47 protein-coding genes (1 of these 47 running past the window's edge) are annotated in these 57,671 nt (G+C 36.3%); 20 read left to right on the forward strand and 27 right to left on the reverse strand.

The window, feature by feature from the left end:
- Window positions 1-213: 213 nt before the first annotated feature.
- Together VJJ26_00545 and pth are read left to right on the forward strand one after the other, a co-directional pair.
- Window positions 214-885 (forward strand): GNAT family N-acetyltransferase, encoded by a 672-nt coding sequence (locus tag VJJ26_00545; GenBank protein ID HLC06649.1) that lies wholly within the window; start codon window positions 214-216, stop codon window positions 883-885.
- 11 nt (window positions 886-896) lie between these two features.
- Window positions 897-1,409 carry an aminoacyl-tRNA hydrolase gene (gene pth / locus VJJ26_00550; GenBank protein HLC06650.1) on the forward strand — a complete coding sequence of 171 codons (513 nt, stop codon included), beginning with the start codon at window positions 897-899 and terminating at the stop codon, window positions 1,407-1,409.
- Window positions 1,410-1,465: 56 nt separating this feature from the next.
- Here pth and VJJ26_00555 read toward each other — a convergent pair whose 3' ends face one another.
- From VJJ26_00555 to VJJ26_00565, 3 genes are all read right to left on the reverse strand, one after another.
- Window positions 1,466-1,699, reverse strand: coding sequence for a hypothetical protein (locus tag VJJ26_00555; GenBank protein HLC06651.1), 234 nt, complete (start codon window positions 1,697-1,699; stop codon window positions 1,466-1,468).
- Window positions 1,700-1,739: 40 nt separating this feature from the next.
- A complete protein-coding gene (alaS, locus tag VJJ26_00560; protein HLC06652.1) occupies window positions 1,740-4,331 on the reverse strand; it encodes an alanine--tRNA ligase in 2,592 nt (863 codons plus the stop codon).
- A gap of 202 nt (window positions 4,332-4,533) precedes the next feature.
- A complete protein-coding gene (locus VJJ26_00565; GenBank protein HLC06653.1) occupies window positions 4,534-5,247 on the reverse strand; it encodes a hypothetical protein in 714 nt (237 codons plus the stop codon).
- 122 nt (window positions 5,248-5,369) lie between these two features.
- Here VJJ26_00565 and VJJ26_00570 point away from each other — a divergent pair, with 122 nt between their 5' ends.
- Window positions 5,370-6,281, forward strand: a complete 912-nt coding sequence (locus VJJ26_00570) for a glycosyltransferase (GenBank protein HLC06654.1) — start codon at window positions 5,370-5,372, stop codon at window positions 6,279-6,281.
- A 267-nt stretch (window positions 6,282-6,548) separates the two neighbouring features.
- On the opposite strand, the gene VJJ26_00575 is transcribed toward VJJ26_00570, so the two are convergent.
- Entirely contained in the window at window positions 6,549-8,048 is a 1,500-nt protein-coding gene (locus VJJ26_00575; protein ID HLC06655.1) for a UDP-glucose/GDP-mannose dehydrogenase family protein, read from the reverse strand.
- A 200-nt stretch (window positions 8,049-8,248) separates the two neighbouring features.
- Between VJJ26_00575 and VJJ26_00580 the strand changes: the two genes are divergently transcribed.
- Window positions 8,249-9,766, forward strand: coding sequence for a glycosyltransferase family 2 protein (locus VJJ26_00580; protein HLC06656.1), 1,518 nt, complete (start codon window positions 8,249-8,251; stop codon window positions 9,764-9,766).
- On the opposite strand, the gene VJJ26_00585 is transcribed toward VJJ26_00580, so the two are convergent.
- Complete coding sequence (locus VJJ26_00585) at window positions 9,750-10,505, reverse strand: putative nucleotide-diphospho-sugar transferase (protein ID HLC06657.1); 756 nt, start codon at window positions 10,503-10,505, stop codon at window positions 9,750-9,752. The two genes, VJJ26_00580 and VJJ26_00585, sit on opposite strands and share 17 nt — an antisense overlap.
- A gap of 94 nt (window positions 10,506-10,599) precedes the next feature.
- On the opposite strand from VJJ26_00585, the gene VJJ26_00590 reads away from it, so the two are divergent.
- Window positions 10,600-11,709: a hypothetical protein gene (locus VJJ26_00590; protein HLC06658.1), complete on the forward strand. Its 1,110-nt coding sequence runs from the start codon at window positions 10,600-10,602 to the stop codon at window positions 11,707-11,709.
- Window positions 11,710-11,711: 2 nt separating this feature from the next.
- Here VJJ26_00590 and VJJ26_00595 read toward each other — a convergent pair whose 3' ends face one another.
- On the reverse strand, window positions 11,712-12,371 hold the full coding sequence (locus tag VJJ26_00595; protein HLC06659.1) for an FkbM family methyltransferase: 660 nt from the start codon (window positions 12,369-12,371) through the stop codon (window positions 11,712-11,714).
- 202 nt (window positions 12,372-12,573) lie between these two features.
- Between VJJ26_00595 and VJJ26_00600 the strand changes: the two genes are divergently transcribed.
- Window positions 12,574-13,302 carry a glycosyltransferase gene (locus tag VJJ26_00600; protein HLC06660.1) on the forward strand — a complete coding sequence of 243 codons (729 nt, stop codon included), beginning with the start codon at window positions 12,574-12,576 and terminating at the stop codon, window positions 13,300-13,302.
- A 41-nt stretch (window positions 13,303-13,343) separates the two neighbouring features.
- On the opposite strand, the gene glyA is transcribed toward VJJ26_00600, so the two are convergent.
- Entirely contained in the window at window positions 13,344-14,576 is a 1,233-nt protein-coding gene (gene glyA, locus VJJ26_00605; GenBank protein ID HLC06661.1) for a serine hydroxymethyltransferase, read from the reverse strand.
- 318 nt (window positions 14,577-14,894) lie between these two features.
- On the opposite strand from glyA, the gene efp reads away from it, so the two are divergent.
- Both efp and nusB read left to right on the forward strand, forming a co-directional pair.
- The gene (gene efp, locus VJJ26_00610) at window positions 14,895-15,461 is read left to right on the forward strand and encodes an elongation factor P (protein HLC06662.1); all 567 of its coding nucleotides are present in this window, start codon (window positions 14,895-14,897) and stop codon (window positions 15,459-15,461) included.
- Between the two features lie 86 nt (window positions 15,462-15,547).
- A complete protein-coding gene (nusB, locus tag VJJ26_00615) occupies window positions 15,548-16,057 on the forward strand; it encodes a transcription antitermination factor NusB (GenBank protein HLC06663.1) in 510 nt (169 codons plus the stop codon).
- On the opposite strand, the gene VJJ26_00620 is transcribed toward nusB, so the two are convergent.
- From VJJ26_00620 to VJJ26_00635, 4 genes are all read right to left on the reverse strand, one after another.
- Window positions 15,979-16,809 carry an alpha/beta hydrolase gene (locus tag VJJ26_00620; protein ID HLC06664.1) on the reverse strand — a complete coding sequence of 277 codons (831 nt, stop codon included), beginning with the start codon at window positions 16,807-16,809 and terminating at the stop codon, window positions 15,979-15,981. The genes nusB and VJJ26_00620 overlap by 79 nt on opposite strands.
- 73 nt (window positions 16,810-16,882) lie before the next feature.
- A complete protein-coding gene (locus VJJ26_00625) occupies window positions 16,883-17,434 on the reverse strand; it encodes a hypothetical protein (protein HLC06665.1) in 552 nt (183 codons plus the stop codon).
- A gap of 108 nt (window positions 17,435-17,542) precedes the next feature.
- Entirely contained in the window at window positions 17,543-17,683 is a 141-nt protein-coding gene (locus VJJ26_00630; GenBank protein HLC06666.1) for a hypothetical protein, read from the reverse strand.
- Between the two features lie 135 nt (window positions 17,684-17,818).
- A complete protein-coding gene (locus VJJ26_00635; protein HLC06667.1) occupies window positions 17,819-18,283 on the reverse strand; it encodes a hypothetical protein in 465 nt (154 codons plus the stop codon).
- A 206-nt stretch (window positions 18,284-18,489) separates the two neighbouring features.
- Here VJJ26_00635 and VJJ26_00640 point away from each other — a divergent pair, with 206 nt between their 5' ends.
- The gene (locus tag VJJ26_00640) at window positions 18,490-19,671 is read left to right on the forward strand and encodes an ATP-binding protein (protein HLC06668.1); all 1,182 of its coding nucleotides are present in this window, start codon (window positions 18,490-18,492) and stop codon (window positions 19,669-19,671) included.
- Between the two features lie 60 nt (window positions 19,672-19,731).
- Here VJJ26_00640 and ndk read toward each other — a convergent pair whose 3' ends face one another.
- Window positions 19,732-20,223, reverse strand: coding sequence for a nucleoside-diphosphate kinase (gene ndk / locus VJJ26_00645; protein HLC06669.1), 492 nt, complete (start codon window positions 20,221-20,223; stop codon window positions 19,732-19,734).
- A gap of 14 nt (window positions 20,224-20,237) precedes the next feature.
- Window positions 20,238-22,148 (reverse strand): 30S ribosomal protein S1, encoded by a 1,911-nt coding sequence (locus VJJ26_00650; protein ID HLC06670.1) that lies wholly within the window; start codon window positions 22,146-22,148, stop codon window positions 20,238-20,240.
- A gap of 266 nt (window positions 22,149-22,414) precedes the next feature.
- Between VJJ26_00650 and VJJ26_00655 the strand changes: the two genes are divergently transcribed.
- Window positions 22,415-23,314: an L-lactate dehydrogenase gene (locus tag VJJ26_00655; protein HLC06671.1), complete on the forward strand. Its 900-nt coding sequence runs from the start codon at window positions 22,415-22,417 to the stop codon at window positions 23,312-23,314.
- On the opposite strand, the gene VJJ26_00660 is transcribed toward VJJ26_00655, so the two are convergent.
- Window positions 23,315-26,005, reverse strand: coding sequence for a pitrilysin family protein (locus tag VJJ26_00660; GenBank protein ID HLC06672.1), 2,691 nt, complete (start codon window positions 26,003-26,005; stop codon window positions 23,315-23,317).
- 98 nt (window positions 26,006-26,103) lie between these two features.
- Window positions 26,104-28,887: a pitrilysin family protein gene (locus VJJ26_00665; GenBank protein HLC06673.1), complete on the reverse strand. Its 2,784-nt coding sequence runs from the start codon at window positions 28,885-28,887 to the stop codon at window positions 26,104-26,106.
- A gap of 202 nt (window positions 28,888-29,089) precedes the next feature.
- On the opposite strand from VJJ26_00665, the gene VJJ26_00670 reads away from it, so the two are divergent.
- The 6 genes from VJJ26_00670 (at window position 29,090) to VJJ26_00695 (ending at window position 38,028) form a co-directional block, all read left to right on the forward strand.
- The gene (locus VJJ26_00670; protein HLC06674.1) at window positions 29,090-30,223 is read left to right on the forward strand and encodes a ComEC/Rec2 family competence protein; all 1,134 of its coding nucleotides are present in this window, start codon (window positions 29,090-29,092) and stop codon (window positions 30,221-30,223) included.
- Between the two features lie 69 nt (window positions 30,224-30,292).
- Entirely contained in the window at window positions 30,293-31,798 is a 1,506-nt protein-coding gene (locus tag VJJ26_00675; protein ID HLC06675.1) for a clostripain-related cysteine peptidase, read from the forward strand.
- Between the two features lie 78 nt (window positions 31,799-31,876).
- The gene (locus tag VJJ26_00680) at window positions 31,877-32,455 is read left to right on the forward strand and encodes a uracil-DNA glycosylase (protein ID HLC06676.1); all 579 of its coding nucleotides are present in this window, start codon (window positions 31,877-31,879) and stop codon (window positions 32,453-32,455) included.
- Window positions 32,456-33,062: 607 nt separating this feature from the next.
- Complete coding sequence (gene nusA, locus VJJ26_00685) at window positions 33,063-34,136, forward strand: transcription termination factor NusA (protein ID HLC06677.1); 1,074 nt, start codon at window positions 33,063-33,065, stop codon at window positions 34,134-34,136.
- 24 nt (window positions 34,137-34,160) lie between these two features.
- Entirely contained in the window at window positions 34,161-36,182 is a 2,022-nt protein-coding gene (infB, locus tag VJJ26_00690; protein HLC06678.1) for a translation initiation factor IF-2, read from the forward strand.
- 103 nt (window positions 36,183-36,285) lie between these two features.
- Window positions 36,286-38,028 (forward strand): CTP synthase, encoded by a 1,743-nt coding sequence (locus tag VJJ26_00695; protein ID HLC06679.1) that lies wholly within the window; start codon window positions 36,286-36,288, stop codon window positions 38,026-38,028.
- A gap of 505 nt (window positions 38,029-38,533) precedes the next feature.
- Here the strand turns inward: VJJ26_00695 and VJJ26_00700 are convergent.
- Window positions 38,534-39,421, reverse strand: a complete 888-nt coding sequence (locus VJJ26_00700) for a deoxyribonuclease IV (GenBank protein HLC06680.1) — start codon at window positions 39,419-39,421, stop codon at window positions 38,534-38,536.
- A gap of 162 nt (window positions 39,422-39,583) precedes the next feature.
- Between VJJ26_00700 and VJJ26_00705 the strand changes: the two genes are divergently transcribed.
- From VJJ26_00705 to eno, 3 genes are all read left to right on the forward strand, one after another.
- Entirely contained in the window at window positions 39,584-41,524 is a 1,941-nt protein-coding gene (locus VJJ26_00705; protein ID HLC06681.1) for a hypothetical protein, read from the forward strand.
- Window positions 41,525-41,665: 141 nt separating this feature from the next.
- Entirely contained in the window at window positions 41,666-43,435 is a 1,770-nt protein-coding gene (gene aspS / locus VJJ26_00710) for an aspartate--tRNA ligase (GenBank protein HLC06682.1), read from the forward strand.
- Window positions 43,436-43,499: 64 nt separating this feature from the next.
- Window positions 43,500-44,741, forward strand: coding sequence for a phosphopyruvate hydratase (gene eno, locus VJJ26_00715; protein HLC06683.1), 1,242 nt, complete (start codon window positions 43,500-43,502; stop codon window positions 44,739-44,741).
- Between the two features lie 51 nt (window positions 44,742-44,792).
- On the opposite strand, the gene VJJ26_00720 is transcribed toward eno, so the two are convergent.
- The 8 genes from VJJ26_00720 to VJJ26_00755 all read right to left on the reverse strand — a co-directional run bounded on the left by VJJ26_00720 (window position 44,793) and on the right by VJJ26_00755 (window position 55,305).
- Complete coding sequence (locus tag VJJ26_00720; protein HLC06684.1) at window positions 44,793-45,239, reverse strand: hypothetical protein; 447 nt, start codon at window positions 45,237-45,239, stop codon at window positions 44,793-44,795.
- A gap of 35 nt (window positions 45,240-45,274) precedes the next feature.
- Window positions 45,275-45,685, reverse strand: a complete 411-nt coding sequence (locus VJJ26_00725) for a hypothetical protein (protein ID HLC06685.1) — start codon at window positions 45,683-45,685, stop codon at window positions 45,275-45,277.
- 176 nt (window positions 45,686-45,861) lie between these two features.
- The gene (locus VJJ26_00730) at window positions 45,862-48,294 is read right to left on the reverse strand and encodes a secretin N-terminal domain-containing protein (protein ID HLC06686.1); all 2,433 of its coding nucleotides are present in this window, start codon (window positions 48,292-48,294) and stop codon (window positions 45,862-45,864) included.
- A gap of 13 nt (window positions 48,295-48,307) precedes the next feature.
- On the reverse strand, window positions 48,308-48,871 hold the full coding sequence (locus tag VJJ26_00735) for a hypothetical protein (GenBank protein HLC06687.1): 564 nt from the start codon (window positions 48,869-48,871) through the stop codon (window positions 48,308-48,310).
- Complete coding sequence (gene pilM / locus VJJ26_00740) at window positions 48,868-50,496, reverse strand: pilus assembly protein PilM (protein ID HLC06688.1); 1,629 nt, start codon at window positions 50,494-50,496, stop codon at window positions 48,868-48,870. Before pilM ends, VJJ26_00735 begins: the two co-directional genes overlap by 4 nt.
- Window positions 50,493-53,072 carry a secretin N-terminal domain-containing protein gene (locus tag VJJ26_00745; GenBank protein ID HLC06689.1) on the reverse strand — a complete coding sequence of 860 codons (2,580 nt, stop codon included), beginning with the start codon at window positions 53,070-53,072 and terminating at the stop codon, window positions 50,493-50,495. The genes pilM and VJJ26_00745 overlap by 4 nt, the downstream gene beginning before the upstream one ends.
- Window positions 53,073-53,087: 15 nt before the next feature.
- A complete protein-coding gene (locus VJJ26_00750) occupies window positions 53,088-54,188 on the reverse strand; it encodes a hypothetical protein (GenBank protein ID HLC06690.1) in 1,101 nt (366 codons plus the stop codon).
- A gap of 124 nt (window positions 54,189-54,312) precedes the next feature.
- Window positions 54,313-55,305 (reverse strand): MoxR family ATPase, encoded by a 993-nt coding sequence (locus VJJ26_00755; GenBank protein HLC06691.1) that lies wholly within the window; start codon window positions 55,303-55,305, stop codon window positions 54,313-54,315.
- Window positions 55,306-55,389: 84 nt separating this feature from the next.
- Between VJJ26_00755 and dcd the strand changes: the two genes are divergently transcribed.
- Window positions 55,390-55,914 carry a dCTP deaminase gene (gene dcd / locus VJJ26_00760; protein ID HLC06692.1) on the forward strand — a complete coding sequence of 175 codons (525 nt, stop codon included), beginning with the start codon at window positions 55,390-55,392 and terminating at the stop codon, window positions 55,912-55,914.
- Window positions 55,915-55,991: 77 nt separating this feature from the next.
- Here the strand turns inward: dcd and VJJ26_00765 are convergent, their stop codons facing one another.
- The 3 genes in view from VJJ26_00765 to secG are tightly spaced (at most 26 nt apart) and all read right to left on the reverse strand, a layout consistent with a single transcriptional unit that may run on beyond the window.
- Window positions 55,992-56,786 carry an ATP-binding cassette domain-containing protein gene (locus tag VJJ26_00765; protein ID HLC06693.1) on the reverse strand — a complete coding sequence of 265 codons (795 nt, stop codon included), beginning with the start codon at window positions 56,784-56,786 and terminating at the stop codon, window positions 55,992-55,994.
- 11 nt (window positions 56,787-56,797) lie between these two features.
- On the reverse strand, window positions 56,798-57,577 hold the full coding sequence (locus VJJ26_00770) for an ABC transporter permease (GenBank protein HLC06694.1): 780 nt from the start codon (window positions 57,575-57,577) through the stop codon (window positions 56,798-56,800).
- A gap of 26 nt (window positions 57,578-57,603) precedes the next feature.
- On the reverse strand, window positions 57,604-57,671 hold the 3' end of the coding sequence (secG, locus tag VJJ26_00775; protein HLC06695.1) for a preprotein translocase subunit SecG. Its footprint extends 262 nt past the window's final position; only the last 68 of its 330 coding nucleotides appear in the window; its start codon lies off the right edge, out of view; the stop codon is at window positions 57,604-57,606.

Below are 57,671 nucleotides of genomic sequence, written 5' to 3' on the forward strand. Positions count from 1 at the left end.
ATCATTTTTAACCCAATCTTCACTTCCTTTCAATTGGGTACCCATTGGAAGGAACTGGAAATGGGTTAAGCTGACGAACGCAGGGATAAAATTAAAAATTTTAGATAATTTTGAATTTTCGGATAAGCTCTTATGGCACAATTGTTCCCATCCGCTCGCCCTGAGTACCCCTAAGGGGTGTATCGAAGGGTTAAAGAAAAAAAAGGAATCTCGATGAAAAAATTTCTCTTAACCATTACACTGCTCACCATCACAAACATAATTCCATGCGAAAATCCTAATCCCTATAGTATTAAAGTTCTGACACAAGATGAACTCAAAACACTTCTTCCATTCGTTGCACAATTACGCGTAAACATCTTTCGTAATTATCCCTATCTTTATGATGGAAACATAGCAGAAGAAATGGATAATCTAGAAAAATATGCGCAACACAATAATAGCGCTCTTGCCATTGCCTATTACAATGAAAATCCTGTTGGTTTTCTTTGTGGTTCAGATCTCATTCACTACAGCGTACACTTTGAAAACTCTGTCGCTGATCTTTTTAAAGGCGTAGATTTGAATATAGAAAACTATTATTATTGTGCCGATATCATTATTTTACCAGAACATCGCGGCAAATATTTAGCTCCACAACTTTTTGATGCAATCGAAAACTATGCTCAACAAAAAGGATATACCGCATGCTGTTTTATTACTGAACATCATGAGAATCACCCACTTAAACCTCGTGATCATAAATCTCTTGTGCCTTTATGGAATAGCCTCAATTATAAAAAGTCAGCATTAATAACGTATGCCAGTTGGCAGACACATCAAGTAGATGGTACAATAAAATTAGAACAGCATCCGTTGATTTTTTGGCTAAAAAACCTTAAATAATAAAAACATTCATGAATATAAAAGTAATCATAGGCCTGGGAAATCCAGGCACAAAATATCACAACAACAGACATAATATTGGCTTTCTAGTTCTTGACGCGTTAGCAGATAAATACAACGCATCCTGGCAAACAAAAGCCGACAAAGAAATAGCTGATGTAGAAATTAATGGTCATAAAATTACGCTCATCAAACCACAAACATTTATGAACAGTTCTGGTAAAATAATTCCTTCTTTATCAAAACAAGGAATTAAAGCAGAAAACATTCTTGTTGTACACGATGAGCTTGAAAAACCATTTGGTAAAGTAGAAACAAGAACTGGCGGTAGTCACCGTGGACATAATGGATTACGTTCAATTATGGAGGCGTGTGGTGCTGATTTTCATCGTTTGCGAGTTGGAATTGGTCGTCCAGAAAACAAAGAAGATGTGCCAAATTATGTGCTGAGTAATTTCTCTAAAACTGAAGTCGTTGAACCAATTATTGACACAGCAGTGGATATGATTGAAGCCCTGTTATAAATTATTAAAATACAAGACAACAAAAAAAGGTAGATTAAATCTACCTTTTTTTGTTGTTAACGATACTTGGTCTTGTGGAATTTTTCCTGACCTGGTTGAAAACGCTTTTGATTCTTTTGTTTTGGTTGTTTACGCGGCTTCGAACTTAATTTTGGTTTTTTTTGCTTATGAGCAAGTACAGGATTATTTCCCACATTTGCAACCATTGCAAGTAAAACTGGCATTTGCGGAACTATCTCTGCAGCACAACATGAACCCGCCCACATCACAAACAACATTATTCTCTTCATCAATATCCTTCCTATCATCCTTTTTTTTAGATTGATGTTTTTATTTTCCTTGCATCCATTGCTTAATTGCAACACCAAGTTGTGGATTATATTTTTCACCACCGCCTTGAATGCTGTTCTTTGATCCACCACCACGCAGTCCCTGTGTTTGTAGCCATGAACCAAATTGTTTCATATCAACTGCATGAGCAAATGATTGCGATACCGCAGCATAGAATGTTGTTTGATGATCAGCAGAACTGCTAATAAAATAAAATCCTGGTTTTTTTTGATCAAGTGTTGTTGCAATCATACGCATATCTTCTACCGATGCGCCAGGAATATTAACACATAAAAACGGTACATTTTTTACCATTTCAACGGATTCTAGCCACACAGGAATTTGTGAAGAAACAAGCTGTTGCCGTAGTTGTTTAATTTCGTTCTGTGCTAATCTCAGTTGTTCTTTTTGTTTGCTCACTACATCAAGTACTTCTTCGCGTTTGACTTTATAATCTTGACTCAATGTTTTTATTGCATTGAATGTTTCTTGGAATAAATCAATTGCTCCAGGACCAGTGACTGCAAAAATGCGACGATGACCTGCAGAAAGAGCCGTACTTTCAGTAATTTTGAATGTTCCAATATCGCCCGTTGCATGCACGTGTGTTCCACCACACAGTTCAACAGAAAAATCAGAAACTTGCACCATACGCACACTTTCTGGTTTATATTTTTCACCAAAAAATGCCAATGCACCCTTCTTCTGCGCATCTTTTAAACTGCAATATTCAATATTGACAGCAATGTTTTCACGAATTTTTTCATTAATCAAATCTTCAACACGTTTGATATCATCAGCAGAAAGTTGCTGATGGTATGTAAAATCAAAACGTAAATAATCAGGATGAACTAACGATCCTGACTGTTGAATTTGTTTACCAAAAATTTCAATCAACGCTGCTTGCAACAAATGAGTAGCTGTATGATTTTTCATTGCGTTTGTACGCCATGTTTTATCCACATGCGATGTTACTTCATCGCCGATAGTAATAAGAGTTGGAGCTACTATGTGTGCAGCAATAGCGTTGCCAATAAAGCGTACTTCTGTAATTGGTATCTCTATGCCATTAATGGTAAGCCACCCTTGATCTGGAACCTGTCCGCCACCGACAATAAAGAATGGTGATTGTTTTGTAATCACATAAGCAGTCTGCCCTACAGAAACACTCGTGACCAGTTGTGCATCAACAACAAGAGCTGCAACTTCAGATTGTGTTTCTAGCTCTTTGTATCCAGTAAATTCTGTTGCTACGTCTACTTCAAGCTGGGAAAGTTCATCAATAACTTTTTTTCCTGATTGATTTTGTTGCTTTTCCATTTCAGCATCAAAGCCACTCATATCAACTGAGTAGCCTTTTTCACGCACTGCAGCACCAATTAATTCAATCGGAAAGCCGTACGTATCATACAACTTAAATGCTTGTTGCCCTGTGATAATTTTGGTGTCTTTTGATTCTGTAAAATAACTATCTAAAATAATTTTGCCACGCACAAGATTGACAGAGAATTTGTCTATTTCACTTTTTAAAATAGTATAAATAAGCTCTTTATTGGTCAGAACTTCAGGATAAATATCACCAAAGTCTTGCACAACAACACGCGAAAGTTCAGGGAAAATATTTTTATCAGTTAATTTTTGTACAAACAAAGCCGCACGACGAATAATTTTACGTAAAACATATCCACGACCATCATTTGTTGGTGCGCAACCATCAGCAATAATCATTGTTGAAGAACGAATATGATCAGCAATCACATGGAAAGCTGCCTTATTTTCGGCATTTTGCTTATTATAGATAACGCCTGTAAGTTCTTCTATTTTTGCTAAAATCGGTGCAAAAAGATCAGTATTGTACACAGATTCTTTATCTTGTACCACACTGCATATTCTTTCAAGACCCATCCCAGTATCCACGCCAGTTTGTTTGAGAGGTTTAAATGAACCATCTTGCTGACGATCAAACTGCATAAATACAAGATTCCATACTTCCAAAAATCGATCACAATCACAGCCTGGCCCACAATCAGCCACATTGGCATGCCCATACTGAGGCCCACGATCAACATAGATTTCAGTACATGGTCCACACGGACCCACATCACCCATTTGCCAGAAGTTGTCTTTTGCTCCCAAGCGATAAATGCGTTCAGCGGGAACATTAATATTGGAATTCCAAATTACATACGCTTCATCGTCAGTTTCAAAGATAGAAACATACAGGGTTTCGGGGGCAAGCTTAACTTCTTTTGTTAAAAAGTCCCATGCATAGGCAATAGCATCTTTTTTAAAATAATCACCAAAAGAAAAGTTACCCATCATTTCAAAAAAAGTAAGGTGACGCTTGGTAAAACCAACATTATCTAAATCATTATGTTTACCACCGGCGCGAACACACTTTTGAATGCTCACAGCGCGATTATAGCTACGCTTTTCAAGACCAAGGAATAAATCTTTAAATTGGTTCATTCCTGCATTAGCAAAAAGAAGCGTTGGATCCTGAGCTGGAATTAATGACGAGCTAGCAACTGGTTCATGCCCATTTTTAGCAAAAAACTGTATAAACTTATTTCGAATTTCGCGTGAATTCATCTTTTTATCCCTTTATGTCACATAGCCCCATGCTCTATTTCACTTCCTACTTCGCATAAAGCTACAAAGAACGCACCGCATGGGAAACCCAACAAAGAAATATCTATGATTGTGTGGGTAAACTTTATGACGTATGTCATACCTCTTAATATACAGTATTGCAATATTTTGAGATAAGTTCAAAGGGAGATAAACCAATACTTTACTTGTTTTCCTCACAAGCGCACAAAAGCTCTACTATTTCTTTAGAAGCCCCTTTTCCAATAGCATCAGCATCATTATTGAACACGCTTCTCATCATTCTTTTTATTTGTGTAGCTCTTACACCTTTTGGACTTTTGCACAACATTTTAACAATTGGATGTTTATCAGAATCGACCAAAGACTTGACTCCCTGGTCTTCAAAGAATTTATCTATCATCAAAGCAGTCCGTAGTTCTTTTGCCTCTGCATTAAAAAATTCAGCATCTTCCGGTGTAATCGCTTCATCTCTGTGCAATGCGTTATGTGTTTCTATTAGCAGCATATAGTCGACAGCATACGTAATAAGAGAACCGATTTTTTGTTCATCGTAAATAATATTGAAATCTCGTGTAGGTTTATTCTGACGATCACACAAAGCAACATTTGCATTTCTATCCAAAAGTAGCTTCATAAGATCTGTATCATTGTGAGATACAGCCAACATCAATGGAGTTTTTTGAGTTTTTGAAAACTTAAAGTTCGGGTCAACTCCTTTATCCAATAAAGAAGCAATCGTTTTCAAAGCAGAATCATCACGGTAGGGCCTGGTCAAGAGAATCAAAATTTCGTTCCTAAACTTACCAGTTTCCATAGCAATAGGAACTTCATCCATGCCATACAAAAAATTATTGCAAAATAGGCAGACAATAGTCAATAATGTTTTTCTTCTCATATTTTTCTTCCCCATTTTTTAAATTATTTTTAATGTATCAACCTAGTATAAAAAAATGATAGACTTTTTTGTTTTTTTGCTATGCTGTAATGCAATTATTTTATCACTATAAAGGAGCTGTAATGATCGCATTAGTATTTTTATTTGTAATGTCTTTTTCATGCAATATAAACGCAGAATGGCCATATATGCCATTCGATGATGCTATGAAAAAAAATAACTTTCCTAATGTTTATGACGTAACAACACATATTGTTGGTATACCTGGAAACACCTTGTATGAATTTTTTGAAGATCTGTATGAACAATATGCACATCTTACAGCAGAAGCTGATCTTAGAATTCCTAAAATTATTCACCAAATCTGGCTAGGAAGCCCGTTACCAGAAGAATTTAGAGCGCTACAACAATCGTGGGTAGAATACCATACAAATCGCGGCTGGATGTATAAACTATGGACAGACGAAGATGTTGCACAACTCCAACTATACAATCAGCAATTTTATGATGCAACGGATAATTATGGCGTAAAATCTGATATTTTACGCTGGGAGCTGCTGTATAATTATGGCGGTGTCTACATTGATACGGATTATGAATGTTTACGCTCACTAGATGAATTGCACTACACGTACGATTTTTACACGGCACTGCAACCGCTTGACACATTATTCGTACAACTTGGCGCTGCACTTGTTGGTTCGCGACCAGGACACCCTATCTTGCAACATTGCATCGAAACAATTAAGTATGATTGGCACCACAAAGGCGCACCAAAGAAAACAGGCCCTGTACATTTTACTAAATCGTTTTATGCAGTAGCTGGAAAAAATGGAAGCAAAGATATAGCGTTTCCTGCATTTTATTTTTACCCACTTGGTTGCTCCGAAACAATAGACAATAGAGTTACGTGGGTACATCGAGGAGCTTTTGCAGTACACTGGTGGGCAAAAAGCTGGATGCCAAAACAGTATCGCCCTGCTTTATCTAGAAATATAGATAACAAATTTTCAGCGAACAGTTGGAATGATTAAAATAACCCCATGTTTTAACCCATTTTCAATTCTTTCCAATGGGTACCCAATACGGAACGAAGTGAGGATCGGGTCAAGAGACTCCGTTATAGAATCTTCTGCCCTTCCCCCGCTCGACCTGAGTGTTTTTGTCCTCAAAAATGTGCGGAAAGGGGTAGTTCAATGTTGGATTAAGGCACCTTTATTTGTTAGAGATAGACTCTAAACAATAAAATAAAAGAAGGCTCTCTGGAAAACCAGAGAGCCTTCTTTTATTTTAATACTATCTTAATGATCCCTTTTGCCCGGAAACCTACTTGATGGTACACGTTTACGAAGATGTATTGGAACAAGTTTACGAAGATATTCATTGCGTTTTTTACACAAATATGACTGTCCAATTGCATCACATGCATAGCCAAGTTGTTTGAGTGTTTCCGGGTTAACAATATTACGTGCATCCACAATGATAGCATTGCGCATTACTTTTTTGAGCCGCACAAAATCAATTTGTTTAATCTCATCCCAATCGGTCATAATAACAACAGCATCAGCAGTTGTTGCCGCTTCATATGGCGATGTACAGTACATTAATCCTGGAAAAATTTTACTCATATTGTTCATTGCAATTGGATCATACGCTCTGACAATTGCTCCCTGTTCTAGCAACAATTCAATTGTTTTAATTGAAGGAGAATAACGAACATCATCAGTATTTGCTTTAAAAGCAAGACCCAACACAGCAATTGTTTTTCCTGCAAGATCTTCATGTAATTCTCTTTGTACAAGTGCTTGCAATTTTTCAACCGGCTTGCCCTGCTGCACCACATTTGCATCTAATGCTGCTTGAACAGTATGAAACGGCAAGTTATGTTCACGAGCAATATACACTATAGCTTGCGAATCTTTTGGAAAACATGATCCGCCAAAACCAGGGCCCGGATTAAGAAATGCAGGACTAATACGATGATCTAGCCCCATTGCATATGCAACTGTTTTTACATCGGCATCGGTTGCATCGCAAAGATTAGCAACTTCATTTATATAACTTATTTTTACTGATAAAAATGCATTTGAGGCATATTTAATCATTTCCGCAGTTTGCACATCAGTCAAGACGTAAGGAGTCCCACCAGTAATTAATGTCTCGTATATTTCACACAATGCAATAAGTGCACTGTCCGAATCAGTTCCAATAATTAGACGATCTGGGTAGAGAAAATCATTAACAGCAAGACCCTCACGCAAAAATTCAGGATTTGAAACAATGCTAAACAAACTTGGATCTATGCCATAATTTTCTTCCAATTGTGCTCGTATTTTTTTTCCTGTTCCTACTGGTACCGTACTTTTAGTGACAATAATTTTGTATGAATTAAGACTATCAGCAATTGTTTTAATAACTGCATTAATGTAAGAAAGATCGGCATTTCCATCTTCTCCCATAGGTGTTCCAACCGCAATAAATATAATATCTCCCATTTCAATTGCCTGGGAAACATCATCAGTGAACATTAATCTTCCTGCCTCAACATTTCGTTCTACAAGGTCTTCAAGTCCCAGTTCATAAATTGGCATAATATAGTCGCGTAATAATTCTATTTTTTTTGTATCAACATCCGTACAAATTACTGAATTACCAATTTCAGCAAGGCAAGCACCTGAAACAAGGCCCACATATCCTGTACCAACTATAGTTATCACCTTGTCGCTTTGTGCAGAAAGAAATAATGGCGGTAACAATAATAATCCAAGAAAAAAATTCCTACGAATAATTGATGAAAACATGAAAGACTCCTTTTTTACAAATCCTCATTACAACACCAGTGCATCTTCATTATTGTATTGTATAAGTTGTTTTATAATATCAGCAACCATTTATCTATATATTGCTACTATTGGACTGCAATTAATAAATTTTTTTGTAGAATTTGTTGCTGTTTTTTTGTAATTTATCAACAATATCGTTATAAAAAAAGGAAAACGTAATGAACTTAAGAGTAATAGCTGCATTTTTTTTATGCATTGGACAATTGATCAGTGGAGCTCCTTTAAAAGAAAACTCCATCGAACGACCAATTGTAGTTGTTGTTTGCTCATATAACAATGACAAATGGTCCGAAAACACTCTTAATTCAATTTTTTCTCAGGAATATAACAACTTTAGAGTTATTATAGTTGATGACTGTTCAACAGATAACAATGCTGAAGTGATTCAAAAGTATATAGATGACCACAATCTTACCAACCGCATTACCTTTATTAAAAACGAAGTACGTCATCGTAAATTATTTAATCTGTATCGAACACTTTATGATTGCAACGATGATGAGATCGTCTTTATGGTTGATGGAGATGATTCAATAGCTCATTCAGAAGTTCTTGCATATATCAACAGTGTCTATGAAGATGAGAATGTATGGTTTACCTATGGTCAATATCGCAACGTTCCTGCTTCTCAAGCAATTCAATGGGGACACAAAGAAATGGGCTATTGTCGCGCTATCCCCAAACACATTCAACGAAAACAAGCATATCGTTACTACAGTTTTGTTTATATGCATCCACGATCATTTAAGGCATGGCTCTTTAAACTTGTCAAGTTGGAAGATTTAATAGCAGATACCATAGACGGCTTTGAAGGAGATTTTTATCCTGCAAGCAATGATGTTGCTATGTATTTTCCCATGGTTGAAATGGCGCACACTCATATCAAATTTATTCCTGAAGTTTTGTACATAAGAAATTTATATTCAGAAATTGTTGGTTTTAAGGTTGATCGACGTATCCAGACAGCTTCAGCACGAGAAATTAGAAAAAAAAATTGTTATTCTGTCTTATTTCAACCAAAAAAAAATAGATTCGCCAACTTAGAAAACGCAGCTGCTGATGTATTTCTTTTGTGTCGATCCAATCTCACTGAAATAGAAACCATTTTAAAAGAAATTCAAAGCAAAGCTACCGGAATAGGTACTGTATATGTCTTCTTTAATGGTACAACAGAAAACAAAAAAATCTGCCGCTTTATAAAAAAACAATTTCTTAATGTTACCTTTGTTCCTTACGAACCTAACGGCAGTAAGAGTCTAAAAAATCGTCTTCTGGATTATTTAAGCGTTGCTAAAAATGATCATATTTTTGTAACAACGGATGCTTGTTCCATAGTAGAAAATATAACATTTTCTGATTACATATTCTGGCTTGAAAAAACATATGCCTATCGATTTTATCTCAACAGACATGCATCACATCAAGGGACACCAAGATTTATCCCTCTTACCGACACAATATGTGCGTGGAAAATTTCTCAGGGTTTAGACAGGTGGAGAGGAATATCAATTGGAGAAGACTCCTTCATCTGCCGTAAAGCAACTCTCTACCAAGAGGCTAAAAGGTTAGATTTTAACAACATTTATACCTTTTTAAAAGCAATTCACCTCATCCCAACACTGCCAGCACGTGTAGGATTGTTTCCAAAAGATGAAATCGTTAAGGCTGTCTTTTAGATAGCCCTTTTGTTGTGCGCACTGTTCTCGCAACATATTTAAGTTGTTTTATTTTGTTGCTGATTCCAGGAGTCCAATTAGCGTGATGCATCTTAATATCCTCTGGTATTGGTAGGTACATTCCAGGACGCCATTCATAACCAGTGAGCGTTCCTCCCCCAAAAAAACTATCTGGTAAATAGTCCCACACTAATCCATAAGGATTTCTTTTGCTCTTTTTTTTGATGCATTGGTTAAATGAATTTTGATCACTGTTAGATGATTTTTTTTGCATTGTTTTTTTGACATCTTTCCACAATCGTAACGTTTTTTCATTACCACGACATGCAAAAAAACCGGTACATAAAACGCCACTCGGATTATTCCTTTGCATGATAATATCCTTGCCTTCCATCAATGCAAGAATAGTGTCTTGAATAGGCGCAAAAAATTGAATATCAACATCTGAAAAAATAAAAATTTTACCCCAATTTTCTTCGATTGCACGAATAATAAGGTCAACCTTACGCATTGTTGTTTTTGTCCACCCTTCATTCATAAATTTTGCTGTAGCACATGTTTGCTCACAAAACTCAAGAACAATGTCAAAGTCATCTTGTATAGACGGTAAAAAATATTCATCTTTCAGTACTTCATGCGACGGTGTGTATAAGGCATATAACTTTATTTTTTCATGAGAAAAAGATTCCGTTATGTAACAAAGTAAAGCAATACAAGAAAAAACATATAATTTTTTCACCATAACTCCTTTTTTTGTGATTGCGTTTTTTTATCTTGATTACTACTTTAACACTAAGAAGACAAAAAAATAGTTCCCAAAAAAAAGGACGTTTATGAAAAATATTTTTTTATTGTGCATGGCAACAACAATCATCCAGATAACTCTATTACTGCCTACGTTTTCTGCTTCAGCTTCTTCCGATGGGCACCCACTACAGAATGAAGTGAGTATTGGGTTAGAAGAATCAGAGCACTCTCAATCGGACTTCGCTGAAACTTCATTGGATGCAATTCCCAGCTTTAGCGACGACGAACAAGTTCAGAATGATCGCCAAGAGCAGTCTATTAAAAATAAACCCTGCGCCATCACATGGCAACCAAACGGTGGACGGTTTGGTGACGATTTAGCATCTTATTGCAGAACAAAATGGCTCTCACGCGAGCTTGATATTCCACTCCTTTGCTTGCCATTTCCTTATTCTGACCAGTTGATGTTGCATGAAAATGAAGAATTGTGCACAGCAGAATGTCGACAACAATTTTCCAAAATTGTACAACTCATAAAAAAACCTCCGTACGTATTATCAAAAAATAACAACACTCTCTACATTTGCCGCTGGAAAACTGAAGTTACGATTGATTGGTTTGATCAAAGCTTTTTAATAGAGCTGAAAAAAAACATTACTCCTCGCTATGAAATACAAAAAATTGAAATTCCTGCTGAAGTCGTATCAATTGCGGCACACGTGCGAAATGGTGGAACTTTTGCCGCTGATACTCCCGAAGAAAAAGAACGTTGTCCATTACGGTTTGTTCCCGAAGAATTTTTTATTGATCAAATAGAACGCCTTGCTGCAATGTTTCCTGCAGACAACCTGTATGTATATATATTTACAGATCATCCAGAACCAGCGAAATTAGCAAAAAAATTCACACGAGCACTCAACGACCCTCGCATTACGTTCGATTATAGAAAAGAAGACAACAGTCACAAGGCAAATGTTCTGGAAGATTTTTTTTCTATGATGGATTTTGATTGTCTTATTCGTCCGGGATCAAATTTTACGCGTTTTGTTCAACGACTCGGTAATAATAAAGTTGTTATTTACCCAGAAAGCGTCAAAGAAATTGCTCCAGGAAAAAAAGTTATTGATACCATAAAAGTTAAAACACGAACCGATAGTGATGAAAGATGGAAAACACAAAATATAACAATTGCTTAAATTTATTTTCTCACAAACAACGCATTACCAAAAAATGATGTGTTTGTATCTTCAAAATCACGCCCAATATGATCAAACCCATGATTGGTCATCCATGCAACAATATCCTCATACAGTGGTTGACCTTCATAACTTTCAATAAATGATACCTCTGCTAAAATAATAGTAATGTTTTTGATCATTATTGGTGCAGCTTGAAGTATCGCAAGCTCATGACCTTGTGTATCAAGCCACATAAGATCAATTGTTTGTATTGCATTCTCGTTCGCCCATGTATCCAGGGTAACGGTTTGCACCATTGTTGTTCGAGGAAATATTAGTGGGGATTTTGACAATCGTTGTTTTGGTTTACGTAGCGATCCAGCTTGTGATGCAACTCCCGGACGAGTAGAGCGTTCTGAAACATAAAAAAGTTCAGTTCCATTGTTACTGCTCAATGCCAACCGATAATAATGAACATTATTTAATTCGGTTGTATTTGTAACTAATCGATCATAAATTTCTGGCAATGGTTCAAATGCATGAATTGTCGCGTTTGGCCATTGTTTTGCCATTTTTTTAGTATCATTACCATCAAATGCACCAGCTTCAACAATAACCGGATTATCAGGCAAAAATTGCTTTACTATGTCTATGGTTTTATGCGAATTAAATATAATCATCTATTGCTAACTTCGTTTTGATGGTACAATGAATTTCATAAATAGTTCGTTTCCTTCGACAGGCTCAGGACGAACGGAGATAAAACTAAACTCCATCAAAACAACTCGGTACTTCTTTATATTAATAAAATTCAAGTCCCGTTCGTCCTGAGCCTGTCGAAGGAAACGAACTTAAAATTATTTATATTATAAGTAGTATACCATGAAAATAAGTATTATTATTCCCGCATATAACGAAGAAGAGCGCATTGAAAGAACAATGCGCGCATACCATCACTTTTTTACAGAAAAACAACAACAAATCAATCTGTTTTTTGAGCTTGTCATCGTACTCAATGGTTGCAAAGATAACACCATCGGCGTTGTACAAGCAGTACGCAATGATCTGCCAGAAAACACCATTGTTATCATCAATATGCAACAAGCCGGAAAAGGTTTAGCTATCAAAGCAGGCTTTGTCGACACTTTAATCAGAGACAATGATTTAATCGGATTTGTTGATGCAGATATGGCAACTGCTCCGCAAGCATTTTACGACCTTGTAGCAAACATTGCAGATGTTGACGGTGTCATTGCAAGTCGCTATATGCCTGGTGCACACATAACTCCAGAACGCCCCGCATACAAACGCTGGGGCAGTCGTATTATTTATGAACCATACGTATGGTTACTGTTTGGATTAACATATTATGATCTGCAATGTGGTGCAAAATTATTCAAAAGGGCGGTTATAGAACGCATAACGCCACAACTGACCGTTACGCAATGGGCATTTGATGCAGAACTGCTTTATTTATGCAAAAAAGCTGGCTTTACCATTAAAGAAATACCAACCGTGTGGCACGATCAAGCTGATAGTAAATTAACACTACGAGGTGGAATGCGCATGTTCAGTGCACTATTTAAAGTGTGGCGTCAACATCGTTTTTAGACGTAAGGCCTTTAAAGATGGCTGCCTCTGAACTAAATTCATTACAAATTTATCGGAAACTGCGCACATAAGTTTCGTGCTTTAACTTTTATCGCACTCAAAACTACATCGTTATCATGATGCTTAATTACATCGTCAATCAAATGTACTATTTCTTTCATCTGTTGTTCTTGCATACCACGTGTTGTTACAGCAGGGCTACCAACACGAATACCACTTGTTTCCCATGGTTTTCTTGTATCAAACGGAATACAGCTACGCGTTATATTTATTCCTGCTTTTTCAAGCGCGTTATCAGCTTTTAATCCACTGATATTTTTTGCAGTTAAATCAACAATAAATAAATGATTATCTGTACCACCTGCAACAATACGATATCCGAGCGAAATAAATTCATTCGCTATTGCGCGAGCATTGTTAATAATTTGTTGCTGATACTCCACAAACGATGGTTGGAGCGCTTCGTGGAACGCAACTGCTTTTGCTGCAATAGTATTCATTAATGGGCCACCTTGCATACCCGGCATAATTGCACGATCAATTTTCAACGCATGTTCAGCAGAACTCATAATCAATCCACCGCGTGGACCACGCAATGTTTTGTGCGTTGTACTTGTTACAAAATCGGCACAATCAATAGGACTTGGATGTAATCCTGTTGCCACCAGACCGGCAATATGCGCAATGTCTGCAAGCAGCAGGGCGTTAACACTTTTTGCAATCTGCGACAGTTTTTCAAAATCTATGATGCGCGAATACGCTGATGCACCACAAATAATTAATTTTGGTTTGTGTTGCTGCGCCAATCGTTCAATTTCATCATAATCAAGACATTCAGTTTCGCGGTTTACTGTGTATTGTACACTGTTGAATAATGTACCAGAAAAGTTTACTCCATGCCCATGCGTCAAATGGCCACCAGAACTTAAACTCATACCCAAAATGGTATCACCTGGCTGCAACAATGAAAAATAAACCGCCATATTTGCTTGTGAACCAGAATGTGGTTGCACATTGGCATGCTGCGCATTAAAAAGTTTTTTACAACGCTCTATTGCCAAAACTTCCGCCTCATCAACCTGCACACAACCAGGATAGTACCGTTTGCCAGGATAACCTTCAGCATATTTATTGGTCAGTACTGACCCTGTCGCAGCCATCACTGCCGATGAAACATAATTTTCTGAAGCAATAAGATTAATTGTCTCTTCTTGACGCTGTTTTTCCCGTTCAATAATGTTAAAAATTTCTCGATCAGGACTATTTACATTCATAGCATATCCCATAGGTCTAGTACGTGAATTGATAGTAGGCACATCCATGTTATATTCCAAGCATAAAAGGGTTAGGCTTTTAGACTACCACCGAGCCGATATTGCATCAAATAGTTTATTTTTAACCTATTATAGCCCTACAGCGGTGCCATTTGCCTTTTTTACAGCCTTTTTTTATACTGATAGATAGGACCTCTTATATGGGGTCCTTATAGCCCATATTCCGATTCTCTCCATACGGGCACCCAATTGGAATGAAGTGAAGATTGGGTTAAAAACATGGAATTAAACTAATCCGTCAACCATGAAGGAAATGCTGTGATTGCTACGACAGATTTTAAAAAAGGCATGAAAATTCTTTATAACAACGCCCCATACATGATTTTGGACTATCACCATGTAAAACCAGGAAAAGGCGGCGCTTTTGTTAAAACAAAAATGAGAAATATGATAACCGGGCTTATCTGGGAAGATACCTTCCGTTCCGGTGAAAAATTCGATCAACCAGACCTTGAATACAACGATATGCAGTTTCTTTATGCTGATGGTGGCCTCTATCACTTTATGGATCAAAAAACCTTTGATCAAGTTTCATTCAATAAAGAACAAATTGAAGAAGTGCTCGATTTTCTTAAAGAACAAGAAGTATATACCGTGCTTAATTTTGAAGGCAAACCAATAACGGTGACTGCTCCTATGTTCATGGAAATAGCAGTTAAAGAAACAATGCCAGGAGTCAGAGGCGATACCGCTCAAGGTGGCGCAACAAAACCGGCAACTTTAGAATCTGGCCTTGTGATTCAGGTTCCTTTGTTTGTGAATGAAGGCGATATGATCAAAATAGATACACGCGATAAATCGTATATGGAACGAGTTAAAAAATAATTATAACTATCCTGTTTTTCTCCATTACTCTTGCGCGGTGTCCCCGTGTGAAATGAAATGGAGTATGGGGTCAAGGGACTTTGATTATGTGCTCACTCTTTTCATCTTCAGAAGAAATTACTAAACAAGACAGCGAACAACAAGCTCCCAAATCATACGATGATTTGTCACGGCGTGATGTTCGTTCTCTTGTTTTCCATTTTTTATATGCAGCAGAAGCTTTTAATTATGAAGAATCTGTAGAATCTATCATAGACAGCTTTAATCGTGGATTTGATCTCAATATTCCCTTAGATGGAGAACTCGCTAACATTGTGAATGCAATTGTTACTGCACGCGATGAGCTTGAAAAAACCTACGAACCGTATTTAGCAAACTGGCGTTCTGAACGAGTAAGTGTTTGCACCAAACTTATTTTATTGTTCGCAATTTGGGAACTTAAAAATACCGAAACTGATGCTCGCATTATTATTAATGAAGCGATTGAACTCGCAAAATGCTTCGCCGAGGAAGACGCTTACAGATTTGTTAACGGGATATTGGATCCAGTTTCTAAAGAATTCCGTAAAGAATCAAGTATCAGTACTGAAAGTTGACGATCTCTTTCCAATAATGCAGTTCTATTGACATCAAAAACATATTCTGGAGCCTTGTCGCTAGCAAAATATACTATGCTTGGCTCCGATATATATCCTACAATACCCTGATCTTGTAAATGCTGTTTAAAGTGCTGATGCAGATAAGGCAGCCATTTGCCAATAAGCGTATGATGCAACCCGGCATGATCAGGCTCTTTTCCATTAATATAAACTCGTAAATTTGCTATGCGTTTGTGCTCAGGATATTCACGCAACGATACACCAAAAACAGTTTGTATAATATCTTCAAATGAAAACAAATTATACAAATAATGTATAGTGTTCATGTTCGGAAAATAGTTGCTCATAATTGGAGTTCCCAGAGTGAATAATGCACGAATATGATGCTTGTTGTCTTCTTCTTGCGTCAACATATGAGACGCGAGCGTTGCAACATTACCACCATGGCTATGCGCTACTAAATAAATGGCAACAGAAGGGTGATACGTTCTAATAAGTTTTACAAGGCTCTGCGCTGCTTTTACGCGCGCATCATGGCCAGCTCCACCACTCCAGCGGAACGAAACAACCGCACTATTTTTTTTGCAAACGGTTTCTTCAAGCGCATCAAAAAAATCGCCTTTGGGCACATACCAACTACAATCTGCTCCCCATGTTCCATGGATAAGGATAAAAACTGATTGCGCTTGAGCTACAAAAACTGTTGATATAATACAAAAAATACTGATGATTTTCTTGATAGTACGCATATACCAATTCTTTATTAAAAACCTATTCTTCTTAATATAAATTATGACTATTTCTAGTCAACTTATTATAAAGTTAAGACTTTTTTTGAAGGTTCTTACACACACCTTTTTCTAGAAAATATTTTTGCAATGGTGTTTGTGAAACAACCTCGCTCTGTCTAACTGTACTGTTTTTTTCCACTTTGGGTTTAAGAGCATAAATCCAATATGGTTTAAGATTCGTATTTTCTTGTTTTTTTAGCATGCCATGCACAATAATATGCGTTCCTTGTTTGTTAAAATCAGCCGCAAGAACCGTATCAATATGACCAGGAACATGATCTATTTTTTGTAATTGGCTGCCAATCTTATTTATTTTTAAAGTATGTATAATTTTATTTTTCTTATGTTTACCGAGTGTATCTTTAATGGGTCTTGTTTCAACAGTTGCAAACATTTTTGCAACTCGAGAAACTGCTACCGCACTATAACTAGCTGACTCAAGTTCAACCTCATACAATATTTTACGTTCATCTTTATCTGTTGTTAAATCAAAAAGAGTAAGCTTTGCTCTTGGTTCTTTGTAAAATTTTCGTATTAAGACAAACTTGCTATAGTCACAACAAAAGGCAGGATTATAGTGCATAACACCAATCAATACTGAAACATTATTGACCAAAAATGCATTAAACGGATCCCCTATATTTTTTTCTGGCGTAGTTCGCGTAATAAATTGTTTTTCTGTTTCATCTTGTCAATCACATGTCAAAAAATATGTTATCAAATTGTGTATATCGAGCGGCATTTGAGCCAAATAACAAACGTCAGGTTGATCCATAGCATGTACTTGCAATGTTCCAATGATACTGAGAAGCATACATATTTTTTTTAACATACAAAGACTCCTGTTGTAGAAAACAAAACTTCTATTGGAGTATAATCTTTTTTAAAAATATATATGCAATAAAAAAAGATCCCCGGAATTACCCAAGGATCTTTTTTTGTCATGATATTTTTCAAATATTTTGCTTTACTCTAATTTGGATAGCGCATCTTCTATAGGCTGAGAAAAATCTTTTTTATATCCAAAATCTTCATGTTCCATGATGCCGCTTATAAGCACTATCGGAAGAATAACGGAAGAAACTGCTCTAACAGGCCAGCTTAATCTTGATCCGGTTGCAAGACAGCGATATGCAATATGAGATAATTGTTTTTGTTTTGCTGTTGCTTTAGTGAATGATGATTCGTGAAATGATCTTGGATAATTGTCATGTCCACCATCATACAATGCAGTCCAAGGATTCTGGTTAACAACATAAGCAGGAGCACCCGATTTGAGATAACAATATTTACCAAAACCATACAGCCCAGTAGATACCGGAGTTAGCAAAGCTGAACCCCCTACCATTACGACACCAGCGAGATCCATTGCATTCACAGTACCCATCGAAACAACCATCATAATAACTGATAAAAATAATGACCTTTTCATAATTGCCTCCCGTAAACAATACACTATTCTAACCTACTTTTAACATAACAAAACTATTCATATTGTCAATATTTGCACTAAAAACATACAATCGACCAACTCAGGAGCTGTTTTAATAAAAATATTGATCTAATCATCGTTTTTAATGTACAATATTTGTATAATTATTAATTCAATTACTAATCATACAAAATTTAGGGGTTAAAATGCATATAAAACGTATATTGACCGGTCAGGTTATTGAAGCTGCTTCTGAATTTCCTGTTGTTGCAATTGTTGGCCCTCGCCAATCTGGCAAAACAACCCTTGTCCAAACTGTATTTTCTGAACATAAATACATATCGCTAGAAGATTTCGATATTCGGGCACTCGCCAAAACTGATCCTCGCGCTTTTTTAACTAACTACCCAACCGCAAATGGCATAATTTTAGATGAAATACAACATGCTCCAGAATTGCTATCGTACATGCAAACTATAGTTGATCGCGAAAAAAAGAACGGTTTTTTTATTGTCACAGGTTCACAAAATTTTTTGGTTGACGAAGCAATAACACAAACTCTCGCAGGAAGAATGGCTGTGTTAACACTTTTACCATTATCACTCAGTGAACTTGAAGCAGCTGCCCTATTACCTGAAAAAGCGGAAACTCTTATATACAAAGGCTTCTACCCCAAAGCTCATGCCGAAAATATTTCTGTTGAACGTTTATATAGCAACTATCTTCGCTTGTACGTGGAACGTGATGTCCGACAAATTACCAATGTTTCTGATTTAAATACCTTCCAGAAATTTATGCGATTATGCGCAGGACGCACTGGTCAGATTTTAAACTTAACCTCTTTAGGCAATGACTGTGGAGTAAATTACAATACTGCAAAAGCATGGATTTCATTGCTAGAAGCAAGCTATGTTCTTTTCTTATTACACCCTTACTATAAAAACTTTGGAAAACGACTCATCAAAGCGCCAAAGCTCTATTTTATTGATACGGGCATTGCATGTTCACTATTAAAAATACGCTCTGTTCAAGAATTATCTGACCACTATTTACGTGGCAGCCTTGTTGAATCAATGATTATTGCGGACCTATTAAAACAACAATACAATCTCGAACAACAGCCGAGTTTATATTTTTGGCGAGATGTTAGTGGTCACGAACTCGATTGCATTATTGATGAATCGCAACATCCAATCCCAGTGGAAATTAAAGCAGGACAAACTATTGCAACTGATTTTTTTAAGGAGTTAAACTTCTGGAATAAAACAACAAATACTCCACATGCACCACAATATCTTATTTATGGCGGCAATGAGGATCAAAAATGGCCTGCAGCTCAAGTATTAAGTTGGAAGCATGCTGGCACATTAATTAAAAAAATACGCTAAGTAAAAAAAAATCCCCGGAATATCCGAGGATCTTTTTTTTAATAACTATATTACAATAATTTATTCATCATTCATGCAACAGTCATCATCATCTGAACATCTGTCTTTTGAACAATTTTCTTCTGCAGATTCATAACCAAATAAATCAGGGAAGAATAGTTCAAGTTCTTTTGTTGCAGAAGCAGAATCTGCTGATCCGTGAACTGCATTTTTCCCAATATCTGTTCCATATAATTTGCGAACAGTACCAGCATCAGCCTTAAGAGGATCTGTTGCGCCAATCAAATCGCGCCATGATGCAATAGCATTATCTTTGTGCAATGCCATAATAATCACTGGTGCTGATATAACAAACTCAACTAATTCACCAAAGAAAGGTCTTTCTCTGTGTTCACCATAAAATTCTTCTGCTAATTCTTTAGCAATAATAACTTTTTGCAAACGAACAATTTCAAAACCGTTATGTTCAATCATATCAATAATTTTACCAGTATTTTTAGCTGCAACAGCATCTGGTTTAATCATCGCATAAGTTAATTTAGTTAATTCCACAGTAGCTGCCTCTATTATTGATCTTCGTCTTTGTTGTTTTTATCAGACTTTTGCATTGCAGATTCAAGAGCAATTTGTAAAGATCCACGTACTTTTTGTTGCTGTGGTTCTTCTCTTTTCTCTTTTTTCGCTACAACTTTAGGCTGCTGTTTAGACTGAACTTGTTGTTTACCTTCAGACGCGTCCGCCGAAGCTTTAGCGAAGGAGGATTCTTTTTTAGGTTGTTGTTCAGTTTTTTTAGGCTCAACTTTTTTCGGCTCTTGTTTCTTTTCTTCAAGAAGCGTACTTAAAGCAAGCTTGCGTTCTTCTTTATTGATATTAACAATACGGAATTGCGCTTTTTGACCTACTGTGAAGAATTCTTCAGCTTTTTTACTTTGTTCCTGAGAAAGAACAGTATTATGCATAAGTCCTTCAATATTGTTTGGCAGTCTTACAAAAGCACCAAAGTTGGTTATTTTGCTAATTTCACCTTCAACAACAGAACCTACTGGATATTGTTCTGCAACTTTTTCCCATGGATCAATGCTTAATTGCTTAATACCAAGAGATATTTTCTTGCTATCTTTATCAATGCCCAAAATAACCGCTTCAACTTCTTGACCTAATTTGTAACGATCAGACGGATGTTCAATATGTTCTGTCCATGAAAGATCAGAAATATGAACTAAACCATCAATACCTGGCAACAATTGAACAAAAATACCAAAGTCAGTAATATTGCTAATTTTACCTTTAAGTGTTTGTCCTGGTTTAAACTGTTCGTTTACCGTTTCCCAAGGATTTTTACCAAGTTGCTTAACACTCAATGACATACGACGATTTTCTTTATCCAATGAAACAACAAGCACTTCAATCGCATCGCCAACTTTATACAGACGATTAAGGTCAGTAATACGATCAGTCCATGAAATTTCAGAAATATGGACAAGCCCTTCAACTTCTGGAGCAACCTCTATGAATAGACCATAATCGGTAATACTAGAAATTTTACCTTTAGTTTTGTTGCCAACCGCGATATCAGGACTAATTTGATCCCAAGGATTTGTTTGCAGTTGCTTAAGACCAAGCGATATTTTTTCGTTGTTCTTATCAAAGCTCAATACTTTCACTGCTATACTATCGCCAATGCGTACCATTTCGCTTGGATGAGCAACACGACCCCATGTCATATCGGTGATATGCAGAAGCCCGTCAACACCACCTATGTCTATAAACACACCATAGTTAGTGATATTTTTAACGATACCCTGAATAACTTGACCTTCGCTCAATGTTTCTAAGATCTTCTTGCGATCTTCTGAGCGTTGATCATGGAGATATTTACGACGTGAAATAATTACATTTCCACGTTTTTTGTTCAATTTAAGGATACATGCTTTGATTGTTTGACCAACATATTGATCAAAATCAGTAACACGTTGTAGATCAATTTGAGATCCTGGTAGAAACGCAGGAATACCGATATCAACGTTCAAGCCACCTTTAACTTTATGCGTAACCACACCTTCAGCTGGTGCACCATCTTCGAAAAGCTTAGTGACAGCATCCCATGCGCGCATTTCTTTAGCTTTTTCGTATGATAATACGATTCTGCCATCAGTATCTTCAAGTTGATCAAGAATGACTTCAATCTCATCGCCTGCATGTAACTTTTTAAGTTCATGTTCGCCAAATTCATAGCGAGGAACAAGGCCACGAGATTTATATTTGATATCAACAAGAACACCGTTGTCTTCTATTGCTACAACAGTACCCTTGATTAATTTGCCCAATTGGAATGTTTCAACAGCACCTTTATAAAGCGCATCAAGCTCCCTTTGGAGCTCATCGTTAAGTTGTAGTGCTATCGAATCTAAACCAGCTTTCATTTTAACCGTACAGAATTGTTCCGGTCTTACGAGTTCTTTTGCCATTCGGCTCATCCTAAGGTCTTTTCCCATGAAGCATGGAAAAAAGGTAAAAAGGTTAAAAATATATAATAAAAACTATCTTGCTCCTATAATACCACGATAATTACTTGTTGACAATCAGACCTACCAAAATAGAAATCAGAAAATGATTACGTAAAATTTCCTTGCTATATACTTCACTTCGCGCTCATCCTGAACTTGTTGAAGGATTAAGCGCGCTCTGATCCTTCAACAAGTTCAGGATGAGCGCGGAAGATCTTATCAAGATGGATAAAAACATGAAACACTCAAAAATAGCTGTAATTGGTGCTGGCACCGTTGGATCAACAACCGCATATGCCTTACTACTCAAGAACATAGTTGCCGAGATTATTTTAGTAGATATTGATGAAGCACGTTGCCATGGTGAAATTCTTGATCTTTCTGATGCCCTTGCATTTGATGGAGCTTCAAAAATACGATCAGGCAGCTCTAAAGATGCCTCAGAAGCTGATATTATCGTCATAGCAGCAGGAAGAGCGCAAAAGCCAGGGGAAACACGCGCAGAGCTACTGACAACAAATAAAACAATCATTACCGATATTTTCACCGCTATTAAACCAATCAACCCGCAAGCCATTGTTATTATGGTGACCAATCCTCTTGATGCACTCACTGCTCTTGCACAATCTCTATCTGGACTCCCGCGCAATCAAGTATTTGGTACGGGAACATTCTTGGATACTTTGCGCTTGCGTGGTATTATTGCCGAAAAAACGAATGTCGCTAAAAGTTCTGTACATGCGTATGTCATTGGTGAACATGGCGATTCACAATGTGTTGCATGGTCATCAGCAGAAATTGCCGGTATTTCGATTGCACAATTTGCTGGAATAGAAAAAAAAGATTTTGAGAGTATCGCACAACAAGCAAAAAACACCGCATACGAAATTATTGCATGCAAAGGATCAACACATTTTGGCATTGCTGCATGCGTAGCAGCCATATGCGAAGCAATCGTTTTTGATCAAAAATTAGTTATGCCACTTTCTACGTATATTCAAGAATATGATACTGTGTTCAGCATGCCTGCTATTTTAGGTGAAAATGGGATTGAAAGAATACTCCCAATCCCACTTGATGATCTCGAACAAAAAAAATTAACTGATTCTGCTGAGCAATTACGTCAATTAATTTAACTACACTCTTCCCGCTCGCACCGTAATCATCTTATCTGAATGTAAGATATCTTTAACTGCAGTTTTCATATCTTCAAGTGTGATTGTTTCCAAACTTGCCGCACGATTATCAAAATAATCTGCAGGTAATTTAAAGCGATCGAGAAACAAAAACGTAGCTGCGAGGGCATCATTAGATACAAAATTATTAACCAGATTATTGATTATTGTACGCTTGGCTTCTTCAAATTCCTCTTGTGTAACTGTATCCACAACAGTATCAATTAAATTTTTCAACATTTCCTCAGCCTCTTGTAATCTATCCGGCGATACAATTGCAGTTACTTGAAATACTCCTGGTTGTTTGCCAGCACCACTAACCAGAGATCCTCCAACAATATAAAATATACCTGTTTGTTCTCGCAAACTAAAAAGGCGAGATCCTCGACTAAAGTTTCCCCCACTGAATATATAATCAAATATCCGATATTTATCAAAATCAGGATGATATCTGTCTATTGATAGTTGTGCAAGGCAAATGAAAGCTTGGTCACGATTAAGTTGATGATTGACCTCGATGGTGGGTACCTTAAATAGGGGCGGATACTCTATATCTTCTACTACCGCTCCACACCAATCCCCTAGTTCTTGCGCAACTACTTCTTGTATATCGTAGTTATGTAAATCACCAACAATCACAAGATGTGCTTCTTGTGGGGAGATATATTTTTTATAAAAATCTAAAAGATCAGCCCGCGATATTGCGCCAATGGATGATGCATTACCATTCGCTTGCTTGCTGTATGGATGACCTTTATAAAGAATATTTTTCAACACCATATCTTTACAGCATGCAAGATCGTCGGAAGCTTTTTTTACATGAACCAGCAGCTGCTGTCTAACTTTCTCTAATTTATTTTCAGGAAATGTAGATTTATTGAGAATATCGTTTAGCATCCTCAATCCAAAAACCAAATCTGATTCTAGAAGATTAATCGAAATCGCTTCGGAAGAAACTATCAGAGAAATTCCATGAGCATCGAGAATGTCTATTAATTCCTGTGCCGTATATGTTTCGGTTCCCTCAACCATCATTGCCATGACAAACTTACACAGCCCTTGCTTGTCTTGGGGATCATAATAAGAATCTGCTTTAAAGTTCAAAGTAATTTTGATTCGCGGAGTTGCACCATTATGATGGTGCAATACGTTTAATCCATTAGACAATATTATCTTTTCTGCCTTAGGAAAAGCAAAGGGCTTCATTGTTTCTTGTAGATTAACTCTTTTTGCATACAAAGCAGACTCCACTTGCGTATGTCGAACACGCTGAGATAGTATTTCCTTGTCTTTTTGATCTGAAGCTTGCTGTAAAGTTAACCAATTATTTTTTTCACTTTCAGATAATGGCAACAGGTAACCTTTATGTATTACTGAAGGTCTAAAGAATTGTTCAATTATATCATGTGTGTTTTGTTTAAGCTCATGGGAGGATTGCATGGATAGAGTTGAACCATAGTTTTCATCTTTTGTTGCAAGATACATAAGACCAATGCGAGAAGCTTGTTCATTAAAATTTTCCAAGAGAGTGTAAAGCCGCATTTGAGTTTTTTGGAGAGCTCTTTTAAATTCACTGTCACTGAGTCCATTTGAAGCTAATTCGATTAATTCCGCATCAATGACATCTTCAATTTTTTCTTTATCCTTTTGATTTTTTGGATCTACCTGAATAAAAAAAATTCCATGCTCAAATAAATCACTCCAGCTTCCTGTTGTAACATTTGTTGCCAAACCATAATCATGAACAAGTTTTTTATATAGCCGTGATCCCCTGCCTTGGCCTATAATCCACTCTAAAATACTTATTTCGAAAATGTTTTTTTTACTGAGACCAGGAATAGCAAAAGCATAGATAAAAGAAGGATGTACTATATCGCGGTATAATGTTACAGATTTTGATACAATATCGAAAATACAAGAATTCTCTTTTTTTATACATGCTTCATCATGTGGTATATGTCCAAAATATTGATTAGCAAGGTCTATAACTTCATCAGTCTCTACATCACCAACAACCACCAATGTTGCATTATTTGGTTTATAATGCTTCTTATAAAATGCGTGCAAATCTTTACCGGTAATATTTATTAAATCTTTTTTATAACCAATAACAGGATAATGATAGGGGTGATCTGCAAAAATTGCCTTTTCTAATTCTATCCTAAGGGATCTACCGTAATTATCGTTATACATTTTCAATTCTTGAATAACTGCTTTCATTTCAGAATTGAGCACATCATCGCTAAATGTACAATTCGTCATGCAATCGGAAATGATTGGTAAAATATTTCTCCAATTGTGGGATGGAAGATCATAGATGTAACGAGTCCAATCAGCAGAAGTAATTCCATTACAAGTACCCGAAAGTTTGCGAACAACTGCACCATGATCCGTTTCAGAAAGTGTATGAGTACCTTTAAATACCATATGCTCAAGCAAATGAGCTATTCCTTTTTCATGGAGCAATTCATCTTTTGATCCAACATTATACCAAATTTGAACAGCAACTTTTGGTATGTCATGCTTTTCTCGAATCAAAACAGTCAGACCATTTTTTAAGGTATGCCTTATAATGGCATCACTAGCGGTAAGATATATATTGATTCCGAATAACAATGAGAAAAATAAAAAAACAGAACATGTTTTTAACATACAATTCATACTTTCTAAGAAGAAGGAATTGAAAATGATTTCAATTCCTTCAAATAATAATTAATATAATTTAACCGATTCTGCTACGCTGCTATACGTCAAACGCGCCCCGCTCGCACAGTAATAAGCTTGTCAGAACTTAAAATATCTTTCACCGCTTTTTTCATATCTTCAAGCGTAATTCTTTCTAACACTTCCGCACGAGTGTCAAAATAATCAGCAGGAAGTTTAAAGCGATCAAGATACAAGAACGTACTCGCAATATCACTGTTAGAAACAAAATTATCAACAAGTGTATTAGTTATTGCTCGTTTTGCTTCTTCCAAATCTTCTTGCGTTAATGTATCAACAACGGTATCAATTGTATTTTTGATTGCCTTTTCAGCTTCAGCTAATCTATCCAAGGAAACAATGGTGCGCACCTGGAACATTCCTGGTTGTTCATCAGTTCCCGCAATTAATGATCCACGAATGGTATAAAATAATCCGGTATGTTCACGCAATTCAAACAACCGAGAACTCATAGAACCTAAAGCTCCTCCGCCAAATATTTGATCGAACAATAAATAAGCATCAAATTTAGGATGCTTACGCTCAATTGATAATTGTGCTAAACACAAAACAACTTGGTCACGATTAATTGTATAATTTACTTCTTTTGTTGGTACAGGAGTAAGCGCAGGACATTTTATTTCTTCAACTTCGCTTATCTTCCAATCTCCAAGTTCTTTTTCTAATACATCTTTTATATTATAACCTTCTAGCTCACCAACCACCGCTATATGAGCACCAAAAGGAGAAATGTATTTCTCATAAAAATCCACTAAATCATCACGAGAAATTGATGAAATAGATTCTTCTGTTCCAATACTTTGCTTGCTGTATGGATGATTTTTATAAATTTCTTCGCGCACCAAATGACTCACAAAAGAACGTGGCTCATCCCAGTACTGCTTAATATCGGTTAATAACTGATGTCGAATTTTTTCTATTTCATTCTCAGGAAATGTTGCTTTGGTAAGAATTTCTTTTAAAATACCCAGCCCAAAAACAAAATCACTGCTTAACATTTTCATAGCAATGCCACCAGGATACACGCCTATAGACATTCCACGCGATTCAATTGCATCAGCAAGCTCTTCGCTTGTGTAATTCTCAGTTCCTTCGGTCATCATATCTGCTACAAATGTGTATAATCCTTGTTTGTCTTGCGGATCATAGTGAGGACGTGCTTTGAATTCCAAAACAATATTAATTTTAGGAGTGATATCATTATCATGATAAAGCACTTTTAAGCCATTCGATAATGTACACAGTTGCGGTTTAGGAAAAGTAAAATGAGTCTGCTTTTGTACATCAACAGTTTTTGCATATACTGCCGGCTCTACCTCTGTTGAACGCACACGTACAGCAAGAATTTCCTCATCTTCAGTATCCGATTCTTCTTGCAACACTGCCCATTCACCTTTTTCACGCTCTGGCAATGGTAACACAAAACCTTTATGCGTAATAGCCGGTCGGAAATACGCAGCAACAATATCTTGCACTTGTTGTTTTAATAATTCTGCAGGTTGTTCCAAGCATGTAAATACATAATTTTCATCGCCTGTTGCAAGATACGCATGTCCAATGGCATATGCCTGATCTTCAATGCCTTCAAGAAGACTATAAAACTCCATTTGCGTCTTTTTAAAGCCTCTTTCAAACTCTGCTGCTCCGACACCATTTTTAGCAATATCTTCCAATTCTGCCATAATAATACGCTCAATTTCCGCAGCATCTTCTATTTTTTTTGGTTCAACCAAAATAAAGAAAACACCATGATCAAACAGCCCCCAAGATCCGGTTGCAACACTTGTGGCAAGCTGCGAATCATTCACCAATTTTTTATACAAACGTGAACTTTTACCTTTACCAAGAATCCACTCAAAAATATCAATGGCTGTATCTTTTTTATCCACTGCACCAGGAACAACAAATACGTATGCTAAGGTTGGTTGAGCTACATCGCGATATATTGTTAATGATTTTGATGCAATATCACGATGGAAAAAATTTTCTTTTTTAGCATAGTCTGGATCTTTTGGTATTGAACCAAAATACTCATTTGCCAAATCTACCACCTCATCGGTATCCACATCACCAACAACAACAAGTGTTGCATTGTTTGGTTTATAATGTTTTTTATAAAATGCTAACAAATCTTTGCCTGCAACACTCCACAAATCCTGTTTATACCCAATAATAGGATAATGATATGGATGATCAGCAAATATCATGCCAATCATCTCTTCCAACAAAGAACGCTCATACTGATCTTTGTATAATTTAAGTTCTTGGATAACTGCCTTCATCTCCGAATTGAGCATATCATCGTTAAACAAGCAGTTAGTCATACAATCGGCGACGACAGGGAATGCTTCATGCCAATGATGCGTAGGAAAATTGAAGTAATATCCAGTGCAATCGTATGAAGTAAAAGCATTACAATTACCAGAAAGTTTATGTACAAGAACATTGATATCTGATTCAGACAATGTATCAGTACCTTTGAAAATCATATGTTCAATAAGATGTGCTATGCCTTTTTCTCCCAGCAATTCATCCTTTGACCCAACATTATAAAAAATCTGAAAAGATACTTTTGGTATTTCATGCGATTCACGAATTAAAATGGTCAAACCATTATCTAACACTACTTTTTTAACATGTTGATGAACAGACTTTACTTCTTGTTGCATCATATTTTTCTCATCTGACATGAAATCCTCAAGTTCTATTGGTGTATTATTTTTTCCGACTAGATGCACATGCGCAACACATGCACTCATAAGAAGTATAGAATAACTAAGATACATTAATTTTACAAAACAAGATTGCATACATAATCCTCACAATAAAAATTTCATACTACCTTTTTTGAAAACAGCATAACGAGAAATGGAACTAATGCAAAGTTCACAAAAAACTTCTACTATGTATATAATAAAATATTTTTTCATAAAAACTTATATATGTGTTATTGTATCAAAAAACACTATTTATATTAATACTACACTATAACAGAAATAAAAACTGATCCCTATGCATTTTTTTACGAGCAACTTTCACTGCATCAACATACCTCCACTTTTTGCCATTACACTTTTTTTTATTGTCGGCATTATCTGGCATTCTGCCGTATCATTATTTTTTATACTTTTTTTAACAACACTGTGTTGCACTTTATTTGCCTACAAAAAACAGTTTGCATTTCCAACGCAATTCATTATGTGCTCATTTTTTGTATTAGCTGGCGCTTGGTTACATCAAAAAGAATTACGTGATTATGATGGATTTTATGCATTTATTGATAACAAAAAATTTTCTGTAACAGGAACAGTGATAGATAAAAATGAAGCAACAGTAAACCATCAAAAAACAACGGTTATTACTCTTGCAATTGACACAATAGCAACAGAGCACTCCACAAAAAAATGCAACAAAGTGGTGATGTTTTATGGAAAAAGCAACAACGCCTTCGTTGTTGGTGATACGGTAACTTTTTTTGATATGCATTGTAAAATGCCATCTAGTCGAGATTTTCAGCTCTACCAAATCAAAGAGCAAATTGTTGCAACAATATTCAGCAATGATGTGCATTATCGTATTGATTATCATTCACCATGGTCATTGCGTTACTGGATATGGAATGAGAAAACAAAACTATTAAACAGATTAGAAAATAAACTTTCTCAACGTGGATTTCAGTTTTTTTCTTCTTTATTTTTGGGAAACAGGTCGTATGTAAAATCATCCCTAGAAGAAACAAATGAACAATTCAAAGCATGGGGTATCTATCACTTTCTTGCACGATCAGGAATGCACTTAGCTCTTTTTATTTTTATCTGGCAAGCCATTTTCTGTCTTCTTCCTCTTCCCATGATTATAAAACAAATCATACTATCGCTCTTCAGCTGTATTTACTTTGCTTTAACGTGGACATCCACCCCATTCACTCGATCATTTGCACTTTTTTTGCTCAATAAAATATGCTTATTTAGTAAAACTCCTTTTCACACACTACACTACTTAACGCTTGTCTGTTTTGGATTTCTACTTTATTGTCCACTTTATTTGTTTTTTCTCGACTTTCAACTTAGCTTTGCCCTAACATTTGCACTCGCATGGTTTAACCAAGTAGCAATTCAACACAGATCTCAATTATCAAAATATTGATTATTTTGATCGCTATTACCTACGATAAAAACATTAACGCGCTACCAATAAAAAAAGGGGAGACAAATAATGTTGCCAAAACGTATTACAACATTCATGAGGCTGATGAGCAAATTTATCCTTATAACTTTATGCTTAACAGTTGGAACAATTCACACAGAAATAAATCATGAAATGTATTCCATAGATAATGATGCTATTTGCCAAACATGCCTCTGTGATTTTTGTGATGAAATTCGCCAAACAAGTTCGATCAAAACATATAAAAATCGAATTCATAAAAAAAATATTTCTCGCAAAAAAAAAATAAAAACAAGTAAAACAAACAAACGAGTAGTAATGGTATACATGGCAGCAGATAATGATTTGCGACCATTTGCAGCCCGTAATATTCAACAAATGGCAAACATTGGATCTAATAGCAATCTCACCATTGTCGTTCATTTAGATATTCGCATATCAGGAAACAAAAAAATTACTCGTCGATATCTCATCGAAAGAGACCAAGTATTACATATTGATCCCTATAATCCCCTTATACAACAAATGGATAGCGGAAACCCTGCAACACTTATTTCTTTCTGTGAATGGGCCATTAAAAATTATGCCGCTGATGAATACGATCTTATTTTATGGAATCATGGCACCGGAATTCTTGAACCACCTCATGGAAAAATTATCAATCCAATGGACTTGTTCGTATTCAATCCATCCACCCACCGGCTCGAACTTGACAGATCAATTGGATTTATGGATGCCATTGATCACTTAGAACCAAAACAACGAGGTGTCTGTTGGGATGATACAACGGGAAATTACTTATCGAACAGAAAGCTTGAAGCTGCCCTTGAAACAATATGTCAAAAATATCTTAATGGTAAAAAATTTGGCATTATTGGATTTGATGCATGCCTCATGTCAATGATAGAAGTGATGACCTTTATACAAAAATACGCCCAAGTAATGGTCAGCTCAGAAGAGGTTGAGCTTGGAATGGGATGGAAATATGACGAAGTATTATTCCCATTTACAAAAGAAGCGTTAAGTACCTTCGCCTTTGCAAGTCATATTGTTAATGCTTACAACAGAACATATCAATCAATAACTAATGATTACACGCTATCCGCAATCAATCTTAATTCCATTGAGCTACTAGAAAGAAATATTGATCACATTGCAAGGTTACTTATCGAATGCCTTGATCAACAAAGAACCACTATCCATCAAACAATAAAAGATAGTAAAAGCAAAATACTCTGTACCCATTTTGACGAACCAACATACATAGATCTGCATCATTTCTACAAAAATTTGTCAAATAACCTAAAAAAACTCTCCACAGAAAACAGCCACATAGGTTCTGTTGTAAAAAATACTCTTTTAACAAAACTTGACGAAGGTATGCATCTCATTGAACAACTCGTTATAGCTAATACTGCCGGTAAAAACTTAAAAAATGCGCGCGGCATTGCTATATATTTCCCTGAACGCGGCATTCACAGCTCGTACCAAGAAGCTATATTCCTTAAATCTAATTCCTGGGGAACTTTACTTTCTCGTTATATTTTTGGTTGATACATGACAATAGCGCGTTGTTTATATACACTTTTTATGTATACAACGCGCTATTGTCATTTTAAAACGAGAAAAAAAATGAACCAAAAGGAATCAAAATCTCTCTTGCTGCAAAAACTGTATGCCCCTTATAAAGAATGCGCATCATGCCCCTTAGAGCTGCAAACAAAACACAATTTTGTATGCGGCTATGGCAATCCTGAGGCACAATTAATGCTTATTGGAGAAGCTCCCGGCCAACATGAGGACGAACAGGGCGTACCATTCGTTGGAAAATCTGGCATGTTGCTCACTAAAGCATTAGCATGCCTTGGTATAGATAGAAAAGATATATTTATTACCAATAGTGTAAAGTGTCGCCCACCTCAAAACCGCAAACCAACCCCACAGGAAAGCAAAACGTATAAAAATTTATTTTTACTCAAAGAAATTGAAATTATCCGGCCAAAAGTCATCTGCACGCTTGGAGCAACAGCTCTTGAAAGTCTTCTTGAATCTCCTACAAAAATGAATGCTATACACGGCAAAGAGCTGTCTTTTAATGGCACTATTCTCATTCCAACGTTTCATCCTGCATATATTTTACGAGATCCAAACAAATTTGATGCCTGGTTTGCCGATTTGCAAAAAGCATGGGCGCTCAGCCAGTCTAAATAAATTTGTGACTGTGTATTATATTTTTACAAAAAAACAAAATTCAAGACAAACACTATTAAACGGGTGGTGCATAAGTGGTTGATAAGTGGTGCATAAGTGGTTGATAACTTGTTCATAACTTTTTTTTGGCCATTTTTTTGTGTTTTTAAACATACGATCTGATAAGCATATTCGCTGGGAGTTGCTCGATCTGAACGTTCCACTCACTGTTTTCAGAGTTATCAACCACTTATGCACCACTTATGCACCACCCACTTAAAAAAAATTATATCGATATGATCGCTGTATTGAGGAAAAAAACACCGAGTTATGCACCACCTACCCCTTCGCCTATTATCTTAAGAGATATAAATATCTTTTATTAAAGAGTCTTATAATAGGCTCCGGCGGTGGTTTAAAAAAACGACAGGCCTTTGGCGATTGTTTCTATAAAAAAGGGTCTGTTTGTTTTTACTATTGCCAGAAAAAAATAATTGTAATAAGCTTTGATTATGAGACTTGACATTGCGCCTACAGCACTCAATTTTTTGCTGTCGTAAAAATCTAGTCAAAAAACGATCACATTTATCGTTGTAAAAGCATTATGTACCACCATTTGAGGAATCTTGTGAAACTTGCGGATGTAATAGACGAATTAGTTGAAGAACGTGGACTGGAAAAAGAATCTTTGGGAGCAGTTGTTTGCGAAGGTATGCTTGCTGCTTACCAACGTAAGTATCCAGACCTTGCTTTGAAAGTAGAAGAAGACTCTGTCACAGGAGACCTTGTTGTGCTTGCTCAAAAGATTGTGGTGGCAACTGTTGATGATGAATACAGCGAAATTTCTCTCAAAAAAGCGCGCAACATTAACAAAGATATCGCTTTAGGTGATCAAGTCTGGCTTCCTTTTGAAGGAAAAATTGGGCGAGTTGAAGTACTCAGAGCCCGCCAAGTCATTGCGAGTAGAATTAAGCAAATTGAAGCTCGTGTTGTTTATGACCTGTTCAAAAATAAACAAGGCCACATTATCGTTGGTTCTGTGCACAAGGCTGAGCGCAATGGTATATCCGTTAAGTTTGGTGATGTTTATGCATTTTTACCGTATTCTCTCTCTATTCCCGGTGAAAAATTTGCAGTTGGCTACACTGTCAGAGCGTTGTTGAAAGAGGTACTTATCGAACCTCAAGGCGATAATCAGCTTATTTTAGATCGTGTTTCGCCAGAATTCTTAGAGGCGTTGTTTGAGTTAGAAATTCCAGAAGTGTTTGAAAAATTGGTTGAAATCAAGAAAATCGTTCGCTCTCCTGGATATAAATCAAAAGTTGCTGTTTTCTCGCATGACAGAAATATTGATCCGGTCGGAACATGCGTTGGAGTTGGTGGAAGTCGTATCAAACCAATATTAAAAGAGCTCAGTGGTGAGACAATCGATGTTTTTCTCTGGAGTGATTCGCTGCCTTTCTTTGTGACAAATTCCTTAAAGCCCGCTGTTATTGATCGAGTAGAGTTAAGTTCAGATAATACAGTTGCTCGGGTATGGCTTAATGAAGATCAACGATCATTTGCCATTGGAAAAGGTGGACAAAATATATCATTAGCCTCTCAAATTACCGGTGTAAGTATTCAACTTGTTCGTGAAGAAACTTCGCAAAAAGGTAAAGAAGATGCTAGTGATGAAGTGTTAATCGACGATCAAGATTAGAAAAAAGATGTTTAGTTTTGTATTATGCGAATATATGAATTTGCCCAATTGAATAATGTTTCGAGCAAAGATATTATAGAAAAATTGCAAACAAATGGCTTTGATGTTAAAAGTCATATGTCTATTTTGGACGAAAAAGCCCTCTCATTTCTCAATAAGTTATTTACAGAGATTAATGCAAGCACCAAAAAAGAAGCTGAATCGTTAAAAGAATCAAAACCTGTTACTCCGATTGAAAATAAAGTGCCTGAATTATCACAAAGAACGACTAAGGTGACGCCAAGATCATCTGAAAATAACAAACAGCAATCAGTTCTTGCAAAGAAAGACCAGTCAGCTGCTGTCTCTCCTGTTGAGTTAGTAGTCTATCAAATGAATGTTGCAGAACTTGCTGAAAAAATTAAAAAACCTGTCACAGATGTTATAGTTACTCTTTTAAAATGGGGTATTATAGCAACAAAAAATCAAATTATATCAGAAGATGTGGTTCATCGAGTTGCGAACCATTACGAAATTCCTGTTGTAAAGGTTTCTGCTAAGCAAGAGTCTGCTGAAGTAACTAAAAAACTTGCAAGTGGAGCTGCTTTAGAAAAAAGACCACCTGTTGTTGTAGTCGTTGGTCATGTTGATCACGGTAAGACAACCTTGCTTGATTACATCAGAAAAACGCGTGTTGCGTTTAAAGAAAAAGGTGGAATAACTCAGCATTTAGGTGCGTACGAAGCAACAACTTCCCACGGAAGTATTGTCTTTCTTGATACACCAGGTCACGAAGCGTTTGTTAAAATTAGACAACGCGGTATAAAAGTTGCAGACATTGTTATTCTTATTGTTGCAGCGGATGATGGTGTAATGCCTCAAACTATTGAAGCAATAAAATATGCTCTTTCCACGAAAGTACCAATAGTTGTTGCGATAAATAAAGTTGATAAGGTTGATTCAGCCCGCTTAGAGGTAATAAAACGACAGCTTAATCAGTATGGCATCACTGTGGAAGATTGGGGCGGCGATGTTATATGTGTTCCGATTTCGGCAAAAGTTGGAACTGGTGTTGATCGCTTACTCGAAATGGTTGCATTGCAAGCAGAAGTAATGGAATTGCGTGCGGAAATTAACGTTCCTGCAGATGGCTATGTTTTGGAATCAAGTTCAGAAAAAGGACGTGGTTGGGTTGTAACTCTTATTACTCAAAATGGAATATTAAAAGTTGGTGACTATGTGTTATGCGGTAACACTTTTGGTCATATTAGTTCTTTGTTTGATTCTTATGGTAAGCGCATTAAAGCAATTCATCCTGCATTGCCTGCGCAAGCAGCGGGTTTTGATGGACGACCAGAAGCAGGAGATTTTTTTAGAGTTGTGTCCAAAGATCAGTATTTGAAAGCGAAATCAGCTGGAGAAGGAAAAATTTCTCTTGCAGGTAAGCGCTTTATGTACGAAAATGGCATTAATATTCTCGTGAAGGCAGATAATCATTCATCTCTTGAAGCTATTGTAGAAGGCATCGATCGCCTTTCTAAAAAACAAAAAAAAGGCTTCAATATTTTGCGTCAAGATGTTGGTGATGTGAACGAAGGTGATATTGAGTTTGCATTCAATACCGGCGCACGAATTGTTTGTTTTAACGTAAAAACAGAAACAAATGCACATGTTCTTGCAGATCGTAGAAAAGTGTCGATATTGTACTATGGTATTATTTACAAACTGCTTGAAGATTTGGACAACATTGCTGAATTAGCAAAAGATATAGAAATGGTTCGCACTAAAATTGGTGAAGCCGTTGTCTTGCGTGTATTCGACATAAAAAAAGTTGGTGTTATCGCCGGTGTTATTATGCGTGATGGTCGCTTTACTCGTGATGGGTATGCGGTTATTTGGCGTGGTAAAACAAAAATTGGTGAAGGAAAAATTACAAGTCTACAGCGTGATAAAAAGTCAGTAAAAGAAGTATTTGCTGGTTTTGAGTGTGGCTTTATGGTAGACGGTTTTTCTGATTGGGCTCAAGATGATCGTGTTGAGTGTTTTATTGATGTTCCAAAAAAATAATTTTTTTTGACTTTTTGTATTGATGAAAAATAATTTTGGCGCCGCTTTATTGCGGCGTCATTTTTAATAATTACAATAAAACTTAATGAAAAAGGGTGTCGTTATGAAGTCAGTTTCTGAAGTTTCTGTGTTGATTGAGAAAGTGCGTCTTTCTCCCGTAAAATTTGTTGTTGTCACTGGTGGAGTTTGTTCATCTATCGGTAAGGGAATACTTATTGCATCTCTTGGTGTATTGCTAAAAGGGGCAGGATATTCTGTTTCAATTCTTAAGTGGGACCCTTATCTTAATGTTGATCCTGGCACAATGTCACCACTTGTTCATGGTGAAGTTTTTGTTACTGCAGATGGTGCTGAAACTGATTTAGATTTGGGGCACTATGAACGATTGGTAGGTCTCAATTTAGGCAGAGACTCTTCTGTTTCATCAGGCCAAATTTATAAGGAAGTGCTTGAGGGAGAACGAGAAGGTCGTTTTTTGGGCAAATGCATTCAAATGGTGCCACATGTTGTTGATGTTGCTAAGAAACGTCTTCTGGAATTTGCGCTCAAACACAATGTTGAATTTGTTTTACTTGAAATAGGTGGCACTGTTGGTGATATAGAAGGTGAAGTTTTTTTAGAAGCAGTTCGTCAGCTTAAGATGGATTTAGGACCAAAACATGTGATGCATTCACATCTCAGCTTGGTTCCTTTTCTGAGTTGGGCCAATGAAGTAAAAACCAAGCCAACACAACATAGTGTCATGGAATTAAAAAGAGCTGGATTGATTCCAGATTGTTTATTTTTACGTGCTGATAGAGCGATTGAAGAGCAGTCAATTGATAAGCTTTCAATCATGTGTGAAGTGAAAAAAGAATATATTTTTCAAGTATTAACAGTAGATCCTCTTTACAAAATATTTCTTGATTTGCAAGGACAGGGTGTGGGCGAAGAAATTCAAAGATTCTTCGGTCTTCCAGTGCTTAAGAAATCAGATATATCATTATGGAGTCAATTTATTGACAACATAGCACAAAGTAGACAGACATTATCTGTTGGCCTTGTAGCAAAATATGTTGGCAGCAATGATCCTTATATCAGCGTTATTGAAGCAATAAAATCATCTGCATATAATCTTAGTTATCACGTTAAAATAGTTACAATTGCAGCAGAGATGCTGGAGAAAGATTACCACAACCAAGATGCCAGTCGAGCTTGGCAGGACTTACAAAGTGTTGATGGTATAATTGTTCCAGGAGGTTTTGATTCTCGTGGTGTTGAAGGAAAAATTTTGGCGTGTAAATGGGCTCGTGAGCAAAAAATTCCTTACTTGGGACTTTGCCTTGGCATGCAAGTGATGATAATAGAAAGTGCGCGATCGTTGTTGCACCTTGAGACTGCAAACAGTACGGAATTTGATGCAGCAACAAAAGATCCTGTTATTTGCTTGATGAGCGAGCAACAAAATATAACGACAAAAGGTGCCAACATGAGGTTGGGATCTTATTTGTGTACGCTTGTTCAAGATACCCATGCACATAATGCTTATAAAACAGATGCGGTCTTAGAAAGACACAGACATCGCTATGAAGTGAACAAAAACTACAAAGAGCGACTTGAAAAAGCAGGAATTGTCTTTTCTGGTATACATACTGCCATGGATTTAATCGAAATAGCGGAAGTTAAAGATCATCCTTTTATGGTAGGATCTCAATTTCATCCAGAGTTCCAATCATCGCCCGTTAAAGTTCATCCTTTATTCAAAAGTTTCATTGAAGTAGTAGCAAGTGAGTGTAATAAAAGGCAGCAGCAGGGTTTGACAAAGCCAGTCCTTGTAAAAAAAGAGGTGAAAAACCTTCATTTTTAGCAAAAGAAAAAAAGATGTTGTTTTTTTGTGATTTTTTGAATAAAACAACACGCATTTTTCAAAATAGTCTCTGTTTATAGCATTTTTTTGTTGTTGCACAAATTTAAACAAAAAAAAAATTGTTTTTTCTCTGATCATGGTCACAATTAATAATGCTTTTAAGTATTTTGATTCCTTTTTATTAGTGGTTAGTTAAAAGGGATGGTTGAAAGCACTGTTTTAGTGACGAGATAATGGATTATGTTTTTTTGGGTTATTATACTACAATTTCTTCTTAGCTCACTTTTAAAGATGTAATCTATTATCTCAGTTTCTATTTTTAGCGAAAATCAGTAACCTTGTCCGTTGAATTTATATTCTCTTCGCGCTCACCCTGAACTTGTTGAAGGGTCAAGCGCGATGTATTATTTAAAGAATGATAAAAGAGCGCTCGAATACTATCCTTCAACAAGTTCAGGACGAGCGCGGTGGAAATAACAAAGAAAAACAAGCACATTCTATGATATCACTCGGCAACGTGTAAAAGCGTTCGCGTTTTTTTACTGAGCAAACTCATCAAAATTTCCATATTTTTTCTATCATCAGCAAGATCAGCCTTTGGTGTTTCAATAATTTTAGGAATATCAAAAAGTGCTGGATCATTGAATAATAACTCAAAGGCTTTAAGTCCTATTTTTCCCTTTCCAATGTCCGCATGGCGATCAACGCGAGATCCAAGGTCTTTTTGTGAATCATTCACGTGGATTGCTTTGAGCTTGTTGATGCCAATTGTTTTATCAAATTGCTTCCACATAAGGTCATACGACTTTTCTGTTCTGAAGTCATATCCAGCAACAAATGCATGGCATGTATCAAAGCATATACCGATACGTCTTTTATGGTCTGAATATTTGATTATTTGGGCAAGTTGCTCAAAAGTATAGCCAACTTGGCTTCCTTGACCGGCCATTGTTTCTAATAAAATGGCACCATGAGGCACCTTTGTGAGCACTTTATCTATATTTTTACTAATTCTTGCAAGACATGATTCTTCATCGGTGTTGGTATGTGAGCCAGGATGAAGCACAAGATAGGGGATAGTAAGATCTGCGCATCTGGTAAGTTCCAGCTCAAGAGCGTCGACTGATTTTTTTTCAAGGTCTGCGTTTGGTGATCCAATATTGAGAAGATATGATGCGTGAGTGATAACCGACTGGACAGATGAGCTTTTCCAGGTTTGTTTAAAGGAGTCTATATCTTGTTGAGAAATGGGTTTTGCATGCCATTGGCGATTGCTTTTTGTAAATATTTGTATTGCTGAACACCCAATAGATTCGCCCCGTTCTATGGCCAGGCGCATTTCGCCACTTATTGACATGTGGGCACCAAATAAAAGTGAATATTTTTTTTTCATAAAAAATCCTTTTGCAGATAGGTTTAAAAGCGCTTTTTGGTTGACAAATCAGTGCAATCGAGTACGATTATTTTTATAGTAATCTATTCAAATAAAAATTCGAATTTTTTACATGATTCTATCTGTTTTATTTTTTTAGTGATCCAGGAACCAAAGGAAGACATGCGCATTAAGGGATACTTGTTGGCGGCTGTTGTTTTACAGCTCTTTTCTGCTGACTTATTACATGCTGAATTACGGACGACATACAATGATCTAGAATTTATTTTTTCTGGTGTATTTAAACCAGAAACGTTTTACGGCAAAAATATTAACTGGCTGAACAATGATAATGATTTTGATAAAACATATTTTTCTCGTCATACATTGGATCTTATGTTTAATGTGCTGTATGGAGCAAAAACATATACACAAAATGTATTAGAATTTCTTTGTCAGGTTCGTAACAAAGGAATATGGGGAAACCCGGAAAGTATAGCAAGTACAACATTTGCTGATATCAAGGTTCTTGACGCGATTAGAGGAACTCATAAGCACGGATTCCCTCGTCATATATTTTGGATTAGACAATTGTGGTTGCAGTTCAATCTTAATCAAGCAGTGGGTCTACCGTTTAAAAATAGACATACTTTCACTCTTGGATCATTTCCATTTCAGTTGGGACGTGGTATTGCTCTTGGTGATGCATATGCTGTTGGACCTGAAATTCTTGGTTTCTGGGCTGATAGTGCTATTGATCAATATGCATTTGGTGCAAAATTTTCTGGAGAAATTTTCCCAGCAATTTTATCATATGATTTGTATACTGCTATTTTGCAAAATAATAGTAGCAGTTTGTTTGATACTGAAAAGAGAGTATTGGCACAGCAATTTGGGGGACTTGAAAATCCTGAGCGCGGGTTTGGTAAAGTGAACTATATTGTTGCGGGTCGTTTTAACTGGACTACTTTTGATAATACGTGGCTTGGTAGAATGACGCTTGAACCTTATGGGTTATATAACAACGATCCTGAACAAAAAATTGAATTTCCTGCTGATGCAACCAGTAAACTTGGAACTGCAGGTTTAGCAGGTGAGTTTTATGGCAATCGTTTTGAATGTGGTTTTGATTATGCGGTCAACTTTGGTCAACAACGAGTAAAAGGTTGGGACCGAAATATTGTAAAAGAAAACAATAAAGGCGGCATAGTTACCTTGATTAACGATAATGTTACTGCAACGTACACAAACTTAGCAGGGGTTGAAGTTACTGAACCAGCTCCTTACGTTCCTGATAGTGATGCGCAAAAAATTATTAATTCGACCTTCAGAAACGAATCACAAAATGGCAAAAAAATTAATGGTACTGCTGTTATCACAGAGCTTGGCTACTTAGCAAATATTCCTAACTCTCCAATAATTCTTAAAAATAGTCAGGCTCGTTTTGGTAATTCTTATACAAACAAGTATGAAGGATGGATGTTTGTAACTGATGCATCATATTCTTTCTGTGATAAAGACTTGCAACTCGCGATAGCTGCAGGTGTTACTGCTGGTGATAATAATCCTAATTTTGAAACCAAAGATAAGAACTATAGCGGATTTATAGGATTACAAGAAGTGTATTCTGGTAAACGTGTACGAAGCGTGTTCTTGCTTGGTGGTGCAGGAAAATTAAAACGATTACTTTCAACACCAGCATCAACGGAGATTCAAGCACCAAGCAGAAAAGCTCAAGCGATTTCTGGTTTTACCAACTTAGTATTCTGCGGTACGTCGTTAAAGTGGAAACCAAAAGCGTGGAAGAAACCGTTTGAAATAAATCCTAACGTTTTGGCATTATGGCAAGAACGTCAAATTGGTAACGCACGAACATTCCTTGGTGTTGAAACAGGATTGTTTATTAACTGGAGTTTACTCAAAGACCTTAAGTTATTCTGGGTATCTTCAATGTTCTTCCCTGGATCGCACTACAAAGATCGTATGGGGACACCGGTACAAACACAAGAAGAAAAAGATTTTGTGGATAATGAAAATCCGACTGGTCTTAAACAAGATCGTATTACCGGTTTAGGTAACAATGTTGCTTACACATTCAACTTGGGATTGATCTATACGTTCTAAGTAAACATATTTGAATTAAGATAATAAACAAAGGGTAGATTGCACAATGTTGCGCTACCCTTTGTTGTTTGTTGTGATACAATTACTATTATTAGGCAATTTTATAAATTTAGCAGAGATTTTTAGCTGTAAGGAACGTATATGCTGTCTGAGCGTACTACAGGGTGTGGCTTAGTTAATGAGCAATTTTTAAATAAAAATATTTCTCTTTCTGGGTGGGTTCATCGGCGTCGTGATCATGGTGGATTGATTTTTATTGATTTACGGGATCGCAGTGGATTGATGCAACTTGTTGTCAACACAGAAAATTCAAAAAAAGTGCATGAAATTGCACATAAAATTCGTTCTGAATATGTCATAAGCGTTACAGGAAAAGTAGTAGAGCGAGCACCTGAGACAATCAACAAAGAGTTGACGACTGGATGCTGGGAATTGCTTGTTGATGATCTTGAAATTTTGAACACTGCAAAAATGCTACCGTTTTCCATTGAAGGTACTGACGTTATTGATGAAGAATTACGTTTGAAATATCGGTATCTTGATTTGCGTCGTCCTGAAATGCACAAAAATTTTGCGTTGAGGCATAAAGTTATTTATGCAATGCGTGAATTTTTGAATAAAGAAGCATTTTATGAAATTGAAACTCCTATTTTGACAAAAAATACGCCCGAAGGAGCACGAGAATTTTTAGTACCATCGAGAATCCATCAGGGATCTTTTTATGCATTGCCGCAGTCCCCACAGTTGTATAAACAAATTTTAATGTGTGGTGGTATGGAAAGATATTTCCAAGTTGCTCGTTGTTTTAGGGATGAGGATTTGCGCGCAGATCGTCAGCCAGAATTTACGCAGCTTGATATTGAAATGTCATTCATTCAAGAAAAAGATATTCAGAGCTTGATCGAACGATTACTGAAATATGTATTTTCTACTGTTCTTGGGAAAGATTTGCACATACCATTTAAGCGCTTAACATACGATGAAGCATTTTCATCGTACGGTTCAGATAAACCTGATTTGCGCTATGGTTTAAAAATTACCGATTTTACGGATGTTTTTGCTGATACAGAACTAAAATTTTTGCGTGATGTGATCAGTAGAGGCGAAAAGATTGGCGGTATTGCTGTTACTGGTCATACGTTTACGCATTCTGAACTCAATCGCTGGGTAGACAAAGCACAAAAATTAGGGGCAAAAGGATTATTGTGGATAGATCTAGAAAGTCCTGATGCAATTAGTTCGCCTGTAGCAAAATTTTTACCAAAAGATTTTTTTGCACGAGCAGTAAGTGCGTGTGAAGGAATCACTAATGGAAGTATACTGTTTATTGTAGCTGGCGAATATGAAGTCGCGTGGGAAATTTTAGGGCGCTTACGACAGGAACTTGCAAAAGAGCTTAACATTATTCCACAAGATGAATTTAATTTTTCATGGGTTACTGATTTTCCGTTGCTTGAGTATGATAAAAAAGATAAAACGTGGAATGCAAAACATCATCCATTTACCTCACCAAGTCCTGGTTGGGAAAACAAAGATCTTGCAGCAATTACCGCACGCGCATACGATGTTGTGTTGAATGGTATTGAACTTGGTGGTGGATCAATACGTATTCATGATCGCGCAGTGCAAGAAAAAGTGTTTAACCTTCTTGGTTTAAGCAAGGAAGAAGTTGAATCAAAATTTGGATTCTTGCTTGAAGCACAAGAATTTGGATTTCCTCCACATGGAGGTATTGCACTTGGTCTTGATCGTTTTATTATGTTGCTAACACATTCAATATCTATTCGTGAAGTAATTGCATTTCCAAAAACTGCGCGTGGTTGTGATCCTATGATGGAATCACCAACACCAGCAGAAAATAAGCAATTGAAAGATTATGGGCTACAGCTGTTGCCTACAAAAAAAGAATAATGCAAAAAAACACTTGGTAAATGCCAAGTGTTTTTTTTTATCTTGTAAAAAAGGAGTTAAAAAAATGAAAATACAAGATATTCACGCACGTGAAATTTATGATTCTCGAGGAATCCCTACTGTTGAATGTGATCTTTTTTTAAGTGATGGAATGATGGTTACATCATCTGTACCTTCTGGTATTTCGTGCGGTATGTACGAAGCCGTCGAATTACGTGATGGTGGTGATCGGTTGATGGGGCTTGGTGTTCAAAAAGCTGTTTCGACAATTGAAGATATCATAGCACCAATGTTAGTCGATAGGGTTCCAGATCTTATTACTTTTGATCTTGAATTGTTAGACCTTGATCAAACAATCAATAAATCTCATCTTGGAGCAAATGCTTTGTTAGTGATAAGTATTGCTGTGTGTAGAGCGCAAGCGTATGTAGAAGATCTTGAACTATACGAGTTTATTGCGTATGTTTCCAATTATCCCTCTGTTGCATTACCATGTCCAATGTTCAATATGCTCGGAGGTGGATTGCATGCAGACAATAATTTTCCTATTCAAGAACTACTTATTGTGCCAACAAAAGAACTTTCGTTCCACGAAGCTATGGAAACAGGTATTACTGTTTTTCATACATTAAAAAAGATTCTGAAATCTAAGAATAAGATAACTGCTATTGGCTACGAAGGAGGATTTGTTCCTCCTTTTAAAGATGCATTTGAAGCGCTTGATATACTCATGGAAGCGATTGATCAATCTGGCAGAGGTAGCAATGTTATGATATCACTCGATGTTGCAGCTTCTCATTTATATAATCATGAAACAGGGTTGTACAAGTGGTTTGGGAGTGAAATAGCGGCACCTGAACTCGTAGAATGGTACAATTCACTCATTTCTCGTTATCCTATTTATTCAATAGAAGATGGTTTGGGTCAAACTGATTGGCATGGATGGCACGAAATGAAGCGTAAAATAGGATCTCGCGTTAAATTGATTGGGGATGATTTATTTGTTACTGATCCACAACGCATTTGGAATGGCATAGAAAATGATTGTGCGACAAGTGTTCTTATTAAACCAAATCAAATTGGTACCGTAACTGAAACATTGCAAGCTGTCGCTTTATGTAAAGATAATGATTGGGATGTTGTTGTTTCTCATAGATCAGGAGAAACAAATGATTCATTTATAGCAGACCTTGCTGTTGGTGTTAGCGCAGTCAATATCAAAGCAGGTGGGTGCTCTCGTGGTGAACGCATGGCAAAATACAATCGCTTGTTGAGTATAGAAGAAGAGTTGCTAGGAGCTTATTAAGCAAGAAAAGACCAGCGCAAGTATGTAAAAGCGCTGATCTTTTTCTTATTTTTACTTTCTAAATTGACCCATGCCACCATCAATGATGTACGATTTATCTATATTGTTTTTGAGTGAAAGGCCTGTGGATGTTGTTCCACCGAGTCCCATGTATGTACCTGTTTGAGGATATACAGTAGGTCTTTTTGTAGGTTCAAATGTTAAGTATTTTGTATTTTCCCGTGGTTCTATTCTTTTAAAAATAGCCTGTCCAGCCATACCTTCTTCCTGTATCATGAGGAATGTAGGCTTATCATTAGGAACATTTCTTCTACCAGCTAATCCAGCAGGTATAACAAACATTGGTTGCTCGTCATCTCCGAATTTCATGACAACCTTGATTGGTTTAGCTGACTTGTTATATAATTCAAAATTTTCAACAGCTTGTACTGACGAGCAAAAACCAACAACTGAAGCAAGCACGAATGTTGTTACGATCATCATTTTGATACTTTTCATACTAATCCTCCCTATAATAATAATGACTATACATTCTATTTTACGCTTTTGATGTCTGCAGCTTTAATATTTGTGTCTTTTGAGAAGAAAGATTTTTTTGCCGGTGATTGAGGTTTTAAATGTGGCGTACCTGTATGGTTCCATTCTAAAAATATTGTTTTTGTTTTTTTTGGATCTATATCAAGGTGATAGTCATAACCTTTGGGGTTATGACCAGAAAACACTGTTAATATTGTTGTTTTATTCAGTGGTATAGAACCAGTATATTTGCCACCGTCCCAGTCTATAGTCCCTAGGTCAGTTTCTTTACCTGTACTTGAATCGTAGAGGGTAGCGCTGATTTCAACACCATTAGTTGAATTGTTCACCAATTCAAAGTTTGCTTTCGCCTGACCAATAGTTACTATTGCTACAATAGCAATCAATATTTTTTTAATGTTTTTCATAAAAGGTTTCCTTGTAATACTATTATTATAATTATTATTTTACTTGTACATACTAAGTATAATATATAAATTATTCAGATTGCAATATTTTATATAATTATTATGAAAAACTCCTGTTGAAGGTGCATTGCATACACATTCAATAAGGAGTTTTTATAGGCTGTACGGCAAAATATCTAACTGCTTAGAAAAGGATTAGGGTCGTCCTTAACAATATTCTTCAAATCAGGCAATTGTTCTATTTTATTTTCAGCAATAGAAATGCCCGCTTTTCGTGTTATTGGGTCAGAGCTATCGATAGTATCAAAATCAGGATTTTCTGATTTTTTTAAATCTTTATCTTGGATGGTATTTTTTCGCGCAGCAAGATTTTCATCTTTTTCACTAAATTTATCTAAAATTTCTGCTGTAGGAATTGGATCTTTAAAGAACCATCGTGTGATAGGATCTTTAAGAGAATCAAACAAATCTCCCCGTGAATAATCTTTTGCAATATCAATGTAGTCTTGCGTGTATTCATTAATTCCTGCCCGCAGGCGAGGTTCAACAATCGTAGGTGAAATAAAAACAGTAAGGTTGTTTTTTCTTATATTGTTACTTTTTCGTTTGAAGAACCACCCAATTATTGGAATTTTTCCTAGTATTGGTGTTTCTGCAATAGTGCTAGTGGTGGTTGTTCTTATTAGCCCACCCAGAGCAAAAATACCACCACTCTTTACATTAGCATTTGTCTCAAGTTTTCGAATGTTCTTAACGTTATTAGGACCATCTTGCCATTCATTTATATCAATAAAAACTTGCAAGTTAACTGTATTTGCTGTGCTAATGCGGGGGGTAATTTTAACTCTAAGATCAGCGGAAATAGGTTCAAACTTAATTGTTGTTGCACCACCATAATAATTGCTTGCAACATCTTTTACTTTGTCCTTGAGCCAGCGTGTTTGGCCAATAGAAACAATCGCTTCTTTGTTATGTCGTGTCATAACATGGGGATGAGAAAGTATTTTTGAGTTAGAGAATAATTGTAGTAATTCCCAAATGCTCCAGGTGCTTCCATTATTATCATTTAATGAAAGTAGGGTGGTCCCAGCAGCAGCAAAGTCTGCAAGATTGTTTGTACCAGGAGAAGGATTTTCAAGAGCACTACTAGCTTTATAGGCATTTTTGAGAAGATCAGATTCAATAGTGGTGGTTGCTACTGGAGGAAGTTCGCTTGGAATTGGCTGACCAAGCATTGCTGCCTGAAATTCTATATCGTCAGGCAGAGGCACTTTATCAGGCATACGAGTCATCGCTCCTAATAAGCGTGCATCATCGACAGTTAAGTCTGCTATGAGTACTTCAATAAGAACCTGTTTTTGTGGAATATCTAATTCTTCAATAAGCTTTTTTATTTGTTTCCAATCATCATTACGAGCAGCAATAACCAAATTATTACCTCCGTAAGAGATAAAACGTTGTTGTCCAATTTCAGTATTGGCTTCATCTTTGCCCAGATCTATTGGGCTATCAGTGTAAACAATTACTTTATCAAAAAAGCGTTCAACACCACCGCCTTTTTGCTCTCCTGCGCTTGCTTGGCTTGGTCCACCATTCTCTCCTCCTCCGCCTTGTACTATTTTTTGCAATACGGGAGCAAGATCGCGTGCATCAAGATATTGTAAATGGTAGACATGTAATATTGATTCGCCTGTATCAGGAGCAACATCTATATATTTTTTGATAAAATCTTTTAAGCGTTCAACTGCTTGAGGCCGACCAAGTATGATAAGTTTATTCAAATTATTCAAAGTGACTGGAACTATTTTGGTAAATCCAGAAAAATATGGTATTTCTTTTGCTTTTTTTGTATCAAGTCTATAAGGATTGGCGTTTTCTGATTTGATTAATTCTTTATTGATCAATTCTGCTACCAAATATGCAGAGGTGTGATGAAGGGAGATGATATCAACTTTTTCTTGAAAGCTCACTTGATCAAGTTCCATAATAATTTTCATAGCAGAGCGAATGTCATTCGCTTTTGCTATTAATAACAATCCGTTAGTGACAGAGTCTGCTTTTATCAAAGTATTTTTAGGTAAAAGATCTTTTAATATACCGTTTAACTCATTTTCTGGTTGATCAGAAACCTTTATGTTTGCAAGATAATAAAGATAACGAATTGGTTGATCAGTATTTGGTAAATCATCGGGATTAACGCCTATATAGGTTGGCATTGGTTCGCGCGATATTTCTTCTCCACTTTTGACAATTCTCATGATAGAGCCTTGTGGAACTATGAAAAATCCGGCAACATCTAGTAACGTATCAAGAAGGTTCCAAGCTTGAGCCAGAGGGATTTTTTTCTCTATGTGAAGTGTTACTTTTGTGTTTAGAGTTTCCCCTGGTGGAAAAATAACATTGACGTTTTTTAAAGCAGCTAATTGATTAATAATATTGGAAAGGTCTTCATTTTCGTAACTAAAAAGTACATCGGGAGTTTCTTGTTCTGTTGCAATTTCCTCAATGTCATCTGCTGTCTCTTGGCAATGAATTAGTGAGCCCGCACAAATGCTAAGGATGATAAAAGAAAAAAAGAGTTTTTGTTTCACAATATTTATTATTTTCATTTACCTTGACTCCTTAGATGGAGGTACTTTCTATTTTTGGTAATAATGTCGAAATAGCCAGACCAACTTCAATTGTTTTAGGTTTCTTTTTTGATTTAGTTATTTCAAGTCGATTTGTAGCTACGCGTGGATTTTGTTCAATTTTTTCTAATAATCTTGTTAAGTCTTGCATTGTCATGCCTTCAAATTTTGCACTCAATTCACTTTTTCGATAATTTTCTTCAAGATCTGTTGTTGTGATTTCTTCGGCAACTTCTTTATCTTTTAAGTTAAGTTCTAGTAACAGATCTTTAAAATAACCGGCAATTTTAAAATTAGGATCTTTGGCAAGAATTTCTTCAACTATTAACTGTTGTTGTTTGATTAGCGCATATTTTTCTAGTATTTCCAAAACTTCTTCGCGAGTAGCATTAATGTTTTTTATCTTTTTTTGTAACGCATTTGTTGAGCTGTAATAGTACACAATAATAAGAACAACGAGCACCACACACGTAGCACTATAACCGATTATATAGGTGTAAAAAGTTTTTAAGTCAGTTTTGTTAATAAAACTTTTTATTGGGTCTAGTAGCTTCATAAAGGTTCCTCGCTACCGGTAGCTAATGTTAGTTTCATAGTAAATTGTGGCGTTTCTGGCGATTCAAGTGGGCGAAGCATTTTTGATTGTTCTAGTTCGCGTTCAAGAACTTTAAGTGCATCGTGATCTCTTACTTCAGCCTTAAGAGTTAAGATTCCTTCTGCTATAGTAATTTGATCGATTTTAAGGTCGATGCTTTTTCTGTCAATTTTTGAAGATAATTCAAGAAGGTATTGTAAAAATGATGCACGAGATTGATTTGAGAAGGCAAACCATCTTTTTTGTTGTTCTATTACCTCTTTATTAGCGTCGTCAATAAGTTCTTCATCCAATAGTTTTGCATCTTCTAAATTTTTGAATGTTGTTGTAAGAGCAGAGAGTGCTTCTTGCTCAGATGCAGCCATTTCTTTTTGAAGTTTACTTGTTTGTAGAGAATAATGAGTTATGAGTGCTGCAAATAATCCTATGGTAAGAACAACAAGCACAACTAATTGTTTCAGAAGCAATGAGTTGTCTTGTGTGATAAATTCCTTTTGAATGAGGTTGTAATCAACGGTTGTAGGCAGTGGTAATGTAGCGCTTGCACTAATAATATTGGCGGGTGTAATGAGGTTGCTATTATTAATGACGCACGATGGATCATTTCCCATTCCTTCAACATTGAATAGTTCGCAGCTGACTCCTGTCTTTTGTCCAATAAATGGAACAAGACCTTTAATAAGCGATCCATTGCCAAGAAAAATAATTTTTGTCATTGGTTGTTTATTTAATAATTGTGTGCTGAATGAGTTCAGCGTAAAGTGAACAGAATCCCACCAATCTGCAACCATTTTTTCTATGGCTGGCGAATGTTCGTTGGTTTCCAGTCCAAATCGCACAAGATGTTCTACTGTTTCTTGTGGAGACTTATTAAGCTCTTGAGCAATTTGTTTAGTAAGTGCAACAATGCCTTTTGGTAGAGTACGTATTGTTTTCAGTTGTCCGTTAATCATGAGAGCGATAGCTGTTGAATGAGCAGTAATATTAATCAGTACAGTACCGCCTTGTAGTTGTTTATAAGCATCAATGTGTTTGTAGAGTCCGTAGACAGAAATCATATCAACAGTAATAACTTCTGGTTTTATTCCCACAGCTTCAAACAGAGCTAAGTGTTGAATTATCTGTTGTTTTTGAACGGCAGTAACTAAAATTTCTGAGCTTTTTTCTTCAGGGATTTCTCTTGTTATAATAAAATCAACTGCAGCATCACGGAGAGAAAATGGTAAAAGTGGCTCTATTTCAAAACCTACGATCATGCTAATTTTATCGCGTGAGGTAAACGGAAGTTTCAGTTCTTTAAATACAACAATAGAGCTTGGCAATATCGTATGTATTTCGTCATAGTTACCAATCTTGGAAAAAATTGCAGTTAACGCTGGCGAAGTTCGATCGAAATCTTCTTCCGATACTTCTTCTGATATTTTTTCTTCAACAATCAATTCTATGGTACTCGTGGTGCCTTTGATACGAGTTTTTGTCGCAATGATATGTGTTTTATTAATTTCAATACCAACAACAATTTTTGAAAAAAGATAATAAGATTTTATTTTTTCTGGTAAAAAAATATCTTTAATCAACGCGCTCATGTTTGTGTCTCCTTGTCACGCAAGAATTGTGCCAGAGATAATTGTGTGCGCTTTTTGTTGTGCATAGTTTCTATAAGGCTATTGTGTGCTTGTCCACTTGTTTCTTTCAATTTTTCAGAAGATGCTTTATTTGCTATTTCTGCAGCTTCTGCTTGTTGGATGAGTGTAGCTTGTTCTTTTTTTGCTTGGCGTTCAAAAATAAGTCCTTCTACAGATCCTTTTGCTCTGTCGGCTTTATCTTGGAAAAATAGTCTATGAATAGGATCGCGATTAACTGCGGTGGATTCCATATAATTGATAGTATTTTGGTAGTCATTAATATGTTCACTGGTGAACGCTTTCATTTCTTCTCCCTTATTTGACTCAATGATGCTTGTTGAGATAAGAACGAGAAGGCTCTGTTTGATATTTATTTTACGTTTATTTTTAAAGAACCAACCAAGGATTGGGATGTCGCCAAGTATAGGAACCTTTGTTTCTAGGTTTTGTATATTATTTCTAATTAAACCACCAAGTGCGAGAACTTCTTTGTTGGCAACAATAGCATTTGTATAGATCTCGCGAGTATTTTGTGTTGCGTTTGCTCCTGATGCAGAAGTTGCACTATTATCTGGATTAGCAAAATCGTTAATGGTAATTTTTATAGTAAGTGCTATCATTCCATCAGAGTTAATTTGTGGAGTAATGGTAACTTCAAGCAACGCATTATTGGCATCAAAAGCATTCTGCCTGGTATCTGTTGCTACAATTTCACTCGTAATAATACGACGTTGCTCACCAATTGAAACGGTTGCTTTTGCATTGTTGGTTGCAAGTATAAATGGGTTCGATACAACTTCTGCATCAGTAATTGTTTGTAATGCCTGGAATGCTCCCCATACACCAAAAGCATCTTTGCCAAGAGTAAGGAATGTTGTTCCAGGGACAGCTCCGATAACAAGATTGACAAGGTTGCCAAGTAATCTTTCTGCTCCTGTTACAGCATTACCAGGGCGTGTTACGACAGGAGAATCTCCAAACATCCCTGATGTTTGGAATTTAATATTGTTGCCAAGAAGACCATTAGGACCAGGTTCCTTGCTTCTTATTTGAGCTCCAAGATTTTTTGTGTCATTAAGATCTACTGATGCGATTAAAACCTCAATAGCTGCTTGCGGTTGCTTTGCATCAAGCTGTTTAATAATTTTTTCTGCTTTTATGTAGTCATCGTAATGACCTTTTATAATGATTCTATTTGTTTCTTTTTCAGCAATAAATGCCATTGGTCGCATGTATTGATCTACTCCACGTACACCACCAAATGTTCCTGCAGCTGTTCCTGCGCCAAAAGCCGTAACTTTAGACATAATGTCAACAATTGTTTCAGCATCAGCATATTTAAGTTGATAGGTGTACAAAGGGGAATATGATTGATCAAGCTCAACATCAATATATTTTACAATGAAATGTTCAATCTTTTTAATTGCGGTTTGAGGTCCGAGCAATATAAGAGTATTTGTTCTTGGGTCAGCAATAATACGTGTATTTTCGGGAAAGAAAAGAGATGTCGGCTGCTTTTTTGTAAAAAATCGTGATGTTGTTTCTTCTTTAGGCAAAAGTTCTTGATATAATTTTTGTACTGCATCTGCATCAGCATTGCGTAGTTTGAGAATGGACATTGATTCTGGAACGCTTACTTTATCAAGTTCTCTGACAATAGCCATAAGCATTTTGATGTTATATGCCTTATCGGTGAGAATAAAGCCTTTATGTTCTCTGAGTGCGATAAGGCCTTGCGAGCTGCTGCTACGCAATGGTCCAACAATTTCCATGATGGTATCTACTGATGCATTTTCTAAAAAATAAACATAACGAATTAATTCATCCGTATCGGGCAATGTTTTATAATCAACACCAATAAACGTTGGCAGCGGAGATTTTCTCGCAGCATCTATTGTAGTAATACGAAAAATTTTTGGATCTGCTTGAGGTGTGATTGCAAATCCAGCTATATCAAGAAACGTAACAAAAAGATTCCACGATTCTTTTTTAGAAAGCGGTATGTTTGTTTTGAATGATATCTTGTTATTTTTTATTGCTTTTTTACCCTGCGGAAGTGGTGAAAGAGCATCGTCACTAATAAAGGTAACTTCAAAGATATCTTCAATTTGTTTAACAAAATTTTGAAGATCTGCGTTTTCAAAATTAAGCTCTATACTATCTTCTTCATCTTCACTAACAGTAAGAGGCATCTCTACTGGTTGTGTTGCTTTATCAACAGTAGCAGGACTTTTTGGACTCACAAATGGATCATCATATTGTACAATAGGTTGTTGTAATTTATTTTGTAATTGCGGAGCACCTGTTGCGTTTGCAGCGGCATTAGGCCTTTGAGCAAAACTGGTAGAGGTGCTCGTTACAGTTTGTGCTTTAGTTGGCGCAGTTTGGCTTACGTATGCATCAATATTCATATGAGTATTAACGCTTTTATCTGTCGATTTTTTTTTGCGATAGCGTTTTCTACTTCCCGTTTCTGTTATACTCATAACGGTTGCAAGAATAAAAACAAAACAGAAATGAACTCTAAATTTATTCATATTTTTTTACTCAATTCAACTGCTACTATGCATTGGAGCGCTGCCTTTTTGGAACATCATTTGATGATCTGCTTTTTTTATTTTATCTACAGTAGGAGCAAATGCATAATGTTGTTGTCTAATGGTGTCATTTTTTTTGTGCAAAAGGAAAGCTGTTTCTTGTTTTTCTTCGATATCATTTTCTTCGTTTTCTACTTGCGTGAAGTCTTCCAGAGTATAGACAATAGTAACTTCCTTATTTTTGCGAATGAGTTTTATTGTTACCGTATTTCCAGCTTTGAGTGAGGTAATATTCTTGTAAATAGCAAGCCGCTCTTCTGTTGTCTGTGCAGGAATACCATTGATAGAGAGAACTATATCACCGTTTTGCAGACCCATCAGTCCACCAAATGGCGATTTGCTTAAATTTCCTATTCGTAATCCAACACTTTTTCCTTGTTGATATGCAGTTGTTGCATTCAGAAGATCAATACATTCTGTTAAGTTTTTTATTTGTTCGGTAAATGATTTAGGATTGATGAGATAATTATTTGGAGTAATTTTTTGAATTACTGTATCCCATTCATGAGCAAGATTATAAGCTGGATCAATTTTTGCATCCTGTTCTCGCAAGTAGAGCACTTCCTGTTGGCCATTCAATCGCAAGAAAATAATTTTATTTTTAAAGATTCTAATCAGTTGTGCGTCTTGAATAAGATCACCAACTTTATAGGTTCCTTCTTGCATTGTTTTGTTGTCTTGCACCATAGCTCTATTTTTTGAATCATTAGAACTCACAACAATAATTCCCTTAAGTGTTATTTGCAAAGGATCAAGAAATTCCGGTTCAACAACAGCAGGGATAGTTATTTTTTGTTGCGCTGGAGGTGGAGGGAAAGGAATGGAAGCTTCAAGTTGTTTTATTTGAGGAAGGTCTTTAACATACGTTCCAAAAAGATCGTCTTCATATATTTTTTTGATATTGATAGCAACTCTTTGTTCTTTTCTTGGTGATAATTGTGCAGGTTCAATGTCTACTCGCTCAGGAATTTTGATGCTTGATACATAAATAAATGCAAAGGCAGCCAGGACTAAAGAAAGTAGTCCAAGATTTATGATCCAAAAAGGATGTTTCATCGGCGATTCCTTGCATTATTTTTTTTACTTTTTTCACAATAACGCTCTTGTCTTATTCTTGTCAAGTATACCAACAGATGTTATTTTTACGAAGAATAAGAATTTATAAGAACAAGATATTTCATTATGGTGTAGGAATAGTGCTTATTATTTTCTTAATAATAGTATCTGCAGATACGTTATCAGCCTCTGCCTCGTATGTTAAGTGTAATCGATGTCGTAATGCTGGAAGACATATTGCTTTAACATCATCAGGAGTTACGTAGTGACGTTTTGCTAAAAATGCGTGTGTTTTTGCTGCATGATACAGAGCAAGTGTTGCTCGTGGTGAAACACCATAACTAATATATGAAGTAAGATCATTCAGTTTATAATCAGCTGGTTTGCGTGTTGCAAAAACAATAGCAACGATATAGTTGATTATTTTTTCGTCTACATAAATTGATTGAGTAAGTTTTTGTGATTCTAGAATGTCGTTTTTTGTTAATACTTGCGAAATTGTGTTGGTGCTCAGTGAGCGATATAAAATTTCACGTTCTTCAAATATGGTAGGATAATCAACATGTATCTTGAACAAAAATCGATCTAATTGTGCTTCGGGTAAACGATACGTACCTTCTTGTTCAACGGGATTTTGTGTTGCAAAAACTAAAAATGGTGTATCAAGTTTGTAGGTATGAGAACCAATGGTAACTTGTTGTTCTTGCATGGCTTCGAGCAATGCAGCTTGCACTTTTGCAGGGGCACGATTGATTTCATCAGCTAGGACCAAATTTGCAAAAATAGGTCCTTTTTTTGTTTCAAAATCATGTGTTTTTGGATTGAAGATTAACGTACCGATTAAATCTGACGGTAACAAATCTGGGGTGAACTGAATTCTATTAAAAGAAAGTCCGAGTGCAGATGCAACGGCTTTAATCATTGTTGTTTTTGCAACACCAGGAACACCTTCGAGCAATATGTGTCCTTTGCACAAAATGGCATTAACTATTAGGTTAATAATATGATGTTGCCCAACAATGACCTTACTAATCTCTGTTGGTAGATCGTTGAAACGGTTACTTTCTAATTTTATTTGTTCAATGTCGGCTTGATTTGGCATTACACTGTTTATCATAGTAATATCTTTTTTAAAAAAATAATCATGGTAACTTATAGTATACGTTAACATTATCTTTAAATGAGTTCAATAAGGAGCGTTATGATTCTTTCAGGAAACGAAATTAGACGACGTTTAGGTAAAGAGCTTTTTATAGAGCCATTCAATCAATCACAACTTGGCCCAAATAGTTATAATTTACGCTTGCATAATGAACTAGTAGTGTACGATGAACCTTTTCTTGATATGAAGAAAGAGCATCAAATAGCAACAATTACTATTCCAGAAGAAGGATTGCTGCTTGAAGCGGGTAAGCTTTACTTAGGCAGAACTGTTGAATACACCAGAACTGATACATTAGTTCCTATGATTGAAGGTCGTTCTTCAATTGGGCGTCTTGGTTTATTTATTCATGTTACTGCTGGCTTTGGTGATGTTGGGTTTCGTGGGTATTGGACGCTTGAAATATTCTGTGTTCAACCAGTTCGCATTTACCCAGGTGTTGAAATATGTCAGATTTTTTATCACACCATTGAAGGTGATTACGCAAAATATTCTAGCAATAAATATCAAAATAATCGTGGTATTCAACCGAGTATGTTGTACAAGGATTTTCAAAAAGAATAGTTAAAAATGCGCTCATTCTGAACTTGTTGAAGAATAGCGCTCAAACCCTTCGACAAGCTCAGGGCGAGCGGGATTAATTACGCCTTATCTTTAAAATAAGAAATTTCGTGAGTAATCGGACCTTCTGTTAATCCTCTAATGAATTGGTACACATACGGATTGTCCGATTCCCATATCGTTTTTGCATCACCAAAGTATTGAATTTTGCCATCGTGTAGCAAAGCAACTTTGTCTGCATATTTGAATGTTTCAACATCATGAGAAATGATGACAGATGTTATTTTGAGTTGTTTTTGCATGTCAAACATAAGTTCATGAATAACGCGAGAAGTGATAGGATCGAGTCCTGTTGTCGGCTCATCGTACAAAATAATTTCTGGATTTGTCACTAGTGTTCGTGCCAACCCAACTCGTTTCCTCATACCACCTGATAATTCTGAAGGATATTTATACAAAGTGTTTTCTGAAAGTTGTACTAATGCAAGTTTTTCCTTAACAATGGGCATAACTTCATCATGATGTATTCCTCGTTCAATAAGCGTTATGCCAATATTTTCATAAACATTTAATGAATCAAGCAGTGCAGCAAATTGAAATACATAACCAAATTTACTCAAACAGGCATCGAGTTCTTTGCCTTTTAGTGTGGTGATATCGGTTCCATCAATAACGATGCTACCGGAAGTTGGTTTAATAAGTCCAATAACTTGTTTGAGTAGAACTGATTTACCTTCACCAGATCGACCAATAACAATGGTCATCAATCCCTCAGGAATGTCAAGATTGACCCCTCGAGTTACCCAATGGCCTTCAAATTCCTTGCATAGATCAACAATTTTAATTTTGGTTTTATTGGAGCTTTTTTTGTCCATTACAATTCTTTCTACAGGTGCTCAAGCATTTTTGTTAAGAAGTAGTTACTAACTAAAATTAAGATTGAACTTGCAACGACACTTTGTGTTGTTGCGGTACCAACACCACGAGCACCACCATGTGTGTAAATTCCCTTGTATGTTCCTACCCATGAAAGAATTAACCCAAATATGGCTGCTTTTTTCAGACCGCCATGAATATCTGTTAATTCAACATAGTTGCGAATGCTACTTTCGTAATCTTCTGGGCTCAATTCTAAAACATATACACATACAATGTAGCCACCAATGATACCAAAAAACATAGAAAAGAGTGTGAGAAAAGGAAGTATGATAGTGCTTGCAACAATGCGTGGTACAACAAGGTACTGAAAAACATTAATGCGCAACGTTGTCAAAGCGTCAACCTGTTCGGTGATGATCATGGTACCAATTTCAGCAGTAATAGCTGATCCTGCACGACCAGTTACCATGAGTGCTGTGAGTACTGGACCAAGTTCACGAATCAGACCAAGTGCAACAATTGCGCCGATAAATTGTTCTCCACCAACGCGTTGAAAGCCGATGTATGTTTGGAGAGCAAGAACCATCCCGGTGAACAATCCTGTTAGAACTACAATACTGAGTGATTCAACGCCGATACGGTTCATTTGAACGAATGTTTTAGAAACTTTGAGTTTTGTAGTAAAAAAGGTTTTTACAGCTTCTAAAAAAAAGAGAGTAAATTCACCTAAATAAGTGCATGTATTGATAACTGATGCACCCAAAAAGTTAACAAATTGAATGAACACTTATTACTACCTTTTTTTATGCATGTTTATTCAGTATCTTCGTCGGAAGAATCTACAGGAGCTGGTATTTGTGGTATTTGTTGTTGAATCACAT

This window comes from Candidatus Babeliales bacterium (assembly GCA_035288105.1).
Classification (GTDB): Bacteria; Babelota; Babeliae; order Babelales; family Vermiphilaceae; genus SOIL31.

Excerpts from the sequence above, each read along its gene's own strand:
- VJJ26_00545 (HLC06649.1), top strand. The coding sequence starts at position 214 with ATGAAAAAATTTCTCTTAACCATTACACTGCTCACCATCACAAACATA.
- pth (HLC06650.1), top strand. The coding sequence starts at position 897 with ATGAATATAAAAGTAATCATAGGCCTGGGAAATCCAGGCACAAAATAT.
- VJJ26_00555 (HLC06651.1), bottom strand. The coding sequence starts at position 1,699 with ATGAAGAGAATAATGTTGTTTGTGATGTGGGCGGGTTCATGTTGTGCT.
- alaS (HLC06652.1), bottom strand. The coding sequence starts at position 4,331 with ATGAATTCACGCGAAATTCGAAATAAGTTTATACAGTTTTTTGCTAAA.
- VJJ26_00565 (HLC06653.1), bottom strand. The coding sequence starts at position 5,247 with ATGAGAAGAAAAACATTATTGACTATTGTCTGCCTATTTTGCAATAAT.
- VJJ26_00570 (HLC06654.1), top strand. The coding sequence starts at position 5,370 with ATGATCGCATTAGTATTTTTATTTGTAATGTCTTTTTCATGCAATATA.
- VJJ26_00575 (HLC06655.1), bottom strand. The coding sequence starts at position 8,048 with ATGTTTTCATCAATTATTCGTAGGAATTTTTTTCTTGGATTATTATTG.
- VJJ26_00580 (HLC06656.1), top strand. The coding sequence starts at position 8,249 with ATGAACTTAAGAGTAATAGCTGCATTTTTTTTATGCATTGGACAATTG.
- VJJ26_00590 (HLC06658.1), top strand. The coding sequence starts at position 10,600 with ATGAAAAATATTTTTTTATTGTGCATGGCAACAACAATCATCCAGATA.
- VJJ26_00595 (HLC06659.1), bottom strand. The coding sequence starts at position 12,371 with ATGATTATATTTAATTCGCATAAAACCATAGACATAGTAAAGCAATTT.
- VJJ26_00600 (HLC06660.1), top strand. The coding sequence starts at position 12,574 with ATGAAAATAAGTATTATTATTCCCGCATATAACGAAGAAGAGCGCATT.
- glyA (HLC06661.1), bottom strand. The coding sequence starts at position 14,576 with ATGAATGTAAATAGTCCTGATCGAGAAATTTTTAACATTATTGAACGG.
- nusB (HLC06663.1), top strand. The coding sequence starts at position 15,548 with ATGTGCTCACTCTTTTCATCTTCAGAAGAAATTACTAAACAAGACAGC.
- VJJ26_00620 (HLC06664.1), bottom strand. The coding sequence starts at position 16,809 with ATGCGTACTATCAAGAAAATCATCAGTATTTTTTGTATTATATCAACA.
- VJJ26_00625 (HLC06665.1), bottom strand. The coding sequence starts at position 17,434 with ATGCACTATAATCCTGCCTTTTGTTGTGACTATAGCAAGTTTGTCTTA.
- VJJ26_00630 (HLC06666.1), bottom strand. The coding sequence starts at position 17,683 with ATGTTAAAAAAAATATGTATGCTTCTCAGTATCATTGGAACATTGCAA.
- VJJ26_00635 (HLC06667.1), bottom strand. The coding sequence starts at position 18,283 with ATGAAAAGGTCATTATTTTTATCAGTTATTATGATGGTTGTTTCGATG.
- VJJ26_00640 (HLC06668.1), top strand. The coding sequence starts at position 18,490 with ATGCATATAAAACGTATATTGACCGGTCAGGTTATTGAAGCTGCTTCT.
- VJJ26_00650 (HLC06670.1), bottom strand. The coding sequence starts at position 22,148 with ATGAGCCGAATGGCAAAAGAACTCGTAAGACCGGAACAATTCTGTACG.
- VJJ26_00655 (HLC06671.1), top strand. The coding sequence starts at position 22,415 with ATGAAACACTCAAAAATAGCTGTAATTGGTGCTGGCACCGTTGGATCA.
- VJJ26_00660 (HLC06672.1), bottom strand. The coding sequence starts at position 26,005 with ATGTTAAAAACATGTTCTGTTTTTTTATTTTTCTCATTGTTATTCGGA.
- VJJ26_00665 (HLC06673.1), bottom strand. The coding sequence starts at position 28,887 with ATGCAATCTTGTTTTGTAAAATTAATGTATCTTAGTTATTCTATACTT.
- VJJ26_00670 (HLC06674.1), top strand. The coding sequence starts at position 29,090 with ATGCATTTTTTTACGAGCAACTTTCACTGCATCAACATACCTCCACTT.
- VJJ26_00675 (HLC06675.1), top strand. The coding sequence starts at position 30,293 with ATGTTGCCAAAACGTATTACAACATTCATGAGGCTGATGAGCAAATTT.
- VJJ26_00680 (HLC06676.1), top strand. The coding sequence starts at position 31,877 with ATGAACCAAAAGGAATCAAAATCTCTCTTGCTGCAAAAACTGTATGCC.
- infB (HLC06678.1), top strand. The coding sequence starts at position 34,161 with ATGCGAATATATGAATTTGCCCAATTGAATAATGTTTCGAGCAAAGAT.
- VJJ26_00695 (HLC06679.1), top strand. The coding sequence starts at position 36,286 with ATGAAGTCAGTTTCTGAAGTTTCTGTGTTGATTGAGAAAGTGCGTCTT.
- VJJ26_00700 (HLC06680.1), bottom strand. The coding sequence starts at position 39,421 with ATGAAAAAAAAATATTCACTTTTATTTGGTGCCCACATGTCAATAAGT.
- VJJ26_00705 (HLC06681.1), top strand. The coding sequence starts at position 39,584 with ATGCGCATTAAGGGATACTTGTTGGCGGCTGTTGTTTTACAGCTCTTT.
- aspS (HLC06682.1), top strand. The coding sequence starts at position 41,666 with ATGCTGTCTGAGCGTACTACAGGGTGTGGCTTAGTTAATGAGCAATTT.
- eno (HLC06683.1), top strand. The coding sequence starts at position 43,500 with ATGAAAATACAAGATATTCACGCACGTGAAATTTATGATTCTCGAGGA.
- VJJ26_00720 (HLC06684.1), bottom strand. The coding sequence starts at position 45,239 with ATGAAAAGTATCAAAATGATGATCGTAACAACATTCGTGCTTGCTTCA.
- VJJ26_00725 (HLC06685.1), bottom strand. The coding sequence starts at position 45,685 with ATGAAAAACATTAAAAAAATATTGATTGCTATTGTAGCAATAGTAACT.
- VJJ26_00730 (HLC06686.1), bottom strand. The coding sequence starts at position 48,294 with ATGAAAATAATAAATATTGTGAAACAAAAACTCTTTTTTTCTTTTATC.
- VJJ26_00735 (HLC06687.1), bottom strand. The coding sequence starts at position 48,871 with ATGAAGCTACTAGACCCAATAAAAAGTTTTATTAACAAAACTGACTTA.
- pilM (HLC06688.1), bottom strand. The coding sequence starts at position 50,496 with ATGAGCGCGTTGATTAAAGATATTTTTTTACCAGAAAAAATAAAATCT.
- VJJ26_00745 (HLC06689.1), bottom strand. The coding sequence starts at position 53,072 with ATGAATAAATTTAGAGTTCATTTCTGTTTTGTTTTTATTCTTGCAACC.
- VJJ26_00750 (HLC06690.1), bottom strand. The coding sequence starts at position 54,188 with ATGAAACATCCTTTTTGGATCATAAATCTTGGACTACTTTCTTTAGTC.
- VJJ26_00755 (HLC06691.1), bottom strand. The coding sequence starts at position 55,305 with ATGATAAACAGTGTAATGCCAAATCAAGCCGACATTGAACAAATAAAA.
- dcd (HLC06692.1), top strand. The coding sequence starts at position 55,390 with ATGATTCTTTCAGGAAACGAAATTAGACGACGTTTAGGTAAAGAGCTT.
- VJJ26_00765 (HLC06693.1), bottom strand. The coding sequence starts at position 56,786 with ATGGACAAAAAAAGCTCCAATAAAACCAAAATTAAAATTGTTGATCTA.